Source organism: Kineosporia sp. NBRC 101731 (assembly GCF_030269305.1).
GTDB lineage: Bacteria > Actinomycetota > Actinomycetes > Actinomycetales > Kineosporiaceae > Kineosporia.
Genome location: NZ_BSTC01000021.1, coordinates 1 through 57671, shown reverse-complemented (window position 1 = coordinate 57671; position 57671 = coordinate 1). Strand labels below are relative to the sequence as shown.

At 69.4% G+C, this 57671-nt stretch carries 50 protein-coding genes and 3 pseudogenes (1 of these 53 running past the window's edge); 17 read left to right on the top strand and 36 right to left on the bottom strand.

The genetic code is table 11. From position 1 onward, the window contains the following. From QSK05_RS33735 to QSK05_RS33700, 8 genes are all read right to left on the bottom strand, one after another. Positions 1-1040, bottom strand: the 5' portion of a protein-coding gene (locus QSK05_RS33735; protein WP_285601476.1) for an FAD-dependent oxidoreductase. Its footprint begins 694 nt before the window's first position; the window shows 1040 of its 1734 coding nt (coding positions 1-1040); the start codon lies at positions 1038-1040; its stop codon lies off the left edge, out of view. Then, a complete protein-coding gene (locus tag QSK05_RS33730; protein WP_285601475.1) occupies positions 1037-2392 on the bottom strand; it encodes an NtaA/DmoA family FMN-dependent monooxygenase in 1356 nt (451 codons plus the stop codon). Before QSK05_RS33730 ends, QSK05_RS33735 begins: the two co-directional genes overlap by 4 nt. Further along, complete coding sequence (locus tag QSK05_RS33725; RefSeq protein ID WP_285601474.1) at positions 2389-3240, bottom strand: ABC transporter ATP-binding protein; 852 nt, start codon at positions 3238-3240, stop codon at positions 2389-2391. The genes QSK05_RS33730 and QSK05_RS33725 overlap by 4 nt, the downstream gene beginning before the upstream one ends. Beyond that, positions 3233-4102, bottom strand: a complete 870-nt coding sequence (locus tag QSK05_RS33720) for an ABC transporter ATP-binding protein (RefSeq protein WP_285601473.1) — start codon at positions 4100-4102, stop codon at positions 3233-3235. Before QSK05_RS33720 ends, QSK05_RS33725 begins: the two co-directional genes overlap by 8 nt. Further along, positions 4099-4977 (bottom strand): ABC transporter permease, encoded by an 879-nt coding sequence (locus QSK05_RS33715; protein ID WP_285601472.1) that lies wholly within the window; start codon positions 4975-4977, stop codon positions 4099-4101. Before QSK05_RS33715 ends, QSK05_RS33720 begins: the two co-directional genes overlap by 4 nt. Position 4978: 1 nt before the next feature. Then, positions 4979-5998 carry an ABC transporter permease gene (locus QSK05_RS33710; RefSeq protein WP_285601471.1) on the bottom strand — a complete coding sequence of 340 codons (1020 nt, stop codon included), beginning with the start codon at positions 5996-5998 and terminating at the stop codon, positions 4979-4981. A gap of 30 nt (positions 5999-6028) precedes the next feature. Next, positions 6029-7564 (bottom strand): ABC transporter substrate-binding protein, encoded by a 1536-nt coding sequence (locus QSK05_RS33705; RefSeq protein ID WP_285601470.1) that lies wholly within the window; start codon positions 7562-7564, stop codon positions 6029-6031. Positions 7565-7688: 124 nt separating this feature from the next. Beyond that, a complete protein-coding gene (locus tag QSK05_RS33700) occupies positions 7689-9056 on the bottom strand; it encodes an NtaA/DmoA family FMN-dependent monooxygenase (protein ID WP_285601469.1) in 1368 nt (455 codons plus the stop codon). 239 nt (positions 9057-9295) lie between these two features. Between QSK05_RS33700 and QSK05_RS33695 the strand changes: the two genes are divergently transcribed. Together QSK05_RS33695 and QSK05_RS33690 are read left to right on the top strand one after the other, a co-directional pair. Next, positions 9296-10204 (top strand): LysR family transcriptional regulator, encoded by a 909-nt coding sequence (locus QSK05_RS33695; RefSeq protein WP_285601468.1) that lies wholly within the window; start codon positions 9296-9298, stop codon positions 10202-10204. Between the two features lies 1 nt (position 10205). Next, positions 10206-10727 (top strand): cupin domain-containing protein, encoded by a 522-nt coding sequence (locus tag QSK05_RS33690; protein ID WP_285601467.1) that lies wholly within the window; start codon positions 10206-10208, stop codon positions 10725-10727. Between the two features lie 49 nt (positions 10728-10776). Here QSK05_RS33690 and QSK05_RS33685 read toward each other — a convergent pair whose 3' ends face one another. The 11 genes from QSK05_RS33685 to QSK05_RS33635 all read right to left on the bottom strand — a co-directional run bounded on the left by QSK05_RS33685 (position 10777) and on the right by QSK05_RS33635 (position 24086). Beyond that, positions 10777-12021, bottom strand: a complete 1245-nt coding sequence (locus tag QSK05_RS33685) for a glycosyltransferase (protein WP_285601466.1) — start codon at positions 12019-12021, stop codon at positions 10777-10779. Between the two features lie 133 nt (positions 12022-12154). Beyond that, positions 12155-13507: an NtaA/DmoA family FMN-dependent monooxygenase gene (locus QSK05_RS33680; RefSeq protein ID WP_285601465.1), complete on the bottom strand. Its 1353-nt coding sequence runs from the start codon at positions 13505-13507 to the stop codon at positions 12155-12157. Between the two features lie 3 nt (positions 13508-13510). Further along, positions 13511-14716, bottom strand: coding sequence for an LLM class flavin-dependent oxidoreductase (locus tag QSK05_RS33675; protein WP_285601464.1), 1206 nt, complete (start codon positions 14714-14716; stop codon positions 13511-13513). Positions 14717-14745: 29 nt separating this feature from the next. Continuing rightward, positions 14746-15549: a DUF1684 domain-containing protein gene (locus tag QSK05_RS33670; RefSeq protein WP_285601463.1), complete on the bottom strand. Its 804-nt coding sequence runs from the start codon at positions 15547-15549 to the stop codon at positions 14746-14748. Beyond that, on the bottom strand, positions 15546-17156 hold the full coding sequence (locus tag QSK05_RS33665; RefSeq protein ID WP_285601462.1) for a dipeptide ABC transporter ATP-binding protein: 1611 nt from the start codon (positions 17154-17156) through the stop codon (positions 15546-15548). Before QSK05_RS33665 ends, QSK05_RS33670 begins: the two co-directional genes overlap by 4 nt. Beyond that, on the bottom strand, positions 17150-18037 hold the full coding sequence (locus QSK05_RS33660; RefSeq protein WP_285601461.1) for an ABC transporter permease: 888 nt from the start codon (positions 18035-18037) through the stop codon (positions 17150-17152). The genes QSK05_RS33665 and QSK05_RS33660 overlap by 7 nt, the downstream gene beginning before the upstream one ends. Continuing rightward, entirely contained in the window at positions 18034-18996 is a 963-nt protein-coding gene (locus tag QSK05_RS33655) for an ABC transporter permease (RefSeq protein ID WP_285601460.1), read from the bottom strand. The genes QSK05_RS33660 and QSK05_RS33655 overlap by 4 nt, the downstream gene beginning before the upstream one ends. A gap of 1 nt (position 18997) precedes the next feature. Then, positions 18998-20632: an ABC transporter substrate-binding protein gene (locus QSK05_RS33650; RefSeq protein ID WP_285601459.1), complete on the bottom strand. Its 1635-nt coding sequence runs from the start codon at positions 20630-20632 to the stop codon at positions 18998-19000. Positions 20633-20993: 361 nt separating this feature from the next. Further along, on the bottom strand, positions 20994-22115 hold the full coding sequence (locus QSK05_RS33645) for an LLM class flavin-dependent oxidoreductase (RefSeq protein ID WP_285601458.1): 1122 nt from the start codon (positions 22113-22115) through the stop codon (positions 20994-20996). Between the two features lie 124 nt (positions 22116-22239). After that, the gene (locus tag QSK05_RS33640; protein ID WP_285601457.1) at positions 22240-23133 is read right to left on the bottom strand and encodes an LLM class flavin-dependent oxidoreductase; all 894 of its coding nucleotides are present in this window, start codon (positions 23131-23133) and stop codon (positions 22240-22242) included. Then, the gene (locus QSK05_RS33635) at positions 23130-24086 is read right to left on the bottom strand and encodes an LLM class flavin-dependent oxidoreductase (RefSeq protein WP_285601456.1); all 957 of its coding nucleotides are present in this window, start codon (positions 24084-24086) and stop codon (positions 23130-23132) included. Before QSK05_RS33635 ends, QSK05_RS33640 begins: the two co-directional genes overlap by 4 nt. Positions 24087-24470: 384 nt before the next feature. Here QSK05_RS33635 and QSK05_RS33630 point away from each other — a divergent pair, with 384 nt between their 5' ends. Continuing rightward, positions 24471-25544: an LLM class flavin-dependent oxidoreductase gene (locus QSK05_RS33630; protein WP_285601455.1), complete on the top strand. Its 1074-nt coding sequence runs from the start codon at positions 24471-24473 to the stop codon at positions 25542-25544. A 78-nt stretch (positions 25545-25622) separates the two neighbouring features. Here QSK05_RS33630 and QSK05_RS33625 read toward each other — a convergent pair whose 3' ends face one another. The 6 genes from QSK05_RS33625 to QSK05_RS33600 form a co-directional block, all read right to left on the bottom strand. After that, entirely contained in the window at positions 25623-27602 is a 1980-nt protein-coding gene (locus QSK05_RS33625; protein WP_285601454.1) for a methyl-accepting chemotaxis protein, read from the bottom strand. Positions 27603-27796: 194 nt separating this feature from the next. Beyond that, positions 27797-28546, bottom strand: coding sequence for an ABC transporter ATP-binding protein (locus tag QSK05_RS33620; protein ID WP_285601453.1), 750 nt, complete (start codon positions 28544-28546; stop codon positions 27797-27799). Next, positions 28543-29325: an ABC transporter permease gene (locus QSK05_RS33615; protein WP_285601452.1), complete on the bottom strand. Its 783-nt coding sequence runs from the start codon at positions 29323-29325 to the stop codon at positions 28543-28545. Before QSK05_RS33615 ends, QSK05_RS33620 begins: the two co-directional genes overlap by 4 nt. Next, positions 29322-30236, bottom strand: coding sequence for an ABC transporter substrate-binding protein (locus tag QSK05_RS33610; RefSeq protein ID WP_285601451.1), 915 nt, complete (start codon positions 30234-30236; stop codon positions 29322-29324). Before QSK05_RS33610 ends, QSK05_RS33615 begins: the two co-directional genes overlap by 4 nt. Before the next feature lie 4 nt (positions 30237-30240). Then, positions 30241-31302, bottom strand: coding sequence for an ABC transporter substrate-binding protein (locus QSK05_RS33605; protein ID WP_285601450.1), 1062 nt, complete (start codon positions 31300-31302; stop codon positions 30241-30243). Between the two features lie 158 nt (positions 31303-31460). Continuing rightward, positions 31461-32081 carry a uridine kinase family protein gene (locus tag QSK05_RS33600; RefSeq protein WP_285601449.1) on the bottom strand — a complete coding sequence of 207 codons (621 nt, stop codon included), beginning with the start codon at positions 32079-32081 and terminating at the stop codon, positions 31461-31463. A 198-nt stretch (positions 32082-32279) separates the two neighbouring features. Between QSK05_RS33600 and QSK05_RS33595 the strand changes: the two genes are divergently transcribed. Genes QSK05_RS33595 through QSK05_RS33580 form a run of 4 tightly spaced genes read left to right on the top strand, consistent with a single transcriptional unit; the run spans position 32280 to position 35282 of the window. Further along, the gene (locus QSK05_RS33595) at positions 32280-32942 is read left to right on the top strand and encodes a GntR family transcriptional regulator (RefSeq protein ID WP_285601448.1); all 663 of its coding nucleotides are present in this window, start codon (positions 32280-32282) and stop codon (positions 32940-32942) included. Further along, on the top strand, positions 32939-33958 hold the full coding sequence (locus QSK05_RS33590) for an LLM class flavin-dependent oxidoreductase (protein ID WP_285601447.1): 1020 nt from the start codon (positions 32939-32941) through the stop codon (positions 33956-33958). The genes QSK05_RS33595 and QSK05_RS33590 overlap by 4 nt, the downstream gene beginning before the upstream one ends. Beyond that, on the top strand, positions 33955-34866 hold the full coding sequence (locus QSK05_RS33585; protein ID WP_285601446.1) for a sulfurtransferase: 912 nt from the start codon (positions 33955-33957) through the stop codon (positions 34864-34866). Before QSK05_RS33590 ends, QSK05_RS33585 begins: the two co-directional genes overlap by 4 nt. A gap of 5 nt (positions 34867-34871) precedes the next feature. Next, on the top strand, positions 34872-35282 hold the full coding sequence (locus QSK05_RS33580; RefSeq protein ID WP_285601445.1) for a HutD family protein: 411 nt from the start codon (positions 34872-34874) through the stop codon (positions 35280-35282). 1 nt (position 35283) lies between these two features. On the opposite strand, the gene QSK05_RS33575 is transcribed toward QSK05_RS33580, so the two are convergent. Further along, positions 35284-36651, bottom strand: coding sequence for an LLM class flavin-dependent oxidoreductase (locus QSK05_RS33575; protein WP_285601444.1), 1368 nt, complete (start codon positions 36649-36651; stop codon positions 35284-35286). A 488-nt stretch (positions 36652-37139) separates the two neighbouring features. Here QSK05_RS33575 and QSK05_RS33570 point away from each other — a divergent pair, with 488 nt between their 5' ends. The 4 genes from QSK05_RS33570 (at position 37140) to QSK05_RS33555 (ending at position 40454) form a co-directional block, all read left to right on the top strand. Further along, on the top strand, positions 37140-38117 hold the full coding sequence (locus tag QSK05_RS33570; RefSeq protein WP_285601443.1) for a MetQ/NlpA family ABC transporter substrate-binding protein: 978 nt from the start codon (positions 37140-37142) through the stop codon (positions 38115-38117). Further along, on the top strand, positions 38104-39159 hold the full coding sequence (locus QSK05_RS33565) for a methionine ABC transporter ATP-binding protein (RefSeq protein ID WP_285601442.1): 1056 nt from the start codon (positions 38104-38106) through the stop codon (positions 39157-39159). Before QSK05_RS33570 ends, QSK05_RS33565 begins: the two co-directional genes overlap by 14 nt. Beyond that, entirely contained in the window at positions 39156-39809 is a 654-nt protein-coding gene (locus tag QSK05_RS33560; protein ID WP_285601441.1) for a methionine ABC transporter permease, read from the top strand. Before QSK05_RS33565 ends, QSK05_RS33560 begins: the two co-directional genes overlap by 4 nt. Before the next feature lie 138 nt (positions 39810-39947). Then, the gene (locus tag QSK05_RS33555) at positions 39948-40454 is read left to right on the top strand and encodes a DinB family protein (protein WP_285601440.1); all 507 of its coding nucleotides are present in this window, start codon (positions 39948-39950) and stop codon (positions 40452-40454) included. A gap of 60 nt (positions 40455-40514) precedes the next feature. On the opposite strand, the gene QSK05_RS33550 is transcribed toward QSK05_RS33555, so the two are convergent. Beyond that, entirely contained in the window at positions 40515-41180 is a 666-nt protein-coding gene (locus QSK05_RS33550; RefSeq protein WP_285601439.1) for a pentapeptide repeat-containing protein, read from the bottom strand. Positions 41181-41266: 86 nt separating this feature from the next. On the opposite strand from QSK05_RS33550, the gene QSK05_RS33545 reads away from it, so the two are divergent. From QSK05_RS33545 to QSK05_RS33535, 3 genes are all read left to right on the top strand, one after another. Beyond that, the gene (locus QSK05_RS33545) at positions 41267-41830 is read left to right on the top strand and encodes a hypothetical protein (protein WP_285601438.1); all 564 of its coding nucleotides are present in this window, start codon (positions 41267-41269) and stop codon (positions 41828-41830) included. Between the two features lie 135 nt (positions 41831-41965). Then, positions 41966-42772, top strand: a complete 807-nt coding sequence (locus tag QSK05_RS33540; RefSeq protein ID WP_285601437.1) for an SAM-dependent methyltransferase — start codon at positions 41966-41968, stop codon at positions 42770-42772. A gap of 19 nt (positions 42773-42791) precedes the next feature. Further along, entirely contained in the window at positions 42792-44948 is a 2157-nt protein-coding gene (locus tag QSK05_RS33535) for a putative bifunctional diguanylate cyclase/phosphodiesterase (RefSeq protein WP_285601435.1), read from the top strand. Positions 44949-44990: 42 nt separating this feature from the next. Here QSK05_RS33535 and QSK05_RS33530 read toward each other — a convergent pair whose 3' ends face one another. Together QSK05_RS33530 and QSK05_RS33525 are read right to left on the bottom strand one after the other, a co-directional pair. Further along, positions 44991-46103: a glycoside hydrolase family 53 protein gene (locus QSK05_RS33530; RefSeq protein ID WP_285601434.1), complete on the bottom strand. Its 1113-nt coding sequence runs from the start codon at positions 46101-46103 to the stop codon at positions 44991-44993. Between the two features lie 163 nt (positions 46104-46266). Continuing rightward, entirely contained in the window at positions 46267-47322 is a 1056-nt protein-coding gene (locus tag QSK05_RS33525; protein WP_285601433.1) for a LacI family DNA-binding transcriptional regulator, read from the bottom strand. Positions 47323-47463: 141 nt separating this feature from the next. Here QSK05_RS33525 and QSK05_RS33520 point away from each other — a divergent pair, with 141 nt between their 5' ends. Beyond that, positions 47464-48660 carry a glycoside hydrolase family 53 protein gene (locus QSK05_RS33520; protein WP_285601432.1) on the top strand — a complete coding sequence of 399 codons (1197 nt, stop codon included), beginning with the start codon at positions 47464-47466 and terminating at the stop codon, positions 48658-48660. On the opposite strand, the gene QSK05_RS33515 is transcribed toward QSK05_RS33520, so the two are convergent. The 3 genes from QSK05_RS33515 to QSK05_RS33505 all read right to left on the bottom strand — a co-directional run bounded on the left by QSK05_RS33515 (position 48661) and on the right by QSK05_RS33505 (position 50535). Then, positions 48661-49134: a hypothetical protein gene (locus QSK05_RS33515; RefSeq protein ID WP_285601431.1), complete on the bottom strand. Its 474-nt coding sequence runs from the start codon at positions 49132-49134 to the stop codon at positions 48661-48663. A 160-nt stretch (positions 49135-49294) separates the two neighbouring features. Then, positions 49295-49828 carry a YbhB/YbcL family Raf kinase inhibitor-like protein gene (locus QSK05_RS33510; protein WP_285601430.1) on the bottom strand — a complete coding sequence of 178 codons (534 nt, stop codon included), beginning with the start codon at positions 49826-49828 and terminating at the stop codon, positions 49295-49297. A 62-nt stretch (positions 49829-49890) separates the two neighbouring features. Next, positions 49891-50535, bottom strand: a complete 645-nt coding sequence (locus tag QSK05_RS33505) for a TOPRIM nucleotidyl transferase/hydrolase domain-containing protein (RefSeq protein WP_285601429.1) — start codon at positions 50533-50535, stop codon at positions 49891-49893. 138 nt (positions 50536-50673) lie between these two features. On the opposite strand from QSK05_RS33505, the gene QSK05_RS33500 reads away from it, so the two are divergent. Next, positions 50674-54603, top strand: a complete 3930-nt coding sequence (locus QSK05_RS33500; RefSeq protein ID WP_285601428.1) for an amidase family protein — start codon at positions 50674-50676, stop codon at positions 54601-54603. Between the two features lie 29 nt (positions 54604-54632). Beyond that, positions 54633-55244 carry a DUF1349 domain-containing protein gene (locus QSK05_RS33495; RefSeq protein WP_285601427.1) on the top strand — a complete coding sequence of 204 codons (612 nt, stop codon included), beginning with the start codon at positions 54633-54635 and terminating at the stop codon, positions 55242-55244. Here QSK05_RS33495 and QSK05_RS33490 read toward each other — a convergent pair. The 4 genes and pseudogenes from QSK05_RS33490 to QSK05_RS33470 form a co-directional block, all read right to left on the bottom strand. Next, positions 55204-56046, bottom strand: coding sequence for an ABC transporter ATP-binding protein (locus tag QSK05_RS33490; RefSeq protein WP_285601426.1), 843 nt, complete (start codon positions 56044-56046; stop codon positions 55204-55206). The two genes, QSK05_RS33495 and QSK05_RS33490, sit on opposite strands and share 41 nt — an antisense overlap. Beyond that, positions 56046-56378: pseudogene (locus QSK05_RS33485) on the bottom strand (ABC transporter permease); the annotation flags it as partial. The pseudogene QSK05_RS33485 and the gene QSK05_RS33490, both read right to left, overlap by 1 nt. A gap of 2 nt (positions 56379-56380) precedes the next feature. Next, a pseudogene (locus QSK05_RS33475) lies at positions 56381-56750 on the bottom strand (ABC transporter substrate-binding protein); the annotation flags it as partial. Between the two features lie 601 nt (positions 56751-57351). Further along, positions 57352-57671 (bottom strand): annotated as a pseudogene (locus QSK05_RS33470) (hypothetical protein); the annotation flags it as partial.

Sequence of the window (57671 nt, the reverse complement as noted above, 5' to 3'; positions counted from 1 at the left end):
AAACCTTCGCCGAGGTTGCCGCCCGGGGTGCGCACGTGGGCGGCATCACCCGCCAGGAGCACCCGGCCCTGCCGGAACGTCCGCGCGATCCGGGTCGCGTCGTAGTACGGGGTGGCCGAGACCAGGTCCAGATCGACATCGAAACCGAAGGACGCGCGGGCGGTGTCGAGTAGTTCGCGTTCGGTCGGCCGGTGCTCCAGCGGGAAGGGACCGGCGTACACACGCCATTCGCGATGACTGACGGCCGCCAGGAACCCCGAGGACTTCTCGTTGAACACGATGTTCACGCCGCTGGGGGCGGGCCCCACCCGGCCGCTGATGTCGGGGGTGCGCACGATCAGCCGGAAACGCTGTTCCCGGGCCCGTTCCCCGTCGCGTTCGATACCGGCCAGGGTCCGCACCGTGCTGCGATTGCCGTCCGCACCGATCACGTAGCGGGCCCGCACCAGGCGCGCCTCGCCGTCGGACACCACCCGGGCCTCGACCCCGTCAGCACTCTCTTCCAGGGCACGCAGTTCCCAGCCGCCCGAGACCGGCACCCGCAATTCGCCCAGGCGCTCGATGAACACCTTCTGCACGGCTGATTGAGGACGCCTCAGAGCCTCTTCGGGGCTGGCCCGCCGTTCCGGGACCGTCGGCTCAGTGGGCCCGGCGGATCCGGCAGGGCCGAGATCATGCCCCACCAGCGAGGTGACGAGCCGGATGCCCCGGTTCCACTCCGGCGGGAAGGTCCACTCGTCACGGATCCGCTGCAACAGGCCCCAGCGCCGGAAATGCTCGACCACGCGCGGGGTGTGGCCCATCGCCCCGGCCCGTACCAGGGTGGCCCGCGTGGCCTTGTCGACCACGGCCACGCTGACACCCCGGCCCGCGAGCTCGACCGCCGCCGAAAGGCCCACCGGCCCCGCTCCGACGACCAGCACGTCCACCTGTTCCGGAAGATCGTCGTGCGGGAAGAGCACCGTGTGGACATCGCGCCCACCGGTGAGGGAAAGATCCGGCCGGTACGCCTCGTCCCTCAATTCTTCGTTCGTGATCATGCGAACTGTCCCCGGGTAACGTCTGCGTGATCACGAACCGAGTGGGGGTTCTCCGGGATCGGGAGGCCGAGATGGCCTCGCAGGGTGTCGTGTTCGTAGCCGCTCCGGAACAGGCCGCGTTTCTGCAGCAGCGGCACCACGTCACCGGCAAAGCGTTCCAGGTCGTCCAGGGCACGGAAGCTCAGGTTCAGGCCGTCGGCAGCACCGGCGGTGAACCACGCCTCGATCGCGTCCGCGACGGTGTCCGGCGCCCCGGTGAACGGCGAGGGCCGGTACTCGGTGAGGGACTCCACCACCTGACGCAGGGTGAGGCCCTGCGAGGTCGCGCGCTCGACGATCGCCTGCCCCGCCGTGCGTCCACCCTTCTCGGCCCGGTGGGCGACATCCGGGAACGGCGCGTCCAGGTCGTGCCGCGCGAAGTCGTACGCCCCGAAACTGCGGCCGAGGAAGCCCAGTTTCCGATCGAAGTCGTTGTCCTCGTCGTAGATTTCCCGGGACCGGCGATGAGCCGCGGCGTCCGTGGAGGCGACTACCGGAGAGGCGCCGGTGAAGATCACCACATGGTCCGGGTCGCGACCGGCCGCCGTAGCCCGCTGCTTGATGTCGCTGAAGTAGGCCTGGGCCTCGGCCAGTGTACCGCCGGGCGCGTAGATACCCTCGGCCACCTGTGCCGCCAGGTGGCGGCCCTCCTCGGAGACGCCGGCCTGGAAGATCACCGGCTGCCCCTGAGGCGAGCGGGAGACGTTCAGCGGGCCGGCGACCGAGAAGTGCTCACCGACATGGTTCAGCGCGTGCAGCTTCGACGGTTCGAGAAACCGGTTGTCGTCCAGGGAGGCCGGGAATGCGTCGTCCTCGTAGGAGTCCCACAGCCCGCGCACCACCTGCACGGCCTCCAGCGCCCGCCCGTACCGGGTGGCGTAGTCGAGGTGCTCCTCCAGGCCGTAGTTGCGCGAGGTCCCGGTGTCGAAGCTGGTGACCACGTTCCACGCCGCCCGGCCGCCGCTGATCAGGTCGAGCGACGCGAACCGCCGGGCCAGGTTGAACGGCGAGTTGTAGGTCGAGCTCGCCGTCGCGACCAGGCCGATGTAGCTGGTGTGCGTGGCCACGGCCGAGAGCAGGGTCAGGGGTTCCAGGCGGTTCAGGTAGTGCGAGGGGTAGTCGGGGGTGATGAACTGGCTGTCGACAATGAAATACGCATCGAAAAGAGCCGCTTCGGCGATCTGGGCCTGCCGGATGTAGTACTGGATGTCGATACTGGCGTTCTTCGGCACCCGCGGGTCTTTCCACAGCCCGTGCTGGCCCGGGCCACCCACCCCGTAGGCGGCGACCGCCAGGTGGAGTCTGCGCGTCATACCGGTTCTCCGTTCAGCTGAGCTCGTAGTGCCTGACGTTCGGCCCGGGTGGCGGACGACGCGTGCAGCGTGGGCACCGAACCCAGCAGCAGCCGGGTGTAGGCGTGCTGTGGTGTCCGCAGAACCTCGGCGGTGGAACCGGACTCGACCAGTTCGCCCTGGTACAGCACCGCGATCCGGTCGGCGACCCCGGCCACCGAGCCGAGGTCGTGCGAGATGAACACCAGGGCGGTGCCGGCGTCACGCAGGTTCTTGATGATCTGCAGGATCTGCACGCGGTTGGCGGCGTCCAGCGCGGACACCGGCTCGTCGAGGATGATCAGCGCGGGCTCGACGACCAGGGCCCGGGCCACCGCGACCCGCTGGCGCTGGCCCCCCGACAACTCGGCCGGACGGCGCGCCAGCAGGTGCTCGTCGAGGTTCACCCGGGCCAGCTGTTCCCGTACGGCCTGCAGTGCGGACGCGCGCGGGTCACCCCGCAGCAGCAGGGGTTCGAGCAGCGACTCCTGAACGGTCAGGTCCGGATCGAGGCTGCGCAGCGGGTCCTGGAACACGTACTGCACCACGCCGCGCCGGCGGAAGGACCGCCACTGCCGCTGCGAGTACCCGGTGACGTCCTCGCCGCCGATCCGGACCCGGCCGCCCGAGGCCCGCACCAGACCCAGCACCGTGCGGGCCAGGGTGGACTTGCCCGAACCGGTCTCCCCGATCAGGCCGAGCGTCTCCCCCGCCCGTACCTGGAGCGAGACGCCCGACAGTGCGCGATGTCGGCGCCGGCCCACCCCGTGGTGGACATCGAGGTCGCAGACCTCGAGCACCGCGTCCTCGATCTCCGGGACATCAGGCACCGGCGGGCTCCTTCAGGTCGGGGCGGTCGAGAGGGCCAGGGCCGGCGAGAGGGTCGGCGCGGTCGAGATAACGGTCCAGCCCGTACTGCTCGTGCTCGGTGATCAGGAGCCGGGTGTACGCGTGCTGCGGGTCGTGCAGCACCGCGGCGGTCGGGCCCTGCTCGACCACCGCCCCGTCCCGCATCACCAGCACCTGCTCGCAGAGCTGGGCGACCACGGCCAGGTCGTGCGACACCACCACCAGGGCCAGGCCGGTGCTCTCCCGCAGATCCGTGAGCAGATCGAGGATCTCGGCCTGCACGGTGACGTCCAGGGCCGTGGTCGCCTCGTCGGCGATCAGGATCTTCGGGCGTAGCGAGATGGCCGCCGCGATGAGCACCCGCTGTTGCATGCCGCCGGACAGCTCGTGCGGGTACCGGCCGTAGACCCGGTGCGGGTCTCTCAGATGTACCTCGGCGAGCAGTTCCAGCGCCCGCTGCTTGGCCGGCCGGCGCCCCAGACCCGCCTTGACCCGCAGCACCTCGGCGATCTGCGAGCCCACGGTGAGCGAGGGATTCAGGTACGAGGCCGGGTCCTGGAACACCGCGCCGATCGTCGAGCCCCGCAGGGAGGTCCACTGTCGCGGGCTGAGGCCGGAGATGTCCTGCCCGTCGATCGAGATCGAGCCGTGCGACAGCCGCAGCCCCGGTGGCAGGATGCCCAGCGCCGAACGGCAGGTGAGTGTCTTGCCGCTGCCCGACTCCCCGACGATCCCGACCACCCCACCGGGTTCCAGGCCGAACGAGACACCGTGCACGATCTCCCGGCCACCGCCGCAGATCCGGACGTCCTGAAGCGCCAGCACCTTCTTGTCCGTGATCATGCAAAACCTCCCCGGGGAGGTTTTGCATGATCACGAAGGGATGGAGGGTCAGACACGAGGTTCACCTCACGCACGGTCTGGACGTCCCGCAGGGCGTCGGCCAGCAGGTTGCAGCCCCACACCGTGCCCATGATCAGCAGGGCCGGCGCCACGGGCGCCCACGGCTGGTAGTTCAGGTAGCCCAGGTCCGAGGCCAGCAGACCGCCCCAGGTCGGGGCCGGGGGCTGCACGCCGACGCCCAGGAAGGTCAGGCTGGAGACCACCACGAACCCGATGCCGATGGTCTGGGCCAGGGCGACGCCGATCGCCGGGAGCACCTTGGCCCACACGTGCCGGCGCACGATCTGGCCGAACGAGGCGCCGGAGATCAGCGCCGCCTCGACGTACTGTGAACGGGCCACGGCCAGCGTCGCGGCCCGCGAGACCCGGAAGAACAGCGGCGACACCAGCACTCCGACCACGAACATCGCCTGGGTGATGCCGTTGCCGAGGAGGGCGGTGACGGCCACGGCGAAGACCAGGAACGGCAGGGAGATCAGCGTGTCGGTCAGGCGCAGCACGCTCCACTCGAAGACCCGGCCGAGGTAGACGGACGCCATGCCCGGGATCGCACCGGCGAACAGCGCCACCAGTGCCACCTCGAGCGACCCGACGATGCTCGTGCGCGATCCGTCGAGCAGGCGGCTGAGCACGTCGCGGCCCAGGTAGTCGGTGCCCAGCCAATGCCCTCCGGAGGGACCGGCCAGGGTGGTGGTGCTGCCCGCGAGCGCGTCGTGCGGGGCCAGCAGCGGCCCGAACACGGCCAGGACCGCGACCAGCGCCAGGATGGCGAACGCGACCTTCCCGGTGGGGAGGGCCCAGATCCGGCGGGTCATGTCACACCCCTCGTTGTGAGGCCGGGGTGAGCCGGCCGAGAACGACGTTGACGATCAGGTTGAACAGGACGACCAGCACGATCGACACGACCAGCACGCCCTGCACCGCCGGCACGTCGCCGGCCTGCGCCGAGTCGTTGGCGAAACGACCGAAACCCTGCAGTCCGAAGATCCATTCGGTGACGACCGCGCCGCCGATCAGCGCCGGGAACTTCAGCCCGAGCACCGCCAGCGTGGGGCCCGTGCCGTTACGCAGCACGTGCCGCCAGAAGATCCGCCGCGGGCTGATCCCCCGCACCAGGGCCCCGGTGACGTAGTTCTCCCGGTAGGCCCCGATCAGACCCGAGCGCAGCTGCCGGGCCACGTCGGCGACGGTGTCGAAGCTGAGCGCCAGCGCCGGCAGCAGGATGTGCGAGAGCCAGGGCCACAGACCCAGTTCCAGCGGTACGTAGCCGGAGGCGGGAAACCAGCCGAACCCCACGGCGAAGACGGTGACCAGCACGATGCCGACCACGAAGGCAGGCATCACCGAGATCACCGTCATCACCGCGGTGATCGCCCGGTCGATCCAGGTGGTGTGCTTCAGCGCGGCCAGGGTCCCGAACGCGAACCCCAGGGTGATACCGATCGCCAGGGCCAGCGCCGCGACCGAGAGGCTGACGCCGAGCCCCATGCCGATCAGATCGGCCACGCCGACCCCGTTGGACCAGCTGTTACCCAGGTTCCCGTGCAGCATGTCGGTCAGCCAGGTCCCGTACTGGGCCAGGAACGGCCGGTCCAGGCCCCATTCCGCCTCGATCCGGGCGATCGCCTCCGGTGTGGCCTGCTCGCCCAGCTGCATCCGCGCCGGGCTCAGCCCACTGATCGCCCGCAGCGCGAAGGTCACGAAGGTGGCGACCAGGAACACCGGCACGAAGATCGCGACCGACTGGGCCAGCGTGATCAAGGTCCGGCCCAGCACCCGGCGAACTGCCGGACCAGCGCCGGGAATGAACTGCGGTGCAAGGGTACTTCCGGTCATCAGCTGCTCCTGTCTTCCCGCCGGAGACCCCTAGGAGATCTTCACACCCGTCCAGTTGACGTGTCCCGGGTGGGCGGGCAGCCCCGAGATCGAGGGATCCTTGGCGTAGACACTGGGCTGGGAGTAGGTGAAGACCAGCGCCTGGCTGACCAGTCCGGCCCGGGTGGCGGCCTGCAGGTTGACCTCGTAGTCACCGCCTTCCAGCGGGGTCTGGCGCACCTTCGCCACCGCCTTCTCGAAACCGTCCGGCTCGTAGGGCGTGCTGAGGTTCAGCGGGCCGTTCGGGCCGAAGTGCGCGGTGAGGGTCTGCAGCGGTGAGTCGCGGCCGGTGGTGCCGTACAGCGAGGCCACCAGGTCCTTGGCGAAGAACGGCGTGGCCCAGTTCTTGTCGATCTTGATGTTGACCGTGATGCCGATCGCCGCCAGCTGCGACTGCACGATCTCGGACGAGGGGTCCTCGGCCGGGATCACCAGATCGACAGTGAGATCGTCACCGGAGTACTTCGACTCGGCCAGAGCGGCTTTCGCCTTCTCCACGTCGTGCGGCCACAGGTCGGCCGACTGCGGGTCGTAGGCGATGTACTCCTTCGGGAACGGCTGGGTGGCGACGGCGCCGTAGCCGAAGGTCAGCTTGTCCACGAACTCCTGCCGGTCAATGCCGTACCGCACGGCCTCGACCACCTTCGGGTCGTCGAACGGCTTCTTGTTGACGTTCAGGCTGAGGTTCGAGGCGTTGTAACCGGGCTGGACGAACACGTCGAGCCCGGCCTTCTCCGCGGCCTGCGCCTGGGCCGCGGCCACGTCGGCGAAGTTGTACACCCCGGTCTGCAGACCCGAGACCACCGTGGAGGCGTCGGGGGCGGAGACCAGTTCCACCCGATCGATGTGGATGTTCGCCGCGTCCCAGTAGTCCGGGTTCTTCTCCAGCACGGCCTTGGTGCCGGGGATGAGCTGGGTGATCACGAAAGGACCGTGCCCGATCGGCTTCTGGTCGAGCGCCTTCGGGTCGGCGGCGGCCTGCGGGCTGGCCACCTGGAGCACGCGCTCACCGAACAGCAGCGGGATCTGGTAGTCCACCTGGGTCAGGTCCACGACCACGTCCAGGTCACCGTCGGCCGTGACCTTGTCGATCGAGGTGAGGTCACCGAAGAGGGCGGAATCCTCCTGGGTCTTGGCCCGCTCGATGGCCTTCTTCACGGCGTCCGCGTTCACCGGGGTGCCGTCGCTGAAGGTCAGGCCCTTGCGCAAGTGGAACGTGACCTGGTCACCCTGGTCGTTGTAGTCCCAGCTCTCGGCCAGGTCGGGCACCGCCTCACCCTTCTCGTTCACCCGGGTCACAGAGGCGTAGACCAGCGAAAGGTGCCGGAACTGGGCGCCGCTGCCTCCCACCACCGGGTCCCAGTGGGTCGGGAAGTAGGACGACGCCCATTTCAGGGTGGCGGCACCGGCCGCGGCGCTCGAGCCGGAGTCGCCGCAGGCCGCGAGCACCGCCCCGAGCGCAGGAACGGCGAGCAGACCGCCGAGGAAGGACCGCCGGCCGAGGCCGGGCGAGGAGTCTGGGGTCATGGGAGTGGTTTCCTTCGCTGATCACGAACGAGTTCGCAGGGGGGACGCTCGCCACGGCGCACACGAGCAGGTCGGCTCGCGGGGTGGCCGGCTCCTCGGCGCGGGAGTGCGCCGCTGGAGTGGGTCAGGGGACGAGAGACGCGGTTTTCGCTTCATCGGTATGGGCCGCGGTGTAACGGTTCTCCGGCACGGGCAGATCGAGGTTGCCGCGCAGGGTGGTCGATGCGTACTCGCTGCGCACGACGCCGCGCTCACGCAGGATGGGCAGCACCTGGTCGGTGAAACGGGCGAAGTCGCCGGGGGCGTTGACGGTGATGTTGATGCCGTCGAAGCCACCGGCCTCGAACCAGCGCTGGATCTCGTTCGCCACGGTGAGCGGCGACCCGACGAACGGCGAGCGCCCGGCGTCGAGCTGGTGCTGCACGACCTGCCGCAGGGTCCAGTCCTTCTCGGTGGCCCGGCGGGTGATGCCCTCGGCCTGGGTGCGGAAGCTCAGGGCGCCGGCCGCGGCCACCGAGGGGAACGGGGCGTCCAGGTCGTACTGACTGAAGTCATGCCAGCCGAAGGGCCTTCCGAGTTCGGCGAGCGCCTTGTCGAAGCTCTTGGCACCCAGGGCCGCATCCTGCAGCCGGCGGGCCTGCTCGTCGGTGTCGGCGATGATCGGGTGGATTCCCGGCACGATCAGCACGTTCTGCGGGTCACGGCCCTTGGCCGCGGCGCGCTCGCGCAGTTCGGTGCGGAACGCGACGGCCTGCTCGAGGGTCTGGGCGTGGGTGAAGATCGCGTCGGCGATCTCGGCGCCCAGGTCGCGCCCCTCCTCGGAGTCACCGGCCTGGAAGATCACCGGCTGCCCCTGCGGCGTGCGCTCCAGGTTGAGCGGGCCGACGACCCGGAAGTGTTCACCCACGTGGTCCAGGGCATGGAGTTTCGAGCGGTCGAGGAACTCCCGGCGTTCCCGGTCACGGGGCAGGGCGTCGGCCTCGTACGAGTCCCACAGGCCCTGCGCGACCCGGACGTGCTCCAGGGCCCGGCCGTAGCGGGTGGCGTAGTCGAAGTGCGCGTCGCGACTGTAGTTCCCGGCTGTTCCGGCGTCACCGCTGGTGACCACGTTCCAGCCTGCGCGCCCGCCGCTGATGTGGTCCAGCGACGCCAGGCGCCGGGCCACGTTGAAGGGCTCGTTGTACGAGGTGGTGAGTGTGCCGACCAGGCCGATGTGCTCGGTGTGCACAGCGATGGCCGACAGCAGGGTGAGCGGTTCCAGGCGGCTGAGGTAGTGGTTCGGGGAGTCGGGGGTGATGAACTGGCTGTCGACGATGAAGACGTGGTCGAACTTCGCCGCCTCGGCCTCCTGGGCCCGGGCGATGTACCAGCGCACGTCCACGCTGGCGTCGGTGGGGATCTCCGGATCCAGCCAGGTGTGATGCTGGCCCGGTCCACCGACGCCGAGCAGAACGGCGCCGAGTTTGAGTGTGCGACGGGGTGATTCGGACATGACGAGACCCTCCGGCCATGGACGGGGAGAATGAGTGGGGGACGACGCTCGGGCGAGCCGAGTCAGCGACAGAGCGCCGACCGGCCGCGAGCGTGATCGAGCCAGCGACAGCCCGTGAGGCTCACCGTGGCTGTTCGGGTCATGGGTCGAGCATGCGTGACCAGGAGATTTCTGTCTAACGATGCTTTGTGATGAACACCCATCACGAAAACGAATCATTCTCTAGTATTCTGGTAGACATGAGTCAGATTCTGGACATCGCTCCTCTCCGCAGCTTCGTCGCGGTCGCGGACACCGGCGGTTTCCAGCGGGCGGCCACATCGCTGCACCTGAGCCAGGCGGCCGTGAGTCAACACGTGCGCAAGCTGGAGAGCGCCACCGGACGGTCCCTCGTCGAGCGGCACGGCCGGGGATCCCGTCTGACCGCTGACGGCGAACGCCTGTTGTCACAGGCCAGGCGCATCTTGGCCCTGCACGACGAGACCCTGCGCGGCTTCGGGCGACGCACCGTCGAAACCGTGGTGATCGGTTCCACCGAGCACGCGGCCGCGCAGTTGCTGCCGTCCCTGTCCACCCAACTGGCGAGCAGTCTGCCCGACCACCGGTTCCGGTTCCGCCTCGACCGGGGCACCCGGCTACGCGAGGGCCTGACCGAGGGCCGCGTCGACCTGGCGCTGCTGCTCGGCCCGTCCGACGACCTGCGGGCCACACCGGTCGGCGACCTGAAGCTGACCTGGTACGCCGCCCCCTCCTGGCGACGGCCCCCGGCTCCCGCCCCGATTCCGGTGGTGGCGTTCGACCAGCCCTGCGTCCTCCGCACCCGGGCCCTGGAAACCCTTGCGGAAAACAGCATCCCGGCTATGGTTAACGCCGAGGCGATCCAGCTGGCCGGAGTTCAGGCAGCGGTCGGCGCCGGCCTCGGCGTCGCCCTGATGGCCACACTGGGCCAGACCCCCGAGGGCCTGGCCCCCCGCCACGACCTGCCGGCGCCCCAGCCCCTGCCGCTGGCCGTCTGGTCACGACAAGGGCTGTCCTCCCACACGTCCACCGCTGTCGCGCAGGCCCTGCGACGGCTGCTCACCGAGCCGGGCCGCCTGAAGACCCGCGGATCGTCCTACGCCGAAGTCGAGTTCGCCCAGGGAGCCTGACATGCCCGCCATCCACCTGACCCCCGACGAACACGGCAACGAGCCGGTCCGCACTCCCAGCGGTGTGCTGCTGCCACCCGGCATCGACCCGTTCCACACCCGCCTGCATCAGATCGCCCCCGCGAACCTGGTCGGGCAGACCACGCAGACCTCCGGCATGAAGCGACTGGAAGCCGTGAGCGGCAAGACCGTGGGTGCGCAGCATCTGTGGATGGGCCAGACCCACGTGCCAGCCCTGACCAACTCCGGCAACCACCACCACGGTGCCTCCGAGACCGCCATCTACGTGGTCTCAGGGCACCCGGTGTTCGTGTTCGCCGACCTGGACGGCGACGAGCCGGTGGAGCGGCGTATCGAGACCTCCCCCGGCGACTATGTGTTCGTGCCCCCGTGGGTCCCCCACCGCGAGGAGAACCCGGACCCGGGAGAAGAAGCTCTGGTCGTGATCGCCCGCACGACGCAGGAAGCTGTCGTGGTCAACCTGGGCGCACTGGACTGGTCAGAGGTGAGCACCCGGTCGTAGGGGCCGGGGACACTTTGCATGATCACGGACGGGGTTTGATTCTCTTCGTTCACAGCGCGCTCAGCAGCCCCGCCGCCACCGACGTCCCCTGTTCACTCACCGACCCGGCCACCTCGCGAGCCCGCGCGGACAGCTCGGGCGACAGCACCGTCCTCAAAGCAGTGGTCAGTGACTCGAGCGTGGGCACGCTGCCCTCGTGCGCGACACCGATACCGAGTTCCGCCACCCGGCCGGCGAAATAGGGCTGGTCGACCACCTGCGGCACGATCACCTGGGGCCGGCCGGCGCGGGTGGCCGTGGTGGTCGTGCCCGCACCGCCGTGGTGCACGATCGCGGCGCACCGCGCGAACAGGGTCTGCTGGTTGACCTCCCCGACGGCGAAGCAGTCGTCCTGGTCGTCGTGCAGCTCCAGAGCGGCCCAGCCGCTGCCCAGCACCACCCGGCGCCCGTGACTGCGCGCCGCCTCGATCGCGTCCCGCCCGGCCCCGGTCAGGTTCTGCTGCAGGCCCATACTGCCGAAACCGACGTAGACCGGCGGCTCCCCCGCGTCCAGGAATTCCACCAGGCCCGGGGGCAACGGGCGGTCGTCCGGGAGGATCCAGGCGCCCGTCTGCACCACGTCGAGGTCGGAATCACCCGGCCAGGGCGCGATCACCGGGTCCGCGGCCAGCCACGGACGGTCCGTGAAGACGTACGCGCGCACATCGTCCACCATCGGCAGCCCCACCGTGGCCCGGTGCTCGTCGAACACCCCGCCGAACACGACCTTCATGGTCTGCCGGTCGTACTCCCAGAGCTGGTGGTTGTCGGTCTCGCCCTCGGGCAGCGGACGCCCCGGGTAGGGGTAGGGACGATGGGCACCCGTGGGCAGGGTGGTCGGCTGGAACCTCACCGACACCCACCCGATGCCGAGCTGGTCGGCCGCGGAGCGCGCGCCGCACGCCGCCGGCATCAATCCGGTGCCCACCACCACGTCACCGTCTGCGCCGGCCGCGGCCATCACCGCCTCGTACTGGGTGGCCACCATCCGCCGGGCCCGGAACTGCAGTTCCTCCAGCGGCAGACGCCGCCCCACGTTCGGCCCCTGCTTGCGCGAGACCTCGGCGATCATCTCCTTCACCGGCTGACCGGCCGGCACCAGCGGCACCCCGACGCGCTCCAGCAGCGAGACGAAGTCGTCGTCGGGCGGGGTGCAGACCACCGCCTCGTGACCCAGCCCGATCAGCTTCACGGCCAGGGCCGCCAGTGGTTCCAGATCTCCACGCGACCCGTAGGTCGACAGAACGACGCGCACTGCGCATACCCCCCAAGGCTTTTGACATCCACTTCAGCTGACAGCCAGTGATTCTGGGGCAGGCCCGGGGCCTTGCCGCAAGGCCCCGGGTGCGCTATACCTTAGGAGCGGAGAGGGAAACCCTCTCCTTTTTTCATGCCTGAGGGCCCCCCGGGTACGTCAGCCCGAGGTGGTCGCGCAGTGTCGTTCCCTCGTAGTCCGTGCGGAACACCCCGCGCTCCTGCAGCAGCGGCACCACGGTGTCGACGAAGGGCCCCAGGCCGTCGGGCGTGATGTGGGGAACCAGGATGAAACCGTCCGAAACATCCTCCTGCACGAACTGATTGATGGTCTCGGCCACGCTGCTCGCCGACCCGATGAAGGTCTGGCGGCCGGTGACCTCGATGACCAGCTCGCGGGCCGAGAGCTTCTCCGCCTCGGCCTTGGCCCGCCACTCGTTCGCCAGCGCGATCGGGTCTTTCGCCAGCTGACGCACGCTGGCCCGGCCCTTGGCGATCGCCTCGCCCTCCACCACCGGGTCGAACGAGGGCAGCGGGCCGTCCACGTCGAAGCCCGACAGGTCGGTGTTCCAGAGCTGCTCGATGAAGTTGATCGCGGTCTGCGGCGAGACCTGGGCGCGGCGCACCTGGTGGGCGAGCTCCTCGGCCTCGGCGTCGGTGTCACCCAGCACGAAGCTCGCCGCGGGAAGGATCAACAGGTCCTCCCGCGAACGCCCGTACTTCGGCAGACGGCCCTTCACGTCGTCGTAGAACGCCTTGCCCTCTTTCCGGGTGGCGTACCGGGAGAAGATCGCGTCGGCGCCCGAGGCGGCGAACTCGCGGCCCTCCTCGGAGTCACCGGCCTGGAAGATCACCGGCCGGCCCTGCGGACTGCGGGGCACGTTGAACTGACCCTCGATGTCGAAGAACCGGTCCTCGTGCTTGAACGTGCCCGGGCGGTCCGTGCTGAGGAACCGGCCCTGATCCTGGTCGGCGAGGATCTCGACCCCGTTCCAGGAGTCGAACAGCTCGGTCGTGGTGCGCAGGAACGTACGGGCCCGTTCGTACCGGTCGCTCTGCGCGAGATAGCCACCACGGCGGAAGTTCTCGCCAGTGAACTGGTCCCAGCTGGTGACCACGTTCCACGCGGCGCGACCCTCGGACAGGTGGTCGAGGCTGGCGAACTGGCGTGCCACCTCGTAGGGCTCGTTGAACGTGGAGTTGATCGTGCCGGTCAGGCCGAGCCGCTGCGTCACAGCGGCCAGGGCCGCCAGCACGGTGAAGGTGTCGGGGCGGCCGACCACGTCCAGGTCGTAGATCTGGCCCTTCTGCTCGCGCAGCCGCAGGCCCTCGGCCAGGAACAGGAAGTCGAACTTGCCGCGCTCGGCGATCTGGGCGAACCGGCGGAACGAGTCGAACTCCACGTGGCTGCCCGCCGCCGGGTCACTCCAGACGGTGGTGTTGTTGACGCCCGGGAAATGGGCGGCGAGGTGGATCTGCTTGGTCATCGCTCAGGCCCTCACGTAACGGTTGGCAGGACGGTCCAGCTCGAGCAGCCCCCGCAGCGTGCCGTTCTCCGGGTACTGCGTGCGGAACAGGCCGCGCCGCTGCAGCTCCGGCACCAGGCCGCGGGTGATCCGGTGCAGGTCGTGGGGCAGGGCGGCCGGGCGCAGGCGGTAACCGCTGAGGCCCTGGGCCTGCCATTCCACCAGCAGGTTGGCCAGCTGGGCGGGCGTGCCGGCGAAGATCTTGGCATCGCTGGTGTATTCGGCCCCGGCCAGCTCGTTCAACCGGGCCAGGCGGTCGCGGGCGGCCTGCTCTGTGTCGTCGAGCACCACCACCAGATCGGCCCAGACGTGGATCTTCTCGTCCTGACGCCCGGCCGCGTGGCGCTGCTCGTCAATGCGGGCGACCAGGTCGGCGGCCTGCCCGGCGTCGTGGGGCGTGACAAACCCGAGGTCGGCCGCGCGCCCGATCAGCCGGTAGGGAACGTCCGCGTGGCCCAGGGCCGCCACCAGCGGCTGACCCTGCGGCGGGCGGGGCGTGATCGAGGGGCCCTTGACCGAGAACCAGCGACCGTCGAAGTCGATGTAGTGCAGCTTGTCGCGGTCGACGAAGCGACCGGTGGCGACGTCGCGGATCTCGGCGTCGTCCTCCCAGCTGTCCCACAGACGGCGCAGTACCTGCACGTAGTCGGCGGCCTCGTCGAAGTGGTCGGCCACCAGCTGCTGCACATCAGGCTCGTTGATACGGGCCAGGTCGATCAGCGGGAACTCCCGCCGGCCGAAGTGCTTCGCCGTGTCGTTGCGGACGGCCACCTGCACGCGCACCCCGGCCCGGCCGGTGGCGGCGTAGTCGAGGGTGGCGATCGCCTTGGAGATGTGGAACGGCTCGGTGTGGGTCACGATCACCGTCGGCACCAGGCCGATGTGCCGGGTCAGCGGCGCCACCCGGGCCGCGATCAGCACGGCGTCGAGCCGGCCCCGCACCCGGTCGGTGCGCGCGTCCTGCTCGGTGAACTCGTCCGACTGCAGATTCAGCGCGTCCTCGATCGTCACCAGGTCGAGGAGCCCGGCCTCTGCCTCGGTCACCAGGTCGGTCCAGTACTGCGGGGAGAAGAGCTCTTTCGGCCGGGCATCGGCCTGCCGCCAGGCTGCGGGATGCCATCCGGCACCGTCGAGGGCCACGCCGAGATGGAGCGGGGTGTTGCCGGTCACGTGATCTCCTTCAGAAATATCGGCGCTGGTCAGGGCTTTTCGTGGGGAATCTTCTCGCCGGCCTCGATCGCCACGCTCAGGCGGTTCTCCGGGGGCGGCAGCGGGCAGGTGGCCAGTGCCGTGTAGGCGCACGGCAGGTTGGCGGCCCGGTTGAAGTCGAGCACCACGTGCCCGTCCTCGTCCGGAGCCGGCACCTGGATCGCCCGGTTCGCCGCATAGGTGGTGACGCCCGAGGTGGCATCGGTGAACAGCACCATCAGCGCGCCCGGACGGTAGCTCGGGAAGGCCGTGAGGCTCAGCGCCTGGCCGTCGATCTCGAACTCCAGCTGCCCGGTGGCGTCGTAGACGTGCTCCAGACCCTCCACCGCGGCACCGACCGTGACCGGGCGCGGCACCTCGAACGGCGTGTAGGTGGCGGACACCGCCCAGCGCGGGTCCGGGTCGTAGGCGGGTGTGCCGTGGAACCCCTTGCGCAGCTCAGTATCCGGGTGGCGGGGACGGACGATGTGGTAACCACCGCGCTTGGCCACCTCGATCACCGCATCCCCCCAGACCGCGTTCACCCCGCCGCGCTCCGGGATCGGGTCGAACCGGTAGCTGCCGGTGTGTTTCTGGCCGTCCACCACGATCTCCTCGCCGGGCCCGAGCTCCACCGTGACCCGGTCGTCCACCGCTGTCCACTCACCCGGTGCGTCGCGGAACCGATCCGCCTCCTCCGTCAGGAAATGCAGGCTGGTGATCGCCAGGAAACCGTGCGGATCGGCGAGCCGGGCCTCCTGGGCCCGGTGCCACTCCTGCCAGTCGGCAACGAAATCGGTGGTCGTGGTGGTCATGACGGTGCTCCTTCGGAGATGACCCGGCCCGGGATCGCGGCCAGGAGTTCCCGGGTGTAGTCGTGCTGAGGATTCGTGAACAGGTCTGCGGTGGGACCGGTCTCGACGATGCGCCCGTGACGCATCACGGCGACCCGGTGCGCGAGCTGCCGGACCACGGCGAGGTCATGGGAGATGAACAGATAGGCCACACCGGTTTCTTCCTGAAGCTGCACCAGGAGTTCCATTACCTGCGCCTGGACCGAGACGTCCAGCGCCGAGACCGGTTCGTCGCACACCACCAGGTCGGGTGACAGGGCCAGGGCCCGGGCGATCGCGACGCGCTGGCGCTGCCCGCCGGAGAGCTCCGCCGGGCGCCGCGTCAGGAGGGTCTGCGGCAGCGCCACCCGGTCCAGCAGGTCGCGCACGGTGACGCCCCGGGAGGCCCGGTCGCCGATCCGGAACGCCCGCAACGGTTCCTCGATCGCCTGGGCCACCGTGAAACGCGGATCCAGCGAGGCGTAAGGGTTCTGGTAGATCAGCTGGGCCCGGCGCCGCAGCGCCCGGGTGACCGCGGGCCGCGACCGGGTGATGTCGGCCCCGTCGAAGGTGATCGTGCCCGAACTCGGGTCGGCCAGTCGCAGGACCAGCCGTCCGGTGGTCGACTTGCCCGACCCGGACTCCCCCACCAGAGCCAGGGTCTCGCCCCGGTCGAGATGGAAGCTCACACCGTCCACCGCCCGCAGGGCCGCCGCACCGGGCAGCGGGAACTCCTTCACCAGATCCTCGGCCCGTAACAGCTCGGTACCGGTGGGCTTCTCCCGGGTGACAGAACGTGGCACCCGCAACCCGGGCGCACTGGCCAGGAGCTTCTTGGTGTACTCGTGCTGCGGGTCGTTCATCACCGAGACGGTCGGGCCGGTCTCGACGATGCGACCCTGCGACATCACCACGATCCGGTCGGCCCGGTCCGAGGCCACGGCCAGGTCGTGGGTGACCAGCAGCACCGCCGCCCCGGACTGTGCGACCAGATGCTGCAGGTGATCGAGGATGACCTTCTGCACCGTCACGTCCAGGGCGCTGGTCGGCTCGTCCGCGATGATCAGCCGGGGGTCGGCGGCGATGGCGATCGCGATCAGCACCCGCTGCCGCATCCCGCCCGAGAGCTCGTGCGGATACTGCCGGGCGCGGACCTCCGGCTCGGGAAGCCCTGCTCGGTCGAGGATCTCGACGGCCTTCAGCGCGGCGTTGCGGCGATCGGCCAGCCCGTGCAGCCGCAGCACCTCGGCCACCTGCTCCCCGATGCGCTTGACCGGGTTCAGCGAGACTGCCGGGTCCTGCGGCACCAGGCCGATCCGGGCGCCGCGCACGGTCCGCAGCGAGCGTTCCGCGACCTGCACCAGATCCGCACCCTCGAAATGAATATTGCCCGCATCGATCTGCGCATTGCCCGCCAGCAGCCGCATGACGGCGTGGGCCGTGGTGCTCTTGCCCGACCCGGACTCCCCGACCACCGCGACGATCTCGCCGGCGGCGACCGAGAGCGACACCCCGTCGACCGCTCTCACGGGCGCCGACCGGGTGCGGTACGAGACCACCAGGTCACGGATCTCCAGCAGATTCACCACTGCCTCAACTCCCCGTCGAGCGCCCGCGCGATCCGGTTGGTCGCCAGCACGGTCGCGGCGATGGTCAGGCCGGGCAGCGTGGTCAGCCACCAGGCATTGGCCAGGTAATTGCGCCCGTCCGAGATCAGCGTCCCCCACTCCGGGGCCGGCGGCGGAGCGCCGTACCCGAGGAAACTCAGCGACGACACCGCCAGGATCGAGGTGCCGAACTCCAGCGTCGCCAGCACCAGCACCGGGCCGATGCTGTTGGGCAGCACGTGCCGGCCCAGCACGCTCCACCACCGCGCACCGATCCCGCGCGAGGCCTCCACGTACAGGGCCAGGCGCACCCGCAGCACCTCCGAGCGCATCACCCGGGCGAACCCGGCCACGTTCGCGACGCCCACCGCCACGGCAACTTTCGTGGTGCCGTAGCCGAGCGCGGTGACCACGGCCAGCGACAGGAACAGCGTGGGGATCGACAGCACCACATCGACCAACCGCATGAGCACGTCGTCCACCCACCGGCCGGCGAAACCCGCGACCAGACCGATGGTGCCGCCGACCACGAAGGCGAACGCCACCGCGATCAGCGTGGCCCGCAACGACAACTGGGCGCCGTGCACGACCCGGGTGAACAGGTCACGGCCCAGACTGTCGGTACCGAACCAGTGCGCCGCGCCGGGCGCCCGGAAGTTCTCCGCCGGCACGCCCAGGGTGGGCTCCTGATTGCTGAAAACACCCGGCGCGAAGGCCGAGACGCCGACCAGGAAGACCACCACGACCGAAACCAGCAACCCCGGTCGGTGACCGAAGAAACTCAGTGTCCGTCGCAGACGTCCACCATGAACACGCGCAGGCCTCTCCAGAACCGGCGCGACCGGGGCCAGCAGTTCACTCATGCTGCAGCCACCACAGGACGCCTCGGGGCGAGCACGATGCGCGGGTCCAGTGCCGGGTAGACCAGGTCGACGAGCAGATTGACCACGACGAACACCAGCGCCCCGTAAACCACTACTCCCTGCACCACCGGGATGTCCTGGGTGTTCACGGCGGACTGGGTCACCCGCCCCAGACCGTTGCGGGAGAAGACGGTCTCGATCACCACGGCGTTGGCCATCAGCTGGCCCACGAGCAGACCGGCCACCGTGAGGGCGGGTAACGAGGCGTTGCGCAGGGCGTGCCGCAGGTGCACGTGTCTCCTTCCGGCGCCCTTGGCCCGGGCCGTGCCGATGTACGGCTCGTCGAGGGTCGTGATCAGGCTCTTGGCCAGCACCAGGGCGATCTGCGCCCCGGTCGGCACCGCCAGCGTGACGGCCGGCAGCACCAGGCCTTTCAGCCCGTCGTTGCCGAAGGCGGGGAACCACTGGTTCCGGAACGAGAAGAACTGCACCAGCATCAGCCCGATCCAGAACGTCGGCACCGACACCCCCAGCGGCGGCAGCGAGAGCAGCAACTGCCGCACCCCGGGGCGCGAGCTGAAGGTCGCGGCCAGCGCCAGCCCGCCGCCGAGCACGAACGCCAGGGTCAGGGCGCTCGCGGTCAACAGCAGGGTCTGGGGCAGGGCCTGGGTGATGAGCTGCGTGACCGGGCGGCCGGTGGCCACCGAGTCACCCAGGTCACCGATCAGCGCGTGCCCCAGGTGGTTCAGGTACTGCAGGGGCACGGGCTGGTCGAATCCGTACTCGTGACGCAGGGCCTCGAGCCGGGCGGGGTCGACCGGCGCGGAGTCCGCTCCCGCGCCGGCCATGGCCGAGACCGGGTCACCCGGCAGCAGCACGAGGATGAAGAATGACAGCGTGTACGCCGCCCACAGCACCCCCACCGCCTGGACGAGACGCCGGATCACGTAGCGGCGCATCTCATTCGACCCCGTTCAGCCAGGTGTCGTGCAGCTGGATCCGGCTCGAGGCCTCGAAGTTCAGGTCGTGCACCCGCTGCGCGACACCCAGCTTGGTCTGCAGCTCCACCACCGGCACCGTGTAGGCGTTCTCCACCAGGTCTTCCTGGGCCTGGGCGACGAGTTCGTCCCGGGCGGCCTCGTCGATCGTGCCCGCCTGCTGGGTCAGCGTCTTCTCCAGGTCGGTCTCCGGCACCTGGTAGAAGTTGGCCAGCGAGGTGGAGAACTGGGTGCGCAGGATGTCCGGGTCGGCGCGGGTCACGTTGCCCCAGGCCAGCTCGAAGTCACCGGTCTGGAGAATGGTGGCGAACTGCGAGATCTCGTTCTGCTGGAGTTCCACGGCGATGCCGGCCTGCCTGAGCTGCTGCTGGATCAGCTCCAGCGAGGGCTGGTTGGTGGGAGAGTTCGCGAACCAGGTGATGGTGAGCGAGAGCTTCTTGCCGTCCTTCTCGCGGATCCCGTCGGCGCCCGCGCTCCAGCCGTCGTCCTCCAGCAGCCTCTTGGCCTTGTCGAGGTCGAAGGCGAGCTTCCCCGAGAGGTCCTCGTAACCGGGTGTGGTGTGGGCGAGCACGCTGGTGGCCGGTTCGGTGCCGGTGTTGAACACCGTGTCGGCGATCTGCTTCCGGTCGATGGCGTACCCGATGGCCTGCCGCACCGCGGCGTCCTTGAGGATCGGGTGCGCATTGTTCGGCGAGAGCCCGAACACCACACCCGGGTTGGCGCGGGCCTCCAGGGAGACCCCGGCTGCCTCCAGCGCACTCTCGTCGGCCCGCCCGACGTTGCCGATCGCGTCCACCTGTCCCGACTGCAGACTTCCCGTGCGCACCCCGGCCTCGGGGAGCACCTTGAAGACCACCTGGTCGAGGTAGGCCTCACCCTGTTTCTTCCACAGCGAGGAGCCCCAGGCGTAACCGGTGCGCTTCTTCAGCGTGGTCGACTGGTTCGCCGCGTACTCGGCCAGGGTGAACGGCCCGGACCCGACAATGCCCTTCGTGCAGCGGTCCTGCGCCGAGAGCTTCGACGAGGCACGTGACACGATGCCCAGCGAGTGTGTCGACGTGGCCTGCAGGAACTGGGCGTTCGGCTGGGCGAACGTCACCGTCACGGTCTGCGGGTCGTCGGCGGTGATCTTCTTCACCCCCGCCAGGTATCCGGTGGCCAGGCCGGCCAGGGCCCCCAGGTCGGGAACGGCCTCGAAGTCGGCCTTCACCGCCTCGGCGTCCAGCGGAGTACCGTCGCTGAACGTCACGCCGTCGCGCAGGTGGAAGGTGAAGGTGGTGGCGTCCTCGTTGATGTCCCAGCTCTCCGCCAGCCAGGGCACGATCTTGCCGGTCTGCGGATCCTGGTCGGTGAGGGAGTCGACCAGCTGGCGCACGGAGTAGATCGAGTCGTTACTGGCCACCTGCTGCGGATCGGTGCAGCCGGTGTCGGAGCCGACCGCGAAGGTCAGCGTGCCGCCGCTTTTCGGTGTCGAGCTGCCGCCCGCACCTGATCCGGCACTGTCGCCTCCACCACAGCCGGTCAGGACGACCAGCCCGGCGACCAGCCCTACGTTCAGCCCGATTTTCAGCCAGGCATGCTTCAGCGTTCTACCCACGTCAGGGGTTCTCCTCGTCACGAGGCGTCCGGGCACACGGGTGCCGGCGGACGTTCCGATGGATGTGCGGCGCAAGAACTGGTGTCGCGCTCTCGGTCAGCGCGTGGGGATCTGACAGAGATCGGCGCAGACACGCAGCAGATCGATGTGACGGCGCCGGGAGAACAGACCGCTGTTCACGTTCCCTCCTCAGCACCGCACCAGCCGACTTCACACCACGCTAGGCCGCGGCTGCATTTAGGTCAATGCATATAGACAAGATAGACAATGTCGCCATCGTCTCGTTCTGCTCGTGCCCGCCCGGGACCGCAACGGAACGTTGCACGCTCCGTTGCCCACAACGTCCATCATTCAATGCTTTTCAGCGGACCGACCACTCCTGCGCGAGCAGCTCGAACGAGCGCACCCGGTCGGCGTGGTCGTGGGTGATCGTGGTGACGAGCAGCTCGTCGGCCCCGGTCGCGTCGCGCAGACGCTCCAGCTGGTCGGTCACCTGGCCCGGTGACCCGACGAACTGGGTGTCGACCCGGTCCTGCACCAGAGCGCGGTCGGCATCGCTCCAGACCCGCTGCCGGGCCTCGTCCGGGGTGGGGAACTGGATGGCTCCCTCGGCCGTGCGGATGCTGCGGACCCAGGCCCCGTAACCGGCCGCGAGATCCCGGGCGGCGGCCTCGTCGTCGGCCACCACCACGTCGGCCGAGACCGTCACGTAGGGCTTGTCGAGATCGGCCGACGGCTTGAACGCGGCCCGGTAGGCGTCTACCGCCTCCAGCACGCTGGAGGGGGCGACGTGGTAGTTGGCCCCGAACCGCAGGCCACGCTCCCCCGCCACCTCGGCGCTCTCGCCACCGCTGCTGCCGAGCACCCAGATCTGCACGGCCGCACCCTCTCCCGGGATCACGTGCGCCTCCTCGCCCTCCGGCGAGGTGTAGGTGCCGGCGATCAGGGCGAGCACGTCGCCGAGCAGCTCGTCGTAGTCTTGAGGCTGGGCGCCGGGTTGGACCAGGAGCTTCTTCTGCAGGGCGAACCGCGGGGAGCCGAGCAGGGGCCGGAAGTCGAACTTCGGCGGGATCAGCACGCCGTTGGGGGTCTTGCCGTCGACCACCGGGGAGGCCTTCGGCACCTGCCGCGGCTCGCGCGGCACCCCGCCCGAACGCCCCAGCCCGAGGTCGAACCGGCCGGGGTGCACGGCATCGAGCAGACCGAACTCCTCGACCACGGAAAGGCCCGTACGGTGGCCCATCTGGACCGCGCCCGAGCCCAGCCGGATCTGCGTGGTGGCGGCCGCGGCCAGGGCCAGCAGCAGCGAGGGGGTGGTGCCGGCCACGCCCGGGTTCAGGTGGTGCTCGGCGAACCAGTACCGCGCGTAACCCAGCCGCTCGGCGCGCTGCGCCAGGTCGATGCTGTTACGGATCGCCTCGGAGGCGTTCGAGCCGGTCGAGACCGGCACCAGGTCAAGGACACCGAGCGGGGTGGTGGTCACGGTACGAGCTCCTGTTCGGTGGGTATTCCGGAAGGAAGAGCAGGGCCCGGGGCCACGACGAAGACGCCTCGTCAGGCTAACCCGGCTACCCAAAAGTGTCTATTGTCTACCGACAGAGAAGAGATCACACCGGGGCGGGGGCCGGGCCGGGCAGGCCGAGGGCTGACCGCAGGGTGTCGCCACCGGACGGTTCCAGCCGTGGCACCACGGATCTGAGCACGCCGATCAGCTCGTCGCGCCCGCCCGTGGTCGCCAGTTCCAGGCCGTCCAGGGCGTGATGCAAACTCCAGCGCCGTAGTTCGTCCGCGGTCGCGCGGCCGTTCTCGCGCACGATCCCGGCCCGGGCCACCAGCGCCACCTCGTCCCGGCGCCGGCCGGAACTCACCACCGCGTCGATCAGGCGGGTATTGCCGCCATCCACAAGCTCGATCCGGGGCACCACGAAAACGTCCGCCAGACGAGCAGCATCCACCCAGTCGAGATGATCACGTCCGTCGGCCAGGAGTACCGGACGGCCCTGCTCCGACACCGGTCCACCGAGCGAGCCGTTCACCCGGTAGAAGCGCCCATCATGATCCACCTCGCCGTCCCACAACCCGGTCACGACCCGGGCGTACTCCTTCCACCGGAAGGGTCGGGCCGCTCCCCCGGTATCAACCGGCAGGCCGGGTTTCGGTAGATCGAGCACCGCGTCGGTCACCTCGTCGCCGTCCCCGGCCCGCAGCGCCAGGCCCGCCCGGCCGTGGGTGGCACGGTCCAGCGAGAGGACGCGCCGGGCCAGGTTCGCGGGGGCGTTGTGGGTGGTCGGGGCATCGACGATCCAGTGCAGGGCCGGGTACAGCGCCGCCAGATGCCCGGCCACGCTGCTCGCGTCGAGCAGGGCCAGCTCACCGGGCGGCCCGTCGCTCACCCGGATCGCGGTCACGCCGACGTCGCTCGCCACCTCGGCAACCTCACGGGCCTGGTCGAGGCCGAGCCCGTCACCGACGGCCAGGTCGACGATCACCACCAGGCTCATGCCGTCACCGGCCGACGGGAGCGCGCGGTGAGCGACGCGGTGCGCACCTGGGGCGAATCGGCGCCGGCCGGGATGGCCAGGCCGAGATGACCTCGCAGGGTCCGACTCTCGTAACCGGTGCGGAAAAGGCCGCGCCGGCGCAGCTCGGGCAGCAGGTGCTCGGTGAACGCGTCGAACCCCGAGGGCAACACGTCGGGCAGCACGTTGAAACCGTCGGCCCGGCCCTGACGCAACCGCTCCTCCAGCTCGTCGGCGACCCGGATCGGTGTGCCGGCCACGACCGCGTGACCCCCGGTGTCGAGATCATCCAGGGCCGGCGCGATCTCCTCGGCCTCCGCATCGGTTGCGCTCAGGACGACCGCGATGTTCTGCAGCACGACCACCGAGTCGGGGTCCCGGCCCTGCGCACGCAGCGCCTCCCGCAGACCCTGACGGTGATCATGGATTCCTCGGCCGTCGACGAGCACCACGTCAGCATCGCCGCTACCTCGCACGACCACCGGATGCCCCTGGGGCGAGCGCAGTTCCGTACGATCGTGCCAGCGGCGCAGCACCGAGTCGACGAACGCCGAGCGGTCGGGGAAGCTCTCGGGGCCGGTCCCGTAGAGCCGCCCCGCAAGCTCGTTCTCCGCGACCCGCCAGCCGATTCGTCCACTGCTCAGGTAGTCGGTGTCGGCGACCCGGCGGGCCAGTTCCAGAGGGTCGTTGTGCGCGGCCGAGAGGGTGCCGATCAGCCCGATCCGGTCGGTGACCGCGGCGAGAGCGGCCAGCAGCGTGGTGGGTTCGTGTGCCGGGGAGTCCGGCAGGAACACCGCGTCCAGCGCGGCCGCCTCGGCCCGGCGGGCGATCTGCGCGTAGCGGTCGACGTCGAGCCCGTGAGCGGCAATACTTTCCGCTCGGCCGACAATTCCGGCTGCGGAGACGGTGATGGCGAGGCGCAGGCGGCCGGTCATGTCCAGACCTGACGAGCCTGACGAACCTGAGAAGCCGAACGGGCCTTCCGGGGAGAGGTACGCGGGTAACGGGTCACGGCGAAATCCTTCGTCAGCAAAGAAGGTGGCGGAAAGAGTGAAGATTTCGCCGGGCAGGGTTACAGGATCGCGGCTCCGGGGCACTCCGCCGAAGAGCTGGAACTCGTGAACCCATGCCCGGTCTTAGATTTCAGACAAACGGAAAGTTCAACAACAGGCACTGGAGACCCTCAGCAGATCTACCCAGCGCGCGCTCGTCAGCAGCGGGCCTCGATTCATGAGCACAAGTATCCAAGTCGCGATCAGCATTGTCAATCATTCCTGTAGAGAATGTAGGCTGACGGTCATCGCCGATCGGAGACATCGATGACACTGCTCTGGTACATCCCGAACACGATCGAGCCCGGGCACCGGGGCGACACCACCACGCAGGGGTGGGGATCGCTGGAGCACTCCACCGAGCTGGCCCTGGCCGCCGAGCGGAACGGCTGGTCGGGGGCCCTGATCGGCACCAGCTGGGGCCGTCCCGACACCTTCACCCTGGCCACCGCCCTGGCCGCGCGCACCACCACGTTCCGGCCCCTGGTCGCGGCCCGCCCCGGCTACTGGCAGCCGGCCCAGTTCGCCGCCGCCGCGGCCACGCTCGACCAGCTCAGCCAGGGTCGGCTGCTGGTGAACATCGTCAGCGGGGTGGACGAGCCCGCCGCCTACGGCGACCCGGTCGTCGCGAGTCCCGACCGCTACGCCCGCACCGCCGAGTTCATGCACGTGGTGCGGAGGCTCTGGACCGAGGAGAACGTCACTTACCACGGCCAGTTCTTCACCGTCGAGGGCTCGACCGTGGCCTCGCGCCCTCACGGCACTCCCCCGACCCTCTACTTCGGCGGTGCCTCGGAGGCCGCCGAGCGGGTCGCCGCCGCCGAAGCCGACGTGCAGCTCTTCTGGGGCGAGCCGCTGGAGGCCATCGCCGGGCGCATCGCCCGCCTGCGCCGACTGAGTGACGAGATCGGGCGGCGTCACGCGCCCCTGGAGTTCGGCCTGCGGGTCACCACGGTCGTGGGGGATACGACTGAGGACGCGTGGGTCACCGCCCGCGCCCGGGTCGCCCGCCTGCGGGGCCAGGAGCCCGAGCCGTGGTGGCAGGGCAACCGCGACCACGCCGTGGGACAACGACGGCTGTACGACCTGGCCTCACAGGGTGAGGTGCTCGACACGTGCCTGTACACCGCGCCGGGCTCAGCCGGTGCGGGTGGGGCCGGCTCGACCTGGCTCGTCGGTTCGGCCACCGACGTCGCCGGCGCGCTGCACCGCTACCGCGAGCTCGGCGTCACCCATTTCATCCTGTCCGACACCCCGTACCTGGAGCAGACGGCCCACCAGGGCCAGGTCCTCCTGCCACTCCTCAGGGTCAGGAACCCGGGCCAGGAACCCGGGCCGTGACCGGCCATGACCGGCCATGACCCGGGCGAACCTCGACACCTTCGACATGCGGTCCTCCGCCACGACGGCCCGCACTGATCAGACCCGGAAGCTGCCGACCAGTCCTTGCAGGCGGGCGGACAGCTGCTCCAGCTGTGCGGCTGCTTCCTGAGCCGCCTTGGCGTCGCTGGTCGTGCGGACCGCTACGGCCGAAACGCTTTCCACGGTGGTATGGATCTCCTGGGCACCGTGGGCCGCCTCCGAGGCGCTGCGGCTCATCTCCTGGGTAGTGGCGCTCTGCTCCTCGACCGCTCCGGCGATGCTGGCACTGACTTCGTCGATCTGCTCGACCACGCCCTGGATCTGACCGATCGAGGCGGCGGCCGAAGCCGTGCTGGTGCGGATGGCGCCGACCCGGTTGGAGATCTCCTCGGTGGCCCGGGCGGTCTGCAGGGCCAGCTCCTTGACCTCGGTGGCGACGACGGCGAAACCCTTGCCCGCGGCTCCGGCCCGGGCCGCCTCGATGGTCGCGTTCAGCGCCAGCAGGTTGGTCTGCTCCGCGATCGCGGTGATCAGCTTGACCGCCACCCCGACCTCGGCCGCGGTCGACTCCAGTTGTGCGACCTCTTCCTTGGCGGTCCCGGCCACCGCCACCGCCTCGGCCACAACCTGAGCGGCCCGGCCGGCGTTACGGGCGATCTCACCGATGGCGGCGTTCAGTTCGTCGCTCCCGTTGGCCAGGCCCTGGATTCCCTGCGTCACCGCACCGGTGGCGATGGTGGCCTGGTCGGCCCGCTCGGCCGTCTCGTCCGCGGCCGACCGGAGGCGGTCGGCGACGGTGGTCAGTTCCCCGGCCGAACTCGACAGCGAGCCCGAGGCCTCGTTGATGGACGAGACGGCTACGGCCACCTTGGAGCAGAATCGATTGAACGCGGCGCCGAGCTGCCCGGCCTCGTCCGCGCGGTCCTCGTCCAGCCGGGCGGTGAGATCGCCGTCGCCGTCGGCAATCTGGCTCATCCGGTCGCGGGCCCGGTCGAAGGGACGCAGCACCCACCGGCCGATCAGGAAGGTGGCGGTACCGGCGGCCACCAGAGCGAGCAGGGCCAGCAGGATCGTCGTGGTGCGCAGATTGTCGGCGTTGGCCAGGACGGACGACGCCGGAACGCTCACCAGCAACGTCCACCGGTCCGACGTACCCAGCGCCAGCGGGGTGGCCACGAGCAGCTGCCGCTGACCGAACAGATCGGCCCACCGGGTAGAGCTCTTGCCGTCGGCCATCCCTTTCACCACGGAGGACAGCTGCGGGGAAACCTTTTCCAGCAGGGCCGCGATCTCGAGCCCGGCACCGCTGGCCACGACCATCCCGGTGGAGCTGACCAGGGTGGCCCGGCCGGTACCGTATGGAGTGATCTTCGAGACGAGGCTCTGCTGGGCGTCCAGGGACACGTCCACCCCGGCCACCCCGAGGGTCTTGCCGCCGATGATGATAGGGACGGCCACCGAGGTCACCATGATCTGCCGGCCGCCGATGTCGTACGAGTACGGCTCGATCACGGCCTTCTCACCCGTACTGAGTGGCCGGGTGTAATACTCGCCGCCCGCGCCGGTGTCGGTATATCCGGCGATACCGCGGGATTCATAGGTTCCCGCGGTCGTACCGGGGAAGTAGTAGGTCAGGTACCGGCCGGTCTTGTCGCTGTGCTTCGTGCCGACGAACCGGGCGTCGTGCCCGTCGAAGGCGTTCGGCTCCCAGCCGGTCCAGGCTCCGAAGAGAGCGGGGTTGGACTTGAGCGCCGCGAAGATGATCTGGTCGCCGACCACCCGGCTGTTGCGGGCCGACCGGGCGGCGATCAGGGCGTCGGCCAGGTCCGAGGCAATCTGCAGTCCGACGGTCAGCTGCGCCGCAGCGCTGTCCGCGCCTCGCCCCGACAGCTGTTCCGCATACATCTCGGCGTCCGCACGCGCCCGGTTCTGTACCTGGATCGTCACCACGAGGGTCAGTCCCCCCAGCGCAATGACCAGAGTCAGCACCACACCGATGACGAGCCGGGCCTTCAGGGTGGCAAACAGGGCGGTCATGCGGGGGGGACCTTCTTCCGTTGGCGACGGACGGAAGATCGGCTGGGCGGAGCAGTTGCTTGAAGGATCATGGGGGTACACCCGAACCGCAGGGGCGTTACCGGCGGGATGCTGTTGCGTCGGCACCGAGAGTGTCGCCCCGCCCGTGGAGATGGAGGGATTTCATGATCATGGACGGGTTGCGGGGGTAATGTCTAGGCCTGAGTCAGCTGCTGCAACAGCTCCGCCTCCAGCGCCGCGAAGCGCGGGTCGGCGAAGAGGGCCTGGGTGCGGGGGCGGGGGAAGTCGACCACGATCTCCGCCGCGACCCGCGCCGGGCGAGGGCTGAACACGTAGACGCGGTCGGACAGGAACAGCGCCTCACGCACGTCGTGGGTGATGAGAACGACCGTCCAGCGGTACTTCTCCCACATGTTCTCGAGCCAGCCCTGCATCTGCGACCGGGTCAGGGCGTCGAGGGCGCCGAAGGGCTCGTCGAGGAGCAGCAGGGGCTGCTCCTGGGCCACGGTCCGCAGCAGGGCCGCCCGCTGGCGCATGCCGCCGGAAAGCTGAGCAGGGTAACGGTTCTCGAACCCCTCCAGACCGAACGGCTCCAGCAGTGGACGCACCTTCTCCCGGGCGGCCGCCCGTTTCGTGCCGCGCACCTCCAGCCCGAGGGTGAGGTTGTTCAGCACGGTGCGCCACGGCAGCAACGCATCCTTCTGGGGCATGTAGGCGACCCGGGAGCGTCCGCTGCGGAGGGCGGCCCCGGTGATCCGCACATCTCCCCGGTCGGCCGGGACCTCACCGGTGAGTACCCCGAAGGTGGTGCTCTTGCCGCTGCCGCTGGGGCCGAGGACGGAGACGAACTCCCCCGGTTTCGCGTGCAGGTCGAGCCCGCGCACCACCGGCAGCCCGCCGAGGGTGACGTCAAGATCCTTGATACTGAGCGCTGGTTCGGTCACGATGCCTCCCCGGCACGCACGAGGAACGCCCAGGGCAGGGCGATCCGCTCGATCAGGTAGCTGAGGGCGAAGAGGATCAGGGTGAGCGCGGCCGTGACGAACACGGCCGCCAGTACCAGGTCGGTGCGGAAGGTGTTCTTGGCGAACTGCATGTACACGCCCAGACCGGCCTCCGCACCGGCATATTCGGCGAAGATGGCCGAGACCACGGAGTAGGTGATGGCGATCCGCAGGCCGGCCATGAAATAGGGCAGGGCGGAAGGCAGTCGCACGGTCCGGAACACCCGCCACCTCCCGGCACCCATCGAACGCAGCAGGGCCACACTGTCCGGGTCGGCCGAGCGGAACCCCTCGACGAAACTCAGGGTGGTGGAGAAGAAGTTGACGAACACGATCAGCAGGATCTTGGGGAACTGCCCGAACCCGAACCAGACGATGACCAGCGGGGCCAGCGCCACCAGGGGCAGGGTCTGACTGACCACCAGCACCGGCAGCACGGCCCGCCGGGCCAGGCCGGAAAGGTCGACCAGCACGGCGAAACCGAAGCCGACCGCGACCGACAGGGCCAGGCCGATCACCGTGGCGCGCAGTGTGGGCCAGGTGTTCGCCAGCAGGTTCTCCCGGTCGGCCCAGCCCTGCTGCGCCACCCGCGAGGGGGTGGGCAGCACGTCCGCGCCCGGGCCGATCGTGGCGGCGTAGATCTCCCAGATCGCCAGCAGCAGGGCCACCAGGACGAGCGGTGGGAGAACCACACCGGGTCGGGGCAGTTTCGTGATCACGAGACCGGGACCGCCAGGAAGTCGTTGGTGTAGGACTGTTCCCATTCACCGGCCGACGGCAGCACCCCGTAGTCGGCCAGCCACTGCGCGTACGGCTGCATCAGCTCGGCGCGAACCTGCCCCCAGCGTCCCTCGTGGAACCAGGTCGGGGTGATGAGATCCAGCGATCGCCGCAGGATCTCGCGGGAGAAGTAGGGCACGTAGCGTTCGAAGGCATCCGCGGCCAGGTCCGGCTCGTCGCGGGCGGCCTGGTAGCCGCGTTCGACGATCTCCAGCAGGGTGCGCACCAGTACCGGGTTGCGCTCGATCGTCGATTCCTGGGTGCCCAGGAGGTAGCTGTGGTACCGCGGGGCGCCGAGGGTGTCGACCGGCCAGACCACTCGGTCGGACACGGGCAGGTTACCCAGCAGTGCGTCCCAGGCCCAGTAGTTGCCGAAGGTGGCGTCGACCTCGCCGGCGGCCACGTCGTCCGCCAGCAGTTCGCGGGCGCCGCTGTTCACCACCTGCACCCGGGAGAAGTCGCCGCCGTCGGCGGTGATCAGGTGCTTGACCATGGCCAGGCCCCGGGGTGTGGGGTTGAGGGCCAGGCGACGGCCCTCCAGGTCACGGGGGCGGGTGATACCGGTGGCAGTGGTGGTGAGGATGGTCTCCATGGCCCGGTGGTTGATGGCCGCGACCGCCCGTAGCGGTTCGTGGCGGGCCCGGCGCACGAGCAGCCGGTTGCTCGGGAAGACCGCGAAATCGGCCTCGAACCGGGAAAGGTAGGCCAGGGAGTCACCGCGCGAGGGGTCGGCCACGGTCAGCTCGACGTCCAGCCCGGCCTGGGTGAACCAGCCCTGCCGGCTGGCCACGAAGAATCCGGCCGAGTTGGTCCACGGGTGCAGGTATTCCAGGACGACGCGCACGCTCATGTCGTCAGCTCCCCGAGGTGGGGAGGTAGGCATTGGTGTAGTACTGCGTCCAGTCCGGCTCGGCCGTCAGCTTCTTGCCGTCCGCGTCGGTGAGAAGCCCGTTCGTGTAGAGGAACGAGCCGTAGTCCTTCCAGAACGTCTCGTCCTGCACGCCGACGTGGCCTTCCTCGGTGTTCAGGTAGCCGTCGTCGGCCAGGAGCTGCTGGCTCTCGCGCACCAGGTCGGCGTCTTTCAGCTGCGTCGGGTTCGCCTGCACCAGCAGGTCGGCGGCCTTCTGAGGCTCGGCGGCGGAGTAGCTGTAGCCCTTCGCCGTGGCCGCCAGGAACTTCTTGGCCACGTCGGAGTTGGCTGTGAGGTACTGGTCGCTGGAGGCCAGCAGCACCGAGTACTGGTCGGGGAAGCCGTAGTCGGTGGGGGCGAAGTTCTTCAGCGGCTTGCCCGAGCGCTTGGCCTCCACTCCCTCCCAGGTCACGACCGGGATGGTGAAGTCGGCCTTCTTGCTGTACACCGCCTGGTACGCGGAGGTGTCCAGCGCGATGCTCTTGAAATCGCCCTGGCCGCCGTCGTGCTGGATCACGTACTTCAGCAGGGGCCCCTCGTCCGGCGACCCGAATCCCGCGTAGGTCTTGCCGTCCAGGTCTTTCGGGCTCTTGATGTCGTCCCGGTCGGCGCTCACCGAGATCGCGTACGTGCCCTTCTTGTCGGGCGCGTACACGGCCACGACGTCCTGCCCGGCGGCCCGGGCGTAGGTCACGCCGGCCTGGTAGGAGAACCCGAAGTCGGCCTTGTCGTGCGCGACCAGCGTCTCCGGCGAGGTGGAGGAGTACGGGATCACCGTGAGACTGATGCCCGCGTCCTGGTAGTAGCCGAGCTCGTCGGCCGCGAAGACGCCGGTGTAGTCGGTGTTCGGGGTCCAGCTCAGGGCCACGGTGACCTCGGTGAGCTTCTGGCCCCCGGCCGACGACTCGGTGGATGACGAACCACCACAGGCGGACGCCGCGAGAACGGTGGCGGACAGGGTGGCGGCCAGCAGGCCGCGGCGGGTGAGCGAGGTAGTTCGATTCATCACGGTATCCGTTACGGGGTCGGGGTTCTGGTCGGTCAGAGGACGCGGGTGGTCCGGGCGGTCCAGGTGTCCAGGTGTCCAGGTGTTCAGGTGTTCAGGTGTTCAGGTGTTCAGGTGTTCAGGTGTTCAGGTGTTCAGGTGTTCAGGTGTTCAGGTGTTCAGGTGACGATCAGACGCGGGGGTGCGATGTCGTTGAGGACGACGACGTCGGCCCGGCCGGGGGTGTTCTCCCGGCCCAGGAGGGTCTCCTCCTGGCGGGCCCAGTCGGCGAAGTGGTGCTGCCGGTAGCTGTCCCAGTCAGAGCGGCCGCGCAGGCGTTCGCGCCGGGCGTCGTCGTCGGACTCCACCCAGATCAGCAGGCTCAGGTGGTCGGTGAGCGGCTCGCTGCCGGAGCCACAGCCCTCCAGCACCACGACGGACGAGGCGGGCACCTCACGCCAGTCGTCGCGGGTGCCGGTGGCCCAGTCGTAGGGCCGCCAGCGGGCGGGCCGGCCCTGGGCCAGCGGCTCGGCGATCCATCCGTGCAGCAGCGACCCGACACCGGCCAGGCCCTGCCAGCCCTCGTAGAGGTCGTCGAGATGGATCAGCGGGGCCTGAAGCTGCGCGGCGAGGTGCCGGGCGAGGGTGGTCTTGCCCGAGCCGGAGCGGCCGTCGACCGCGACGAGGCGGGTGATGCCCACCGACGGGGGCCGCCGGAGCACGTGCCCGGCCAGCTCCTCGACCACCGCGAACGGCACCACGGGAGACGCCACGGAAGCGGTGCCGGTGCCTCGGTTCACGGTGCTGCCTTCTGCTCGAATTGCTCGAATCGCCCGAATGGCTGGAATCGCTGTGACCTGCGACGACCCATCGGCGAAGGGACGCTGCACTGAATACTGGATCAGTCCTGTCGAGAATGTCAACAAGCTCGCATGCCGATGTATACACAGGTATGCTCGCGCTCGTCCTCACGATGACCATCCGCCGGGAGAGCTTCCTTGTCCCCACGCCCAGGCAGTACCGAGACCCCCACGACGGGCCCGGGCACCCTCTACGAGATCGTGCGGTCCGACATCCTGGCCGGTGAGTTCGGCGCCACCGCGCTTTTGCAGGAACTACCGCTGGCTCAGCGCTACGGCGTCTCCCGCACCCCCGTGCGCGAAGCCCTGGCCCGCCTGGAGCACGAGGGCCTGGTCGAGAAGGCCGGGCGCGGGCACCGAGTGCGTTCGGGCACCGCCGAGGACGTGCTCGAGGTCTACGAGGCCCGCATCGTGCTGGAGGGCCAGGCTGCCGCCGGCGCCGCCGAACGCCGCGGCGAGCTGGATCTGGCCCGGCTGCGACACCTGCACGAGACCGTCCTGGCCGGGGAGACCCGTCACGACGCCGAGCGCAGCGCCCACTCGGCCTGGCACGCGACCATCTGGCGGGCCTCGCACAACCGCACGATCGAGACCCTGCTGCACCGGCTCACCGCCCAGCTGCGCATCTACGACCGCGGCACCCAGGAGACCTCCCACGACCTGGAGCAGACCCGCGCCGAGCACGAGCGCATCCTGGCCGCCATCACCGACCGCCGCCCCGAAGAGGCGCGCGGTGCGATGATCGAGCACCTGACCCGGGCCCGTGAGGTCCGGCTGCACCGCTTCGGGAGCGAGGCGTGACCACCACCGGACTGGTCCTGCCGGTACGCCAACGGCCCGTCAGCTACGGGTACGACGCGATCCTGCGCCTGGCCGAGTACGCCGAGGCCCAGGCCGGCTGGGACACCCTGTGGGTCGCCGACTCGATCATGGCGCTGCCCTTCCTCGACTCCGGGGTCCTGCTGGCCGCTCTCGCCGCCCGCACCCGCCGCGCGCGGCTCGGGATCGGCTGCATGGCCTCCCTGGGATTCCGGCACCCGGTCACGGTGGCCCGGCAGTGGGCCGATCTGGACGCACTGTCCGGGGGCCGGATGCTGCTGGCCGCCTGCCCGGGCAACGGCACCGGTACGGCGGTCGAGAACGAGCTGCGCACCTTCGGGATGGACTACCCGGAGAAGGTCGCCCGCTTCGAGGAGGCCGTGGCCTTCCTGCGGGAGGTCAGCACCGGGGCCACCTCGTTCAAGGGCCCCTTCACCCAGGTGGAGAACCTCGATCTGGGAGCCGGTTTCGTGCAGCGCCCACTGCCGGTCTGGGTGGCGGCCAACCCCTCTCCGCGCGCCGGGCAGGCCACGGTCGACCGTCTGCTGGGCCGGGTGGCCCGTCTCGGCGACGGCTGGATGACGTTCAACGTGACCCCCTCCCAGTTGAAGACGCGCGTGGAGCGGCTGTACGAGCTGCGCGCCCAGGTGCATCCGGAGGAGACCGGGCCGCTCGAGGTCTGCGTCTTCCTCAACACCAACGTCGGGCTCGATCCCACCACGGTGCTTGAGGACGCACGGGAGCGCTGGTTCCAGACGGCACCTCGCGGGGTGTCGGTGGAAGACCTGGACGGCATCGCAGCCATCGGCTCGCCCGAGCAGGCGGCCGACCTGATCGGCCGCCTGTCCGAGGCCGGCGCCACCCACCTGGCCATCGAGCCGCTCAGCACCGACGTCCCGGCCCAGGTGGAAGCCCTGACCGAGCTCCTGCTCCCCCGTCTGACCCCCACCCCTCGTCTGGCCCCGACCCCTCGTCTGGCTCCCACTCTCCGTCCGTGATCAGGCAAACCCTCCCCGGTGTTCCACCCCGAAAGGCCTTCCCCACCGTGTCGTCCGCCCTTCTCCCCCCGCTCGCCTCCCCGCCCGAGGTCCACGCCGTGCTGGGTAACCCCCGTCTGCGCATCGTCGACGCCACCGGCTATCTCGACCGACCGCCGGGCGGTGGCCCGTACACCGTGCGGTCGGGGCGGGCCGGGTACGAGCAGGAGCACCTGCCGGGTGCCGGTTTCGCCGACATCGGCGGCGACCTCTCGGTCGCCGGGGCGCCGAGGCCGTTCACCCTGCCCGAACCCGAAGCCCTGGCTGCTGCTTTCGGGGCCATCGGGCTGGGGCAGGGGACGCACGTGGTCGTCTACGCCCGCAACTCACCGATGTGGGCGACCCGGCTGTGGTGGCTGCTGCACTATCTCGGCCACGACGATGTCTCGGTGCTGGACGGCGGGCTGCCCGGCTGGAAGGCCGCCGGGCTGCCGGTGGAGTCGGGGCCGGTCCGGTTCCCCGCTACCGTGCTGGAACCACGCCCGCGTCACGACCTGCTGGCCACGCAGTCCCAGGTGCAGGAGCTGTCCGAGAACGCCGGATGTCTGGTGAACGCCCTGACCCCGGCCGTTTTCCGGGGCGAGGGTGTGACCTCGTACAGCCGTCCGGGCCGGATCCCGGGCAGTGTGAACCTGCCCTGGACCGAACTGGTCGACGGGCAGACACTGGTGTGGCGCGATCCGCAGACCCGGGCGGCGGCACTGGCCCCGCACCAGGACCGGCCGGTCGTGGCCTACTGCGGCGGCGGGATATCGGCCACGGTCGACGTGTTCGGCTGGTACCTGGCCGGCCGCGACGACGTGCGCCTGTACGACGGCTCGCTGGCCGAGTGGTCGGCCCGGCCCGACCTGCCCCTGCAGACCGGCTGATCGGCATGCGTCTTCTCGATCCCGCGACGGTGACGCCGGTGCCGTGGCGCAACCGGGCCGGCCTCACCCGTGAGCTGTGGAACGAGGGCCCGGTGCGGATCAGCCTCGCGGACCTCACCGCGGACGCGCCCTTTTCCGAGCTGCCCGGCATCGACCGGTTGTTCGTCCTGCTGTCGGGATCGATCACCCTGGACGGGCAGGCCCTGGAACCCGGTGGGCAGATGCGGTTCGGGGGCGAGCGGCCCGTGACCGCCGTCGTCCACCGGCCCGGTCGTGCGCTCAACCTGATGATCCACCGCGGTCACGGTTCCGGCGACATCACGATCTCGGAGAAGGCTCCGGCAGAGGCCGATTTCGTCGTCGTCCTCGGAGAGAACCGGTTCGCCGGGATCAGGCTGACCCCGGCGAACCGATGAGTCAGCGCCGGTAGGCCGCCGCCGGGTGGGTATCAGCCACCCGGGGTGAACCCTTGCCGCGGAAGTACTCGCGCAGGGTGTCGCCCTCGTACTCGTCCCAGACCCGTCCCCGGCGACGCAGTTCCGGCACCACCAGGTCGACGAACTCACGGTGACCGGCCGGCGGGATCGGGTCGGCCAGGTTGAACCCGTCGATCTCCGCCGTCTCCATCCAGGCCTCCATCTCGTCGGCCACGCGACCGGGCGAACCGACGAACAACGGCCCACCGCCGCCCACCCCGACGAACTCGGCCAGGGTGCGGGGCGTCCAGGTGTGGTCGGGGTCCATCGTGGTGAACACATCGACCAGCCCGCGGATCCCCTCGGTCTCGGCGTGTGCCAACGGGGTGTCCGGGTCCAGCCCGGACAGGTCGATGTGCAGCAGCGCGCTCCAGCGGGCCAGGCTGCCCTCCAGCGAGGTGTAGCTGCGCAGATCGGCCAGGCGCTCACGGGCGGCCTCGTCGGTGGCGCCGGTCACGACCGTGGCGATCGCGAAGATCTTCAGGTCGTGCGGGTCGCGCCCCTGGGCCTTCGCCTGCGCCCGGAAGCGGCGGGAGAGGTCCCGGGCCATCTCGGCTTTGTAGGTGCTGACGAACACGCCCTCGGCGTGCTTGCCCGCGAAAGCGCTTCCCGACGGTGAGCTTCCGGCCTGGAAGATGACCGGTGTGCGCTGCACCGAGGGCTCGGACAGGGCGATACCGGGAACGCTGAAATATTTTCCGCGGTGCTCGATCGGGTGCACCTTGGCCGGGTCGGCGAAGATCCCGGCGGCGGCGTCGCGCACCACCGCGTCGTCCTCCCAGCTGCCCTCCCACAGCTTGTAGACCACCTCCATGAACTCGTCCGCGATGAGATAGCGCTCGTCGTGCGGAATCTGCCGGTCCAGACCGAGGTTGCGGGCCGCGGAGTCGAGGGCGGAGGTGACGACGTTCCAGCCGATCCGGCCGTCGGTCAGGTGGTCGAGCGTCGTCATGGTCCGAGCCAGCGCGTAGGGCTGCTCGTAGGTGGTCGAGACGGTCACCGCGAAGCCCAGCCGGTTCGTCGCGGCGGCCATCGCCGGGATCACCAGCAGCGGATTGCCCGTGGGGGTCTGGATACCGTCGCGCAGGGCGGCGTCGACGCGGCCCTGATAGACCTCTAGCGGGCCGAGTGCGTCGGCGATGAAGAGGGAGTCGAACCCACCCCGCTCGAGGATCTGGGCCGTCTCCACCCAGTGCCGGACGGTGCGGTACTCATGGGCGCGGGAATCGGGGTGGCGCCACAGGCCCATGGCCGTGTGGCCAACCGTGTTCTGCCGCAGGCCGTTCAGCCGCATACGCGGAATGCTCATGACAGCAGACTATTTGGTATCAGACCCGGTCGACGCGTGTCTCTTGTCTCGTGGAGTGCACATTCACAGGCTTTTTATACTAGTTTAATAGAGAACACTCAGGAGAGAGGGAGGCGAACGAACCACGTGAACGAACCACACTGCCGGAATGCGGGATTGGACCGTCACCGGAGCGTGACCTGCGTCCGGACATCCTCTGTTAACATCCATCGGGTGTCCAGCACCCTGCTCACCAGTCGCCGCGAGGTCGACCATGCCGGGGTTGCCAGCTCGCTCTGTCGGATCTGATTCCGCGTAACCGCCAGTACTCCCGGCTTTCCCGGGTCCTGCCCGGGTCCTGCCCGGCCCGTTGACCCCTGGCTCACCGTTCCGTTACGCCTCCGCAGACCTCCCGTAACAGAAACCACCATCGTCCTGTCCTGACATGACCTGTCCGGACCAACCGATGCCCCCTGCTCACATCCCAGACCCCCAAGGATGCCTTCACCATGTCCGAGCCCATCACCCCGGCCGAGCCGAACGAACCCCAGCTTCCCGCCAAGCCGCGCAACAACCGCCGCACGGCGATCATCGCCGGTGCCGCCGCCGCGGTCGTCGTGATCGCGGGCATCGCCTTCGCCGTCACCTCGGGCGGCGACGATGACGACGACACCGCCGCCGGCGTGGCAGGAACGGCGCAGACCGTCAGCATCGGTGTCGCGGACGCCTCGCAGGCCTACTGGAAGACGTACCAGGACCTGGCCAAGAAGGAACTGAACGTCGACGTCAAACTGGTCAACTTCAGTGACTACAGCCAGCCGAACCCGGCGCTGAAGCAGGTCCAGACCGACCTGAACCAGTTCCAGCACATCCAGTACCTGGCGGACTACAACGTCACCAGCAAGGACACGATCCAGCCGATCGGCACGACCGCGGTCTACCCGCTGCCGCTGTACTCCACCAAGTACACGTCCCCCGAAGACATCCCGGCCAAGGCCAAGATCGCCATCCCGAACGACACGATCAACGAGGCCCGGGGCCTGCTCGTGCTCCAGGCAGCTGGCCTGCTCACCCTGAAGGACGGCGGCGGCGCCTTCTCCAGCGTCGACGACATCGACACCAGCAAGATCGAGGTCGTGCCGCTGGACGCGTCGCAGACCGCCGGTGCGGTGAAGAGCGGCTCCACCGCCGCGTCGATCGTGAACAAGAACTTCGCCACCGACGCCGGCCTGAAGACCGATGAGGCGATCTACCAGGACGACCCCTCCAGCGACGTGGCCGCGCCGTACGTCAACATCTTCGCGGCCCGCGCGGAGGACAAGGACAACCCCACCTACCTGAAACTGGCCGAGCTCTACCACGACCCGTCGGTCGAGAAGGGCGTGCAGGAAGCCAACGGCGGTACCGCGGTCTTCCGTGACACCTCCGCCGCCGACCTGCAGGCCGAGCTGGCGAAGGTGGAGGAACAGGCGCGTGCCGCCAAGTGACGTCCACGTCCGCTTCGAGGATGTGACCAAGACCTTTCCCGGTCGCGGGCGCAAGGATCCCGCGCAGCAGGTGCTGCGCGGGATCGACCTCGAGATCCACCGCGGCGAGATCTTCGGCATCATCGGCCAGTCCGGTGCGGGCAAGAGCACGCTGGTGCGGCTGATCAACGGCCTGGAACCGGTCACGTCGGGGCGGATCACGGTCGGCGACCGGGTGATCAGCGGACTGAGAGAGCGGCAGCTGCGGGACGTGCGGCGCGACATCGGCATGATCTTCCAGCAGTTCAACCTGTTCCGGTCGCGCACGGTGGCCGGAAACGTGGCCTACCCGCTGAAGGTCGCCGGGGTGAAGCAGCCCGAGCGAGACCGGAAGGTCGCGCGGCTACTGGATTTCGTCGGTCTGCTGCAACGTGCCAACGACCACCCCGAGCAGCTCTCGGGCGGTCAGCAGCAGCGGGTCGGCATCGCCCGGGCCCTGGCCACCGATCCCTCGCTGCTGCTGGCCGACGAGGCCACCAGCGCACTCGACCCGGAGACCACCCAGGACGTGCTCAGCCTGCTCAAACAGGTGAACCGCGAACTGGGCATCACGATCGTCATCATCACCCACGAGATGGACGTGATCCGGCAGATCGCCGACCGGGTCGCGGTGATCGACTCCGGTCACGTGGTCGAGAGCGGCAGCGCGTACGACATCTTCGCCGCGCCGAAGACACCCGAGGCCACCCGGTTCGTCAGCAGCACGCTGCGCGACCGGCCCTCGCCGGCCACCCTGGAGCGGCTGCGGGTCTCGCACCCGGGCCGGCTGGTGACGGTGCGGGTGCAGGACCGGCCCGCGTTCCAGAACTCGCTGTCGGCGGCCTTTCTCCAGCGGGACGTCACGGCCGATCTGGTGTTCGGCGGCATCAGCGAGCTGCAGGACCGGCCGGTGGGTAGCCTGACCTATTCCCTGACCGGTACTGACGGATCTGTCGATGAGGTGCTGAAGCAGTTGCGGGCCGACGGTTTCGACCTCGACGAGCACGAGGAGGCGTCACGGTGAACGACTTCGACTGGGAAGTCTTCCAGACGGCCATCGGCCAGACGTTCTTCATCGTCTCGATCTCCGTCGTCGTCGGTGGCCTGATCGGGCTGCTGCTCGGCCTGGTGCTCTACGCCACCCGGCCGGGCAACCTGCTGTCCAACCGACCGGTGTTCATCCTGCTGAACGTGCTGGTGAACATCGTGCGCCCGATCCCGTTCGTGATCTTCCTGGTGGCCATCCAGCCGCTGATGCTCACCGCGATCGGCACGACGATCGGCACCAACGCGGTGACGTTCGCCCTGTCGCTCTCGGCGGCGTTCGCGGTGAGCCGCATCGTCGAGCAGAACCTGCTCACGGTGAACCCGGGCGTCATCGAGGCGGCCCGGGCAGTCGGCGCCGGGCCGGTGAGCATCCTGCTGACCGTGCTCGTGCCCGAAGCTCTCGGCCCGCTGATCCTGGGCTACACGTTCATTTTCGTGGCGATCGTCGACATGTCCGCCCAGGCCGGCCTGTTCGGGGGTGGTGGCATCGGCGACTTCGCCATCACCTACGGCTCGCAGCGCTACAACTGGCCGGTCGTGTACATCAGCGTCGCCGCCATGATCATCCTGGTCCAGGCCGGGCAGTTCCTCGGCAACTACCTGGCCCGAAAGGCCCTGCGTCGCTGACCGGATCCGGAGGCAGCCGAAGGCCCATCAGGCTGCCTCCGGATCCGACGCCACCCGACGCCACCCGTCGCAATCCGACGTCATCCGTCGCCTCACCGTCCTCGCCGCACGGGGCGAGCAACCGTCATGATGTGTCGCATGGACGACTCACGCTGGGACCTGTCCGACAGCGCGGACGAGCGGGCCCTCCTGATCGGCTTCCTGGATTTCCACCGTGCCTCACTGATCCGCAAGTGCTCGGGCCTGAGCGACGAGAACCTGCGGCGCCGCACCGTGCCCAGCTCGCAGCTCACCCTGATGGGCTTACTCCGACACCTGTCAGCGGTCGAGCGCTGGTATTTCCAGGTCGTTCTGGCCGGCGGGTCACCACCTGAGCTCTTCACCGAAACCGACCAAGCCGATGAGGAGTTCACCCACCTTGCCGGGGCGACCGGCACAAGTGCCATGGCGGTATGGCAGGCCCAGGTCGATCACTCGCGCAGGATCGCCGCAGAGATGGCCCTCGACCACACGGTCACCCATCCGGTGAACGGCCGCACCCTCACACTGCGGTGGGTACTGCTGCACCTCGTCGACGAGTACGCCCGGCACAACGGCCACGCCGACCTGATCCGTGAGGCCGTCGACGGGTGCACCGGTGAATAGGTCGCCGTCTCGTGGATGACACCGCTGTGGCTGAGGTGAAGAAAATTCAGCGTGGGTGCATCAGAAGTCGATCGAGATGCCCAGTTCCCGGGCCAGGCTCGGTGCCAGGGAGACCAGGTCACCCTCCTGCACCGTCGCACCCTTGAGTCCACTCACACCCCCGACGTCGTGCAGTGCGCAGTCCGTGAACACCACGTTCGACATGGTCGCGTTCGCGAACTGGGCGCCCGACAGGTCACAGCCGACGAACTCGACGTGGCTCAGCTCGGCCCACTGAAAGTCCACCTGCTGCATGGTGCAGTTCCGGAACGCGACCGACCGCAGCTTGCTCTGGCGGAACCGGGCCAGATCCACCCGGCACTCGACCAGCAGCACGTCACGCAATAGCCCGCAGCTCCAGGACGAGCCCGTCAGCCGACAGCCCTCGAGCCGACTCTGCAACAGTGAGACATCGTTGCACTGAGCGTTCGCCAGGTCGGAGCGCTCCAGTTCGCTGTCCGAGATGATCACCTGGTCGAACGAGACCGACGACAGCCGCACCGATGCCAGGCGGCACTCCTCGAGGTCGCAGCCGTACAGCTCCAGACCACTGAAATCCGAACCCTGATAGCCAATTCCCCGTAGGGTTCGCTCGTCGCCGAGATCGTGGTCGGGCGAGACCGCCGGCGACAGGGCCCGCTTCTGACTGGGAGCCTTCGGCTTGCGGACGCGCACACTGGACGGCATCGACCGAGTCTATTCAGGGCCGTTGACAGGCCCCGGCCGGTCGATCGGGCCGGGACCGGGTAACAACGGTATTACGCTGTGACACCATGCCGAGCCCGAGCATCGTGTGGATCGACCAGCAGTACGACCGCGAGAACGATGATCGCTACGCCACACACGTCACCGCGTTGCAGTCCGTCTTCTCGGACAGCTTCGGGGACATCTCCCCGGTGACGTTCGCCTGCACCGCCTGGCGGCTGGCGACCGTTCCCTATCTCGATCCCGGCTACGTCCGGTTCCACCGACGGGTACTGGGCGTGATCTGCGAGCGCAACGCGTGGGACGGGTCGCTGATCGCCCGGGTCCAGCTTGTCTCCCCCCTGCCCGGGCCGCTGGCCCGGACCCAGGTCTGGGGGCACGACCGCGGGTGGAAGAGCTGGCCGGCGGTGTTGGGGCATTACCTGCCGCCCTCACCGCAGGAGCTGGCGAGGTTCCCGTTCGTGCGTCCGGTGCTCCTGGTCGACGCCCCGTTGCCCCTCACCGATCTGCCCCCGGCACCGGAGCGACCCGGGCCTGAACTGGCGGAACTGGCCCAGAGGGCGGTGTCGGTCCTGACCCGCGAACTCAATGATCTCCTCAGTCCCATCATCAATACATTGGAGTCCGGCTAGCGTCCGATTAGCGAGCTAAACCGCCCATTAACCGGATTCTGGTACCGTCCGGTACGGAATGCGCTTCGGTTGCGTTCGGGGCCTGGGCTCATCGGATCCTGGGCACCCGACGCCACGGCTGATGGGTGGCTCGGCTTGACCAATCCGCAGTGGGTGGGCGATGACATCGACCTCACCCGTCCCAGCGTCTCCCGGATGTACGACTACTACCTCGGGGGCTTCCACAATTTCGGGCCCGACCGGGAGATGGCCGAGAAGGCGATCGCCGGGTGGCCGGAACTCCCCCAGATCATGCGCGCGAACCGGGCGTTCCTGCGGCGCGGGGTCACCTACCTGATCGACCAGGGCGTGCGCCAGTTCCTCGACATCGGCTCGGGCATCCCGACGGTGGGCAACGTGCACGAGGTGGCGCAGGAGCTGGCCCCGGACGCGAAGATCGTCTATGTCGACACCGACCCGGTCGCCGTCGCGCACAGCAAGCAGCTGCTCGAGGGCAACACCGGCGCAGCGGCGCTGTCCGGTGACTTCACCCGGCCCGCCGAGCTGCTCCAGGAGGTGCAGCAGCTCGGGTTGCTGGACCCGCAGAAGCCGACCGCGGTGCTGCTGAACGCCCTGCTGCACTTCGTTCCGGACGAGGCCAAGCCCGCGGAACTGATCGCGCACTACCGCGACTGGAGCGCGACGGGCAGCTACCTGATGATCAGTCACGCCACGCACGAGCTGCACCCCACCGAGCAGACGGAGGGCTTCAAGCAGCTCTATCGCAACGCGACCAGCCAGATGCGTTTTCGAGGACGGGACGAGGTCGCGACCTTCTTCGAGGGCTACGACCTGGTCGAGCCCGGCATCGAGCTGCTGACCCGCTGGCGCCCGGACGAAGCCTCCTCCACCCAGGACGCGGAGCGCTTCCCCGGATGGGCCGGAGTCGGCCGGAAGCCATGAGCAGCAGCATTTTTCCCGGATGAGCCAGAAACGTCTGAGCGCGGACTGGGAACTGGCCCTGCGTGAGTCCGGCGACCCGCTGGCGGGGCAGGACTTCGCCCATCTCGCGGAGCGCCTGGCCATGGTGACACTGGCCGGGCTGACCCCGACGGCCGATGCGGAGAAGTCCGGCCGCCGGCTGGGCCGGATGCTGGCCGACGCGCACTTCACCGCGCCCCGGGCGATCGGGCAGGCCGTGATGGTGCTGGCCCGGTACGCCCCGGACGTGGGAGACCTGCATCGCGAGCGCCAGCTGCTGCTCATGCAGGGCGGGCTGGCGGCCGGTCACGCCTCGGCGGTGCAGCAGCGACTGCTGACCCACCAGGAAGCCATCCACCAAGCCGCGTCGGCGGCTCGCGACGAGGTCGCCCAGGCACTGTCCGAGTCGGAGGCCCGCTGGCGGCGACTGGTCGACCAGGCTCCGGTGGGCATCGCGATCGGCGACATCGAGGGCAACATCCTCGAGGCGAACGCATCGCTGCAGCGGATGCTCGGGTTCACGCTCGACGACATGCGCGGCATGCGGATCGAGCAGTTCACGCACCCGGAGGACGGCGAGGACGTCTGGGAGACGTACGCCGACCTGGTCGCCGGACGCAGCGACGAGTACCGGATGGAGAAGCAGTACGTCCGCAAGGACGGCGAGGTCGCCTGGACCAACCTGAGCGTGAGCCTGATCCGCGACCCCGACGGTGAGCCGGCGTTCCAGGTAGCGGTGGTCGAGGACATCACGGAGCGGCACACGCTGCAGGAGCAGCTCAGCCACGAGGCCACGCACGATCCGCTGACGGGTCTGCCGAACCGGGTGCTCTTCCTGCGCCGTCTGGATCGTGCGGTGGCCGACCCCGGTCCGGACGACCGGGTGGCGGTGCTGTTCATCGACCTGGACGGGTTCAAGTTCGTCAACGACTCGCGGGGCCACATCGTCGGCGACCGGGTGCTCATCGCCGTGGCCGAACGTCTGGCCGAGGCCGCGCAAGCCTCCGGGGCGCTGGTGGCGCGACTGGCCGGCGACGAGTTCGTGGCGTTGCTGTCCAGTCGTCGGGGAGAGCAGCGGCCGATGACGGTGGCCGAGGAACTACTGGCCGCGCTGAAGAAGCCGCTGAATGTCACCGGACAGCTGCCCGTGCAGGTCGGCGCCAGCATCGGCGTGGTGGAACTGGCTGCGGCGGGCGCCAACTCGGCCGAGATCATGCAGGCGGCCGATCTGGCCCTGCATGCGGCGAAGGAGGCCGGCAAGGGCCGCGTGGTGGAGCACGATCCTCAGCGTCGGGCCGGTCAGCTGACGAAGTTCCAGGTGGCGATGCAGCTGCCGGGTCTGGTGGAGCGTGGTGAGCTGGCGCTGGTCTACCAGCCCCTGGTGCGCCTGGACACCGGCGCCGTGCACAGTGTGGAGGCACTGCTGCGCTGGAACCACCCGCACATGGGGCCGCTGTCGCCGGACATGTTCATCCGGATCGCCGAGGAGAACGCCGCGATCCTGCCGATCGGGCGCTGGGTGCTCGACCGGGCCTGCGCCGACATGGCGGTCAGTGCGTGGCCCGCCGTGAACATCAATGTCAGTGTGCGACAGCTGTACTCGCCGCGGTTCCTGAACGACATCAAGCGCGCGCTGGACCTGGCCCAGATCGAGCCGTCGATGCTGCGGGTGGAGATCACCGAGAGCGTGGTGATGAACCTCGACGATCCCGAGCCGGTCGCGGTACTGGACACCTTGGTGAACATGGGGGTTCGTCTGGTGATGGACGACTTCGGCACCGGTTACAGCAATCTCGCGGCCCTGCGACGCCTGCCCTGGCATGAGCTGAAACTGGCCGGCGCCTTCCTGGAGAGTTCCCGCGCCGGGCAGGCCTGGTCGCCGACCGACCAGCGCATCCTGCAGACGCTGGTCGAGCTCGCCCACAGCATCGACCTGCTGGTGACGGCCGAGGGCGTGGAGACCGCGGAGCAGGACCAGCAGGTGCGGGAGATCGGCTGCGACGTGGGGCAGGGCTGGTTCTACGCCAGACCCGCCCCCGTCATCATCCAGCCCTCAGCGACCCGCCGGCCCGCCGCCAAACCCACGCCCCCGCAGGCCCGGCGCAACGGGAGCGCCCCGAACACCGCACCCATGCCGACGATTCAGGTGCGTCGCTGAGGTCAAGGGTCAGAGCGCAAGGACGCACGGAGCAAGGAAGGCTCAGGGCGTCCACTTGATCGTCGGGTTGACGTGGCCGGTCCAGTCGAACGTGGCCATGTTGTCCCAGCCGTTCCCGCTCGTGGCGATGTTCGCCGGGTCCCAGCCGTTGCCCGCGTTCGGCCCGTACCAGGTCGGTTCCCAGTAGAAGACACCGATCGCCCCGGCGTTGCGGGCGGTGTTCTGTACGTAGGAGAACTCGGTGGCCTGCCCGGCCCAGGAGGTGGTGATCCCCTCACAGGTGGCCGAGGTCACCGAGTTGGAGGTGCTGTCGGCGTTGGAAGCGGTGAAGGGGAAGGCCGTCTCGGCGATGACCACCGGCTTGGAGTACCGCGTGCGCATGTCGGTGATCACGTTGTAGAGGTTCGCCAGGGTGCCGTGCCACATGCAGTAGTACGACAGTCCGGTGATGTCCCAGTTGACGCCCTTGGCCTTGATCCCGTCGTAGAACCAGCGGGCGTTGGTCAGGCTGTCCGAGTTCGCGGTGTGGATGATCACCTGGGTCGAGCTGTTGCAGGCCTTGGTCGCGTTGTAACCGGCCTTCAGCAGCAGACTCAGATTGGTGAAGTCACTGTTCACGACTTTGCCGTCGTTCCAGAGCATTCCGACGTTGATCTCGTTACCGATCTGCACGCTGTCCGGGGTCGTGCCCTGGGCCTTGAGCGTGGTGCAGAGGTTGTAGGTGTAGTCGTAGACGTCGGTCTGCAACTGGGCGATGTTGTGACTGGCCCACGCGGCCGGCTTGCCCTGCTTGCCGGGGTCGGCCCAGGTGTCGGAGTAATGGAAGTCGACCAGCAGCTTGAGCCCCTTGGCCTTCACCGTCTTCGCGTAGGCCGCGACCTTGGCGGCGTTGTTGTATCCGCTGGTGGGGTTGTTCCAGACCCGGAGCCGGGCGTAGTTCACGCCGTTGGCCTTGAGGATGTCGAGCGCGTCCTGCTGCGTGCCGGCGGCGTTGTAGAACTTCAGCCCCAGCTCGTTGCTGCGTTGCAGCGTGGACACGTCGGCCCCGAGCATGGTCAGACTGTTGGCCGCACTGGCGGTCGGCGGTGCGGTGATGCCGGCGGTGAGCAGGGCGGCGAGCGCGGCCACCGTTCCCGCCAGGTTCCTGAACTTCATCTGCTGCTCCACTCGTCTTTGAGGTGGACCGGACTGTGAGCGCTCACAGTCTCACGCGGCAGACATTCCGGACAAGAGTGGACAGTCAACGGGACCGGCGGACGAGCCCCGGCGAACCCAGAACGAGCACCGGACGAGCACAGAACAGGCTCAGAACGGGCTCTCAGGCCGAGCCGCGCCGCACCAGCGTCGTCGGGAGAACCCGCGAGGAAGCCGGCCGCCCGTCGATCAGCTGCCGCAGCACCTCGACCATCTCCGCCGCTACCTGGGCCAGTGGCTGCCGCACGGTGGTGAGCGGGGGCCGGGTCGCCGGGGCGATCGCCGAGTCGTCGAACCCGCCGACCAGCACGTCGTCGGGCACCCGCCGACCGGCCTCGTACAGCGCCTCCAGAGCACCCACCGCCAGCAGGTCGGAGGCGACGAAAACGGCATCCAGGTCGGGACATCCGGCCAGCAGCGCGGCCATCGCGGCGTGCCCGGCGGCGATGCTGAAGTCGGTGGCCCGCACGATGCCCCCCTCGGGCACCCGGGACCCGAGCACGTCGCGGTAGCCGGCCAGCCGCTCCACCCCGCCGGCCGTGTCGTCCGGCCCGGCGACCGTGGCGATGCGGTGGCGCCCCCGGTCGATCAGGTACTGGGTGATCAGCCGGGCTCCCCCGCGGTCGTCGGCCGCGACGTAGGGCATCCGCAGCCCGGCGTCCGGAGGCCGGCCGCAGACCACCACCGGCAGCCCGGCCGCGTCCAGCTCGGTGGCCAGCGGGTCTCCGGTGTGCGTGGACACCAGCAGCACGCCGTCGACGTGCCCGCCCTGGACGAACCGCATCACCCGGGAGCGTTCCTGCGGCGTGGACGCCAGCATCAGCACCAGGCTGGAGTCGTCCTCGGCGAGGATCTGGGTGCAGGCCCGCAGCAGCGCGTTGAAGACCGGGTCCTCGAACAGCCGGTCCTGCGGTTCGGACAGCACGAAGGCGACCGCTCCCGAGCGCCGGGTGACCAGGCTGCGGGCACTCTGATTGACCACGTACCCGGTCTGCCGCATGGCCGCCCGCACCGCGGCCTGTGATTCCGGGCTGACGTGGAAGGCCCCGTTCAGCACCCGGGACACGGTGCCCCGGGACACCCCGGCCACCTCGGCGACGTCTTCCATCGTCGGGCCACGCCGTTGCGCCCGGCGGGCAGCGCCCCGAGACTTCGGGTGCACGCTCGCGCCGTCCGACATGCCGCTCCCCACCTCACCGACTGATGTCGTTGCACGATAGCCGGTGCCGGTTCTCAACTGTTGACAAATCGGTCGTGCACACGTGACTGTGAGCGCTCACAGTGCCAGACCGGTGCCGTGACGTTCACCCGGAGGTCATCGATGCCCTCGTCCAGCGTTCCCCTGCCCAGCCCCGCATCAGGACTGTCCCGAAGAGCTGCCCTGGCCGCCGTGGGTGGGATAGCCCTCACCGGTTTCGCCGCGTCCCCGGCCGATGCCGCCAGTACAGCCGGTCGCACAGCCGGCCACGCAGACACCGCCCTGAGCATCCGCGGCGCCGACCTGTCCTTCCTTCCGCAGCTGGAGGAGGCCGGGGTCCACTACCGCGACCTGGCCGGCCGCGTCCGCCCGGCCGAGCGGATCATCGCCGCCGCGGGGGCCAACCACCAGCGCATCCGGGTGTGGGTCGACCCGCCGGCCGGGTACACCGACCGGAAGCGGGCACTGGCCCTGGCCCGGCGGGCCCACCGGGCCGGGCTGAAGATCGTGCTCGACCCACACTACTGCGACTTCTGGGCCGATCCGAGCAAACAGCCGATCCCGGCCGGCTGGCCCACCGACCTGGCCGGGCTGACCGAGAAGGTCCGCACCTACACCCGGGATCTGGTGCGGGATTTCGCCGCCCAGGGCACGCCGGTCGACATCTTCCAGATGGGCAACGAGATCACCGCCGGGATCCTCTGGCCGGTCGGGCAGCTCTACCCGGCCGACGGCTCCCAGCACTGGGAGGAGTTCGCCACCCTGCTCAAGGCCGGTATTGCCGGTGCCCGTCAGGGTGCGGGCCGGCGCCCCCTGAAGGTGATGCTGCACATCGACCGCGGCGGCAAGCTGGCCGACACCCGCTGGTTCTTCGACAACATCACCACGCAGCAGGTGCCTTTCGACATCATCGGTCAGTCGTACTACCCGATGTGGCACGGCTCGCTGGCGGATCTACGTGCCAACCTCGAAGATTCGGTGGCCCGATACGGAAAACCGGTGCTGCTGGCTGAGGTCAGCTACCCATGGACGTTCGAGGACGGCGACGGCCGGGGCAACATCGTCACCCCCGACGCCGTGCTGCCCGACCTGGACCGGTTCCCGGCCACCCCGGCCGGGCAGGCCGGCTTCTACCAGGCCCTGCGCGAGGTGCTGGTGGGGGTGCCGGGTGGCAACGGGCTGGGATTCCTGGTCTGGGAGCCGGAATGGATTCCGGGCGTGGGCTGGCAGCCCGGCGCCGAGGCGTCGAACGACAACCTCACCCAGTTCGACTTCACCGGCCGCGCCCTGCCCTCGATCAGGGCCTACCGAAAGCCCTGATCACATGTTGCTCACGCCGATGTAGAAGAACGTACCGCCCAGGACGATCAGGCCGCCGAACGCCGCCGACATGATCATCAGGGCCTGCCGTGTGCTGATCCACACGCGCACCAGCAGATAGGTACTCGCGGTGGCGACCAGGGCCATCGGCGCCAGGTAGGAGATGAACAAGGACGCGGCGGTGGTCACGAGCATCATGACCACCGCCGTGGCCACCGCGCGCCGACGGCCGAGGTCGTGATGCAGCACCCCGTAGGTGCTGACCGCGGTGGCCGTGGCGATGAAGGCGATCATCGCGAAGATGTCCAGGCGGGCCAGGCCGACGGCGGCGAAGAAGCTCGCGGCCACGGCCACCAGGGTGAGCGCACCGGTCCGCACCGGCTGCCGGTGTCCGCGTCGCCAGGCCACCAGCAGGGCCATCACCGCGGCGTACCCGGCCGTGCAGAGGATCAGGAAGATCAGGGCGATGTCCACGGGCGCTTCTCCTAGGGTCATTTTCGGTGCAGGAGAAGCCTGTCAGCGGGATCCGCGCGCCCGCGTCCCGCAAAAGTCGCACCGGCGGGCCCGGTGTGGACGTCGTCCGAAAGTCTGACGGAAGACGCCCAGCACCAGGACCGTGATCCCGCCTACGTGCTCAGATCTCGCCCGTCACCACGAGGCTCTGCCGGGCCAGCACGTTCGCCGAGACCAGGAACCCGAGGTAGGCGGGCGTGCTCTGCGCGGTCACCTCGATCTTCTCGACGCCCAGCGCGTGCACGGTGAAGACGTAACGGTGCGGACCGTGGCCGGCCGGCGGGGCGGCCCCGATGAACTGCGCCGTCCCGGCGTCGTTGCGCAGCTGGAAAGCGCCTGCGGGCAGGCCGGAACCGTCGGCGTCACCGGCGCCCTCGGGCAGTTCGGTGACCGAGGCCGCGATGTCGGCGACCGCCCAGTGCCAGAAACCCGACATGGTCGGCGCGTCCGGGTCGTACCCGGTCACCGCGTAGCTCTTCGTGCCCTCCGGGGCACCCGACCAGCTCAGCTGCGGGGAGACATCGGCGCCACCGGGCACGCCCATGGCGCCGGAGTACTGCGCGGGCGGCAGGGTCGCCCCGTCGGTGACCGTCGAGCTGGTCAGCGTGAAACCCGGCACCTCCGGCAGACCGGCGAAGGGGTCGTTGCTGTTCATGGCGTTCCTTCCGTGGATGAGCCCAGGATGATGGGCTCCCGTTCCTCCGGGCGAAGGTCCGATTATCCCGGTTCAGTCACCACTGCCTGGAGGACGCCCAGCAGGCACGGCGGTTCCGCTCCCGTCGGGAGCGCCTCGAGCAGGCGGGGCGGGTAGTGGATCTTGCGCCCGGAGCGGGTACCGAGAAACCGGTGCAGCTGGGCCTCGACCGGCTCCCGACGATGATCGGGCTGGTGGGCGAAGGTCTCGAACCGCGCCAGGTCCCCCTCGGCCCGGACGACCTCCAGCACCGCGTCCGCTCCCAGGGCCCGGATCAGCTCGTCCTCAAGATCCGTGACGCAGGCGTGGAACCCCCGCGCGGCCAGGTCCGCACGGGCCGGCCCGTCCTCGAAGAGGTCCTGCCGCGAGCCCAGGTACCGGGGGAACCAGCCCGCCCGTTCCAGGCCCCGGCGCACGTAGCCGATCTCGGCCTCGTCGTAGAGCCCGGCCAGCGGCAGGCCCAGCCCCGCCGGGCCGAGCCGCCCGACGAAGTGGGCGATCCCCGAAGCCCCGCCCATCGACACCACCAGGATGTGCAGCGCAGCCAGGTCGACGCCCGTGCGGCGGGCCGTCGCCTCCACCGCGGCCCGATCGCTCTCCCCCTCGACCAGCACCACCGCGGCCGCACCGGTGGCGACGGCCAGGTCGAGGGCTTCGGCAGGCTGCACGCCGGAACTCTCTCACCCACCCGGGCGCTCAAGCTACTCACAGTTAAAAGCTCGCCTAATGCCTCCGGAACCCCTGCCGATATTGCAGATCGCGGCACTCATCACCGATCCCCGAGCCACCGAGGACCACGAGATCGCATGGAACACATCGAGTCAGCACGGGACCGGCTCGCGGCGCTCCGTGCCGCCCCGGACAGCACAGTCTGGTCGATCCTGATCGGGGAAGAGGCGGCCGAGGCCGAACTCACGCGCCTCAGCCGGCTCCCCGGAGCACCACTACGGGGCTGGCTGGTCTCGGTCAAGGACAACGTCGACGTGGCCGGTTTGCTCACCAGCGCGACCACGGGACGCCCGTTGTACACCCCCGACGTGGACGCCCCGGTCGTGGCCGCCCTGCGGGAGGCGGGTGCGTTCATCGCGGGCAAGACGACCATGGGGCAGCTGTCGATCGGCAGTCGCGACGTCTCGGGCGACCTGTCGTCGGTGGCCGACCCGACCCTGATCGCCGGGGGCTCCGGTGGAGCGGTGTCCGTCGCGCGAGGGCTGACGGACATCTCCATCGGCACCGACGCGGGCGGGTCGGGACGAGTCCCGGCCGCCTTCAACGGCATCATCGGGCTACGGCCGACCCCGGGCCTGATCCCGGCCGCCGGTGCGGTGCTCTCCGCCCCCGGCTACGAGTCCATGAGCATCTACGCCCGCGATCTGGACACCGCCGAGCAGGCACTCGCCGTGCTCGTGCGACACCACCTCGACGTGCCCGGCAGCCGCCCCTGGCCGGCCGACGCGCCGCTCGCCGCCCCTGCCCACGTGCGCATCGGCGTGCCCACCCCCAGCGAACTGGACCCGCTGACACCGGCCTGGCGCAGTGCCTTCGAGGGGGCGCAGCGGCGGCTCGACCAGAAGCGGTTCACGATCGTGCCGGTCGACATCGCCGAGCTGATCGGCGCCCGGCTGCCCTACGACGTCGCGTTGCTGCGTGACCTGCAGATCCAGCGGACGATGGCTGCCCGGGCGAGCGCGCTGTGGGACCACATCGACGTGCTCATCACCCCGACCGCGCCCGGTCACCCGTCCCATCAGCAGGCGATCAGCGACCCGGCCGGCGTGAACTCGTGGCTCGGCACCTACACGAACTTCGTGAACCTGCTCGATCTGGCGGCCATCGCCATGCCGATGAACACCGACGTCAGCGAGCCGGTCGGGGTCACGCTGATCGGTCCCGCGTTCAGCGACCGGGTACTGCTCGACGTCGCCGCCCGGCTGCGCCCCGACCTGGCACCGCTGCAGGCCTGGCTGCCCGGGCACCACGAGATCGCCGTCGTCGGGGACCTGTGCCGGGGCGGTGCCGCGGAGAGCGAACTGTCGCGCCACGGGGCGCGATTCGTCCGGGAGGTGCGCACCTCACCGGAATACGTGGTGCACCGCAGCGGACTGGTGCGGCGACCGGGGGCCTCGGGCGTCACCGCCGAGATCTGGGCCCTTCCCTCGGCCTCGCTCTCCCCGCTCCTGGCCGGACTCCCCACCCCCCTCAGCCTCGGCACGGTCCGTCTCGACGACGGCAGCATCGTCAGTGGTTTCGTCTGCGAACCCGGCGTCACCTTCCCCGTGACGCGCCCACCGACCGGCACGACGACTCCAGAAAACGCCGAAGAGAGGCCGCACATGCCCCGCACCCCCGGTGACCGCATCGCCGAGATCGACGGACTGTTCGCTGCCCGGGCGCTGGAACACATTCGTCCGCTCATCAGCGAGGAACTGCTCGAGGAGCACCGCAAGGCCCCGCTCACGATCACCAGTCCCGGGCTGCGGTACCTCCTGGACCAGATCGCCCAGGCCCCCGCCACCGACTCCCTGGCCGTGCTCGCGCTCAAGCCGGGCGAGAGCTATCAGGTGATCCGCCGGGCCGCGCGCCGCGGTTTCCCGAACGACCTCAGTGATGTGCGCCGCTACCCCACCGAGGAGGCCGCGCTCCACGAGATCCTCCTGCGCCGTCTGGCCTCCCTAGGCCTGCGGCCCCGGGTGTCCGGCGACGACACCGGCGTGATGGCCATCGAGCCCGACGTCACTCTGCCCCGCGTCATCGGGTACACCGACCGGCTCGGCGTGAAGCAGGGCACGGGGGTGGACGTGCACCTCTCGTCCACCCACCCGGTGACCGTCTCCGCCGACCTGGTGTCCCTCGGCGACCCCGAGGTGGTCGCCTCGTTCGGCGAGATCCAGGTGACCCCGCAGCGCACGGTGCTGGGCTCGTGCGCCGTCACCGGTCTGCTTCCGGTCGAGATCTCCGTGCTCAGCGTCATCTTCATGCCCACCGGGATCGGCAACGGACGTCAGGTGGTGGTCTCGCAGGACGGTCCGGAGGGCTGGTGGTTCGGTCTCGACCAGGAGGGATACCCGCAGCTGACCACGGTGGGCACCACCTCGTCCGCCAAGAAGCCACTGGTGAATGGGGTCTGGTACATGGTGGCCGTGGAGGCGGGCGAGCAGGGCTCGTTCACCGTCGCCACCGTGCCCGCGCCGCGCTCGGGCTGGACCTCCGGCGTGAACCTGATCCCGGCGACCGTCACCGCCGGGGCGGCGCTGACCATGACCGACCAGCCGGTGCGCTTCGCCGCCCGGGCCGACGGGGACTTCTGGACGGACTCCTTCGACGGCAAGATCGAGACGCCGGTGGCCCTGTCCGGGAGCTCGGGCGCCGACGTGGTCAAGAACACCCGGCGCCGCATGCCGGCCCGGGAGCAGGAGACCGCCGTGGTGGTCTGGGACGTGGCGGCCAACCTCGGTGACGAGGGCATCAAGGACCACGAGATCCCGGCCCTGGTGCGCTCGGAGAGCGGAAGCTGGGAAGAAGTGCCCTCGCTGTTCGCCCAGACGCTGAACGCGCCCGCCTGGGGCGTCACCTCGTCGTCGTGGAACGGTATGCAGGACTCGTTCACCCACCGCCCGGACCAGTGGGCGGCCATTCACTTCCACCGCTCCGACCTCGACGACTGCCGCTGGCCGGTCTCCTTCACGGTCGACGTCTCCGACGAGGTGCGCAGCGGCGCCTACGTGGTGCGGCTGTGCGCAGCCGGGTTCGAGACCGAACTGCTGCCCCTGTTCGTCGAGCCGGAGTGGCAGGAGGCACGGCTCGCGGTGATCGTGCCGACGCTGTCGTACCTGGCGGCCGAGGACGAGCCGGCCCCGCCGGTGGTGACCGATGCCGACCTCTACCTGCACGACCACCCGCAGTTCGGGCACCACACCGGTGAGACCCACGCGTCGCTGCGGCGACCGCTGCTGCACCTGCGCTCGACCGGTACCGGCCGCCTGGCCGCCGACATGCAGCTGCTGGCCTGGCTGGACTCCGAGGGCATCGCGTACGAGGTGGTCACCGACCACACGCTGCACGAACAGGGCACCGCGGCACTGCGCCCGTACGCGGCCGTGGCCACCACCAGCCGCCCGTCGCTCTACACCACGACGATGCTGGACGCGGTGGAGGAGTACGTCAACGCCGGTGGACGTTTCGCGTACCTGGGGGCCGACGGATTCTCCACCCGGGTCTCGGTGGACTACCGGCGACCGTGGATGATGGAGCTGCGCCGGCCCGACGCCCGGCCGGGCGAGCTGACCCATGCCTACTCCGGTGAACGGGGCGGTGCCTGGGGCACTCTCGGCCGCCCCACCCACAAGTTCTTCAACGTCGGTGCCACCCCGCAGCGACCCGACCTGGCCGGCTGGTTCCGCCGCCTGACCGACGCCGACGACCCCCGCGCCGCGTTCGTGCTCGAGGGCGTCAGCGAGGAGATCTTCGGTCAGCTACGAGCCCACTGTGTGGACCGGTACGACGCGGCACTGGGCTCCTCGCCCGACGTGCTGGTGCTCGCGACCGGTGAGGGCCTGTCCCGGACCGGTGACCCGGGCGTGCGGGCCGACATGACCTACCGGGTCACGCCCTCCGACGGCGCGGTGTTCACCACCGGGGCGAGTTCCTGGTGCGGGTCACTGGGCAAGGACCCGGTGATCTCCCGGATCACCGGGAACGTGATCCGGCGGTTCGTCGACGAGGAACCCCTGGACTGACGGGTCAGCGGATCTGGAAGGATTCGGGCATGACGCCCGACACTCCCGGACCGCCCTTCCACCTCGTTCCCTCGCCCGGCTCGGACTGGAATCTCGAGCCGGGCGGAGGGTCGATCAGCACCACCGCGCTACCGAGGTCCGACGTCTTCGTCGACCCGGCAGGTGTGGCCGCGCCGAAGCACGACGCGGCCACCCTGCTGGCTCCCGCCCCCGATGGCGACTTCCAGCTCACGGCCCGCGTCACCGTGGACTTCGCCGCCGACTTCGACGCCGGTGTCCTGGTGCTCTGGTTCGACGAGCTGCACTGGGGAAAGCTCTGTTTCGAGTACTCCCCGGCCGGTGAGCCGATGGTGGTCTCGGTGGTCTGCCGGGGCGTCGCCGACGACTCGAACGCCTTCGTGGTGGCCGGGGAGTCGGTCTGGCTACGGGTCTCGCGCATCGACGGGGCATTCGCCTACCATGCCTCCCTGGACGGCAAGACCTGGCCGATGGTGCGCTATTTCGCCATCCCCGAGGGATCGATGGCCGACCTGCGGATCGGGTTCCTGGCCCAGTCGCCGGTAGGCGAGGGCTGCCGGGTGAGGTTCGACGAGGTCACCTTCACAGACGTTCGGCTGGAGAATCTGCGGGACGGCTCCTGACCCCCTCCTTCGCCTGCTGGATCAGCCGGTACACCTGCGCCCGCAACGTCGCGAACCGGGCGTCGGAGCGGGTGGTGAGCTGGTCGCGCTCGTCGGGCAGGTCCACGGTGACGTCCTGGAGAAGTACCGTGGGCCGGTCCGACAGCACCAGCACCCGCTCACCCAGGTAGACCGCCTCGTCGATGTCGTGGGTGACGAAGACGATCGTGACCCCCAGGTGCCGCCACAGGCCCCGCACCAGGTCTTCCAGATCGGCGCGAGTCTGCGCGTCGACCGCGGCGAACGGCTCGTCCATCACCAGCACGCCCGGCCGGTAGGCGACGGCCCGGGCGATCGCGACCCGCTGCTGCATGCCGCCGGACAGCTGCCAGGGATGCGCGTCGTGGCTGTCCAGCAGCCCCACCGCGGCCAGGGCGTCGCTCACCACGGCCCGGCGCTCGGCCCGGCCCAGACCTTTCTCGATGAGCGGACGTTCCACGTTCTGCCGCACCGTCATCCAGGGAAACAGGCTGCGGCCGTATTCCTGGAACACCATGGCCAGGTCCCGCGGCGGCCCGATGACCTTCACCCCGTCGAGCAGCACCTCACCACCCGTGGGCTCCAGCAGACCGCAGATACACCTCAGCAGCGTGGTCTTGCCGGCACCCGAGGGCCCGACCACGGTGAGCAGCTCGCCCCGGCGGACGGTGAAACTCAGCTCCCGGATCGCCTCCACCCGCCGACCGTGCCCGTCGTAGATCTTGCTGAGTTTCCTTATATCCAGGGCGGTCTCGGACTTGCTCTCATGAGTTCCGCCGGCCATCAGACTCCCCGATCTGCCTGCCGCTGGCCCCGGTACCAGGCCAGCGCGCGATGTTCGACGATGCGGAAGATCACGGACAGCGCCACCCCGAGCAGACCGAGCACGATGATGCCCGTCCACATCTGCGGTATGGCGAAACCCCGCTGGAACTGCACGACCGACGCACCCAGGCCGTGATTGGCACCGAACAGCTCACTGATCACCATGAGGATCACCGCGATCAACAGCGCCTGCCGGGCCCCGGCCGCGATCTGTGGGCTCACGGCGCGCAGCACCACGGCACGCAGCAGTGTCACCCGGCGGAACCCGTAGCTGCGGGCCGTGTCCAGCAGCCGCCGAAGTCCTTGCCCTTCTCGCCGGTCGAGGCCACCCCCTCGCCGACCACCTTCAGCGGAAGCCCCTGCGAGGCGGCGACCAGCAGTGACGTGGTGTTACTGAAACCGAAATCGTACTGACCACTCACCACCCCCGGGCACGATGGCGGCTCCACCCTGGGCGGTCTGCAGTTCGAGCTTCAGCCCTTGTTTCTCGAAGAATCCCTGTTCAACCCCCAGGTAGACGGGGGCAACGTCGAGAATGGGCACCAGGCCCACCTTCACAGTCGTCGTGCCGCCCGGTTCGGACGACTCGTCGGATCCCCCGCAGGCGGCCAATGTCAGCGCCGCGACGAACAGCACGATCGATCCCCGGAACGGTCTGCGCATCGCCGGCTCCTCAGTTGTACGGCTCTGTTCTTGCCATAGCGTTCTTGCCATAGCGTTCTTGCCACAGCGTTCTTGCCACAGCGTTCTTGCCACAGCGAACCCAGTTGCCGATCACTCACCCAAGTCGGTTGTCGACAATCAAGTCAACGATTTTCCCGACCACTGGGCGACAAAAGGGACTTGTTACCCTGGTGTGGATGGTTGACGCTTTCGTGGAAGCTACGGTTGCCAGCTCTTCACTGATCGAATCACGAACTGCTTCAGCACTTTTAGCGGAGTCAGCAGAATAGTCCAGGCCCGGGTGCCCGGGACGCCCGCGCCGGAAGAATCCCGCAGAGTCCTTCATACGACAGAGGGGCTGGACGAGGTGCATCGCGACGCCCGTCCGTGTACCGGCACAGCCGGCAGCCCGCCCCGAAGCAACCAGGCCGCCGTCCGTCCGAGCCGAAGGACCAGCGTGCGGGAACTCGACCACGTCGACCACGTCGACCACGTCACTACCTGTCCCACCACCTACCTCACCGTCGACACCCTCACGTATCCGCGAAATCCATGACCACAGAGATAGTCACCGGATTCACGTGATCTTCCGGTGGCACCCTCAGAAGGGCGGTTCTCCCCCGTACTGCTCGGGGACCGCCGGGTCCGGGCGGTCACGGGGGTCGACGCGCCGTAGTTCTTGCTGCCATTCCTCCTGACGGATGCGGTCCCGGGTGGCGCGGTCGGGTTCGCCGGGTAGCGGTTCGGGAATCTCGATGTGGTGCTGGCCCAGGCGGCTGCGCCATTCGATGGTCCCTTCTGGATAGGGCTCGTCGGGGCGGGTCAGGCGCGGTGTCCAGGCTGCGTGGGTCTTGAGGCGATGGTGGAATCGGCACAGCGGGACAAGGTTGCAGGGGCAGGACTTTCCACCTTTGGCGAAGG

Excerpts from the sequence above, each read along its gene's own strand:
- QSK05_RS33570 (WP_285601443.1), top strand. The coding sequence starts at position 37,140 with ATGTCCGAGCCCATCACCCCGGCCGAGCCGAACGAACCCCAGCTTCCC.
- QSK05_RS33730 (WP_285601475.1), bottom strand. The coding sequence starts at position 2,392 with ATGACGCGCAGACTCCACCTGGCGGTCGCCGCCTACGGGGTGGGTGGC.
- QSK05_RS33700 (WP_285601469.1), bottom strand. The coding sequence starts at position 9,056 with ATGTCCGAATCACCCCGTCGCACACTCAAACTCGGCGCCGTTCTGCTC.
- QSK05_RS33715 (WP_285601472.1), bottom strand. The coding sequence starts at position 4,977 with ATGACCCGCCGGATCTGGGCCCTCCCCACCGGGAAGGTCGCGTTCGCC.
- QSK05_RS33550 (WP_285601439.1), bottom strand. The coding sequence starts at position 41,180 with ATGCCGTCCAGTGTGCGCGTCCGCAAGCCGAAGGCTCCCAGTCAGAAG.
- QSK05_RS33630 (WP_285601455.1), top strand. The coding sequence starts at position 24,471 with ATGACACTGCTCTGGTACATCCCGAACACGATCGAGCCCGGGCACCGG.
- QSK05_RS33500 (WP_285601428.1), top strand. The coding sequence starts at position 50,674 with ATGGAACACATCGAGTCAGCACGGGACCGGCTCGCGGCGCTCCGTGCC.
- QSK05_RS33535 (WP_285601435.1), top strand. The coding sequence starts at position 42,792 with ATGAGCCAGAAACGTCTGAGCGCGGACTGGGAACTGGCCCTGCGTGAG.
- QSK05_RS33680 (WP_285601465.1), bottom strand. The coding sequence starts at position 13,507 with ATGACCAAGCAGATCCACCTCGCCGCCCATTTCCCGGGCGTCAACAAC.
- QSK05_RS33510 (WP_285601430.1), bottom strand. The coding sequence starts at position 49,828 with ATGAACAGCAACGACCCCTTCGCCGGTCTGCCGGAGGTGCCGGGTTTC.
- QSK05_RS33495 (WP_285601427.1), top strand. The coding sequence starts at position 54,633 with ATGACGCCCGACACTCCCGGACCGCCCTTCCACCTCGTTCCCTCGCCC.
- QSK05_RS33580 (WP_285601445.1), top strand. The coding sequence starts at position 34,872 with ATGCGTCTTCTCGATCCCGCGACGGTGACGCCGGTGCCGTGGCGCAAC.
- QSK05_RS33655 (WP_285601460.1), bottom strand. The coding sequence starts at position 18,996 with ATGCGCCGCTACGTGATCCGGCGTCTCGTCCAGGCGGTGGGGGTGCTG.
- QSK05_RS33710 (WP_285601471.1), bottom strand. The coding sequence starts at position 5,998 with ATGACCGGAAGTACCCTTGCACCGCAGTTCATTCCCGGCGCTGGTCCG.
- QSK05_RS33705 (WP_285601470.1), bottom strand. The coding sequence starts at position 7,564 with ATGACCCCAGACTCCTCGCCCGGCCTCGGCCGGCGGTCCTTCCTCGGC.
- QSK05_RS33625 (WP_285601454.1), bottom strand. The coding sequence starts at position 27,602 with ATGACCGCCCTGTTTGCCACCCTGAAGGCCCGGCTCGTCATCGGTGTG.
- QSK05_RS33690 (WP_285601467.1), top strand. The coding sequence starts at position 10,206 with ATGCCCGCCATCCACCTGACCCCCGACGAACACGGCAACGAGCCGGTC.
- QSK05_RS33490 (WP_285601426.1), bottom strand. The coding sequence starts at position 56,046 with ATGGCCGGCGGAACTCATGAGAGCAAGTCCGAGACCGCCCTGGATATA.
- QSK05_RS33635 (WP_285601456.1), bottom strand. The coding sequence starts at position 24,086 with ATGACCGGCCGCCTGCGCCTCGCCATCACCGTCTCCGCAGCCGGAATT.
- QSK05_RS33555 (WP_285601440.1), top strand. The coding sequence starts at position 39,948 with ATGGACGACTCACGCTGGGACCTGTCCGACAGCGCGGACGAGCGGGCC.
- QSK05_RS33695 (WP_285601468.1), top strand. The coding sequence starts at position 9,296 with ATGAGTCAGATTCTGGACATCGCTCCTCTCCGCAGCTTCGTCGCGGTC.
- QSK05_RS33670 (WP_285601463.1), bottom strand. The coding sequence starts at position 15,549 with ATGACCACCACGACCACCGATTTCGTTGCCGACTGGCAGGAGTGGCAC.
- QSK05_RS33605 (WP_285601450.1), bottom strand. The coding sequence starts at position 31,302 with ATGAATCGAACTACCTCGCTCACCCGCCGCGGCCTGCTGGCCGCCACC.
- QSK05_RS33660 (WP_285601461.1), bottom strand. The coding sequence starts at position 18,037 with ATGAGTGAACTGCTGGCCCCGGTCGCGCCGGTTCTGGAGAGGCCTGCG.
- QSK05_RS33530 (WP_285601434.1), bottom strand. The coding sequence starts at position 46,103 with ATGAAGTTCAGGAACCTGGCGGGAACGGTGGCCGCGCTCGCCGCCCTG.
- QSK05_RS33720 (WP_285601473.1), bottom strand. The coding sequence starts at position 4,102 with ATGATCACGGACAAGAAGGTGCTGGCGCTTCAGGACGTCCGGATCTGC.
- QSK05_RS33525 (WP_285601433.1), bottom strand. The coding sequence starts at position 47,322 with ATGTCGGACGGCGCGAGCGTGCACCCGAAGTCTCGGGGCGCTGCCCGC.
- QSK05_RS33640 (WP_285601457.1), bottom strand. The coding sequence starts at position 23,133 with ATGAGCCTGGTGGTGATCGTCGACCTGGCCGTCGGTGACGGGCTCGGC.
- QSK05_RS33575 (WP_285601444.1), bottom strand. The coding sequence starts at position 36,651 with ATGAGCATTCCGCGTATGCGGCTGAACGGCCTGCGGCAGAACACGGTT.
- QSK05_RS33610 (WP_285601451.1), bottom strand. The coding sequence starts at position 30,236 with ATGAGCGTGCGCGTCGTCCTGGAATACCTGCACCCGTGGACCAACTCG.
- QSK05_RS33520 (WP_285601432.1), top strand. The coding sequence starts at position 47,464 with ATGCCCTCGTCCAGCGTTCCCCTGCCCAGCCCCGCATCAGGACTGTCC.
- QSK05_RS33545 (WP_285601438.1), top strand. The coding sequence starts at position 41,267 with ATGCCGAGCCCGAGCATCGTGTGGATCGACCAGCAGTACGACCGCGAG.